This window comes from Pseudarthrobacter sp. C1 (assembly GCF_034720455.1).
GTDB lineage: Bacteria > Actinomycetota > Actinomycetes > Actinomycetales > Micrococcaceae > Arthrobacter.
Window position 1 is genome coordinate 1 of sequence record NZ_JAYESK010000001.1, and the last position, 57,671, is coordinate 57,671.

Here is a 57,671-nt window from a genome sequence, read left to right on the forward strand (position 1 = left end):
TCACCTCGCCGTTGGCGTCAACAGCCGTCACCGTCACCGCGCCGGACTTGGGGTCCGCCGAGTAAATCCGGTCATCATCCCCGACCGCCGAGACAATGCCCTCCGAACCCACCATCACGGGCTCCGACGCTTCCTCGTCAAAACCATTAACAGTGGACGGAGACACAGCCCACACCTTGCCCGACGCCGCATCCGTCACGGAAATAACCTCCGAGCCGAAGCTCACGTCCGCCGATCCCGGCAACTGCTTATCCCCGCCCAGCCGCATGTTCGCCGGCGACACCTGGTTCAGTGTTGACCCGGTCTCATCATCGACGAACACATCCCCCGCATCCTGCAGGATGTCGAACGTCGTCGAAGCGGGCGTCACCGCCCCATCAAGAACGCGGGAGGGGTAGTTAAGCCGGCCCACCGCATTCTTCGACTTCGAGACCACCCACACCCCGCCGTCGTTCAACTCCACCTCGGTGGTCTTGAACCCCGGATACAGCACCGCGCCAACCACCAGCACAATGAGCGCCAGCCCAAATGCGGTGCTGCCGAAAAGGCGGGAACGGAAGAGCCTGTGGCGGAACGCGGGTGCGGATACGGCGCCTTTTGCGCGTGCTTTCCCGCGAAGATTCATGGATCGGTTCCCCCAAGTAGACCCCGGCGACGGCCGGCTTCCGGCTTTAACAGCCGGGCACAACAAATATAGCCCTATTGGCTAACAAATGGATAAACCTCCGGCCTTTCCCAGGCCTTAGTCCAGCACCAAGCCTTTGCCGAGCCCGCGGCTAAGCCGCACGGGGCGGATTTCGCCGAATCCGCGGACGTTTTCGGGCGGCTGCGGTTCCAGCACGAACCGTTCGTCGTGTTCCAGTGCCGAGGCGGTCATCGAGTCCACCAGCACCGTGCCGGGATCCGCGAGGGTGGTGAGGCGGGCGGCCAGGTTCACGGTGGGGCCATAGATGTCGCCGAGCCGGGACAGGATCCTTCCCCACACCATGGCCACCCGTGCTTCGGGAAGGATTTCGTCTTCCGTGAAGGCCTGGGCAAGAGCCAGGGAGATCTCGGCACCGGCGGCCGGGGTTTCGGCGATGTAGAGGACTTCGTCGCCCACGGTCTTCACCAGCCGGCCGCCGCCCACGGAGATGATCTCCGCGCACTTGTTCTCGAAGCGCTGGACCAGCCGGGCCAGGGTTTTTTCGTTCATGCGGCGGGACAGGCTGGTATACGAAACAAGGTCCGCGAAGCCGACGGCGCGCGCCAGCGGAAGCGGGGCATCGTCCTCGTCGCCTTCCCGGCCCTCTTCGCTCGCCTGCAGGCCCGCTTCGGCCCGGACCGCGAGCCGCTGGACGCCTGCGTTGAGCTGGCGCCGCCAGGAGTAGACCAGCATTTCTTCCAGGGCGTCCACCAGTGCGGGAAGCTCATTGACCAGGCGCTTGCGGGCAACGGCGTCGGTAACACCCTGCTCATGGACCATGTCCTCCACCAGGGCTTCGATCTGCCACACCACCATCCGGTCAGTCATCTGCCCGATGGAGCGGGTGACGGAGATGGCGGCTTCCTCGGTCAGTTTCCCCGAGCGGACCAGGTCCACCACGGTGGAGAGCGCGGCCTGGTCGCGTTCAGTGAACGCGACATCCTCGTCGCCGAAGTTGGGGAAGCCGAGGGCACGCCACAGTTTGCGTGCGGACAGCAGGGACAGCCCGGCGCCGGCGGCGACTTCGCGGCGCCGGAGCTTGCGTTCGCCGCCCAGCAGCCTGGCCTCCAAAGCCTTCATGGCGAGCCGCTCGGCAGACATGGTGCCGGTGGCGGGGTGGGACTCCATCGCGGGCGGGGGTGTGGTGGAGTCCACGCGCTCCTGCTGGTCCTCATCGTTCATCCCGTCCACCTTCTCTCAATTCCCAGGGCAAAGCTCCGGCCGGATCGTCCATTGCTCCGCCGGCCTGGCTGTCATGTTCGTCGGGCAATTCCTCGATGGCATCAAGGATGAAATCCCGGAACGTGGCAACCTCCGGCACGTCCTGGAATGTCACCACGCCCTGGTACCCGGTTTCCAAGGATATATTCCCGGAACGCAACAGGCGCTGAAGTACCGATTCATGGACAGTCAGGTTGCGCACCGAAGCCAGGTTCACCTGCTGGTCCCGTCGCCGCAGGATGCCGGACCGGGCAACGAGCCGCCGGCTGGTGAGCGTGTACCTGGTGCCCTGCCACCGCAGCAGCCGGGGCAGGCAATAACCCAGCCAGACCCCCGCCACCGCCAAGGCAAACCCGGCCACCAGCCACGGCGTCCACCGGGGAGTCAGCGCGGGAATGAGCTTGGCCGCCTCCCCGCGGGTTGCCCAGGCGGAAGCGAACGCGGCAAGCGCCGGTGAAAATATAAAGGCCGCAGCTGCCCCGGCCAGCTTCCTCGGCTGCGGGCGGGTGGTGACAATCACCTGCTCGCCCGGAACGAGGTCTTTACGCATAACCGCCCTGGCCGGAACCCTCCGGGGAATGCCACGGACGCAAATGCACAACGTCGCCGGCCGTTACCACGTGCTCCTTGGACTCGCGGTCCACCACCAGCAGTGAACCATACTCGTCGAGGCGGGTCGCGTGGCCGATAATTTCGTGGTCGCCCGGCAGCTGCGCCCGCACCTGCTTGCCCAGGGTGGTCAGGACGGCTTCCACCCGCTTGTGCAGCGAAGGGCCGCCGGCCAGGCCTGCCGCCGGGTCGCCGTCGGCGTTGCAGAAGCCGCGGTAGAGCACGGCGAAGTGCAGAAGGTAGCTCTTCAGCAGCTCCGTACGGTCCGCAGTGCGCGGTGACTCCAGCACCACCGACGTGGCGGTGGGGACCGGGAGTTCGGCCGCCTGGAGGGTGACATTCAAACCGGTTCCCAGGATGACCGGGGGCGCGGAGCCGTCCACCATGGGGCCCAGCTGGGCCAGGATTCCCGCGATCTTCCTGCCGCGCACCAGGACGTCGTTGGGCCACTTCAACTCGGCAGGCAGGCCGGCCGTTTCCAGGAGGGTTTCCCGCAGCGCGAGGGCGCCGATGAGGGAAAGCCAGGAATAGCTCTGGGTGGGAAGCGGCCTTCCTTCGGCGTTGGCCGGCCGCAGAACGACGGAAACGGAGACAGAGCTCAGGGGCGGCGCTTCCCAGCGCCTGTCCAGGCGGCCGCGGGCCGCCGTCTGGTACTCCGCGGTCAGCACTGACATGTCCGGCCAGGCCGAAGGCTCCACGGTGACAGAGCGAAGGAGATCGGCGTTGGTGGAGCCGGTGGAGTTAACAACGTCGAGCCGCGGGATGCCGGCCGCGGACAGAAAGTGCTGGTCCGCGAGGGCCCTCCGGTCCAGTGGCGTGCCGGGGGCATGTGCGTCATCCATAGCTAAACTCTACCGACCCGGCTTAGTCCTGGCAGCCCGGCGTGCCGGCCCGCGGGAACCGGAAGGACGACGGCGGAGGCCAGGGGAAGCGGAGGCTAGAGGAAAATGTCCGGCACCAGCTGGTCTTCGGGAGCGCCAAGGCTGTACGGCCGGAAGTCGGTGACCCCGGCTGCCGCGAGCACTTCCTCATCCGTGTAGAAGTTGCCGCTTGGCCGGCCGCCGTCCGTGAGGTTGGAGCCCGTAAGCACGGCATGGGCTGCGTCCGCCATGATCTCCGCGCCCCTGGCGGCCTGGACGATCCTTTCCCCGTGCGGCATGTTCCTGATGGCAGCGGTATCAATGAGGGTGCGCGGCCAGAGCGAATTAACCCGGATTCCGTCAGCCTTCAGCTCCTCTGCAAGGCCGAGGGTTGTAAGGCTCATCCCGTACTTTGCCATGGTGTAGGCAAGGTGCTTTCCCGCCCAGCGGGGATCGAGGTTCAGTGGCGGGGAGAGCGTAAGGATGTGGCCCTGGTCGGAGGCCCGGAGCGCCGGGAGTGCCAGCTTGGACATCAGGAACGTCCCGCGGACATTGATGTCCTGCATGAGGTCGTACTTTTTCATGTCCACGTCATCGGTCCGGGAAAGGTCGATGGCGGAAGCATTGTTGATGACGGCGTCGATGCCCCCGAACCGTTCCACTGCTGCCGCCACGGCGCCCGCGACGTCGTCGTCATTCCGGACGTCACCCACCAGGGGAAGCGCCTGTCCGCCCGCCTCCACCAGTTCCAGGGCAGCTGTGTGGACAGTCCCGGCCAGTTTTGGGTGCGGCTCCCCCGTCTTGGCCATCAGCACGATATTGGCGCCGTCCTGCGCCGCGCGCAGGGCGATTGCCAGGCCGATACCCCTGCTCCCGCCGGAGATGAGGATGGTCCTCCCCTTGAGTGAACCGGCAGCCTGGTAGGGTCCGCCGAGGGCACGCGAAGCGTCATTGCTCGAAGTCATGGCACCACTGTAACCCAACTAAGTTACCGGCAAGTAACATGGCGCTGCTGCTGATGACGGCACAGAAAATTGTAGGTTCCCTACAGCCGCAGCCGCCGGAAGCGTCACTAGACTTGCCAGCAGGGTTCGCCTGTTGTGTGGAAGCTACTTAAACCTCAGTGCCACAGCCCGCCAGCATTCACAGCACCACAGAATCAATCTGCTACAGAGCCGGAGATACTTGATGAGCCACGATCTGACAACGACAGCGGGAAAGATCGCCGATTTCCGCGACCGCCAGGCGCGTGCCGAACAGCCCTCCGGTCCCGAAGCCATCGAAAAGCAGCATGCGCGCGGCAAGAACACAGCCCGGGAGCGCATTGCCCTCCTCCTCGACCAGGACTCCTTCGTTGAATTCGATGCCCTGGCAGTACACCGTTCCACCGCGTTCGGCATGGAGAAGAAGAAGCCGCTCGGCGATGGACTGGTTTCCGGTTACGGCACCGTGGACGGGCGCCTGGTGGCCGTGTACAGCCAGGACTTCTCGGTTTACGGCGGGTCGCTGAGCCAGGTCAACGGCGAAAAGATCGTCAAGGTGCAGGAGTTTGCGCTACGCAACGGCTGCCCCGTGGTGGGCATCCTGGACGGCGGCGGAGCACGCATCCAGGAAGGCGTTGCCTCGCTGGCCATGTTTGCGGACATCTTCCGGAACAACGTCCACGCGTCCGGCGTGGTCCCGCAGATTTCGCTCATCATGGGCCCGTCGGCAGGCGGCGCCGCTTACTCCCCCGCGCTGACCGACTACGTGGTGATGGTGGACAAGACCTCCCACATGTTCATCACCGGACCGGACGTCATCAAGACGGTCACCGGAGAGGACGTGGACATGGAAACCCTCGGCGGCGCGCGGCAGCACAATGCCACCACGGGCACCTCCACCTACCTTGCCTCGGACGAAGCGGACGCGATCGAGTTCGTGCGCGAACTGCTGGACTTCCTGCCGTCCAACAACCTTTCGGAGGCGCCCGTCCTGGAGCACACGCAGGAACTGGAGCTCGACGACGACGACCTCGCCCTGGACGCGCTGGTCCCTGATTCCGCCAACCAGCCCTACGACATGCGCGCCGTGGTTGAGCAGATCGTGGACGACGGCCACTTCCTGGAGATGCAGGCCCTCTACGCGCCGAACGTGATGATCGGCTACGGCCGGGTGGAGGGCCACACGGTGGGCATCGTCGCCAACCAGCCGCTGCAGTTCGCCGGCACGCTGGACATCGCCGCCTCGGAAAAGGCTGCCCGGTTCGTCCGCCACTGCGACGCGTTCAACATTCCCATCATTACCCTGGTGGACGTTCCCGGCTTCCTGCCCGGCAAGGACCAGGAATTCCAGGGCATCATCCGCCGCGGCGCCAAGCTCCTGTATGCCTACGCCGAAGCCACGGTTCCCAAGCTCACCGTGATCACCCGCAAGGCCTACGGCGGCGCCTACATCGTGATGGGCTCCAAGAAGCTCGGCGCCGACCTCAACCTCGCCTGGCCAACCGCCCAGATCGGCGTGATGGGTGCCCAGGGTGCCGTCAACATCCTGTACCGCCGCGACCTTGCGGCGGTTGCGGAGGCCGGCGGCGACGTCGAAGCACGGCGCGCCGAGGTCATCCGGCAGTACGAGGAAGAGCTCCTCAACCCCTACCAGGCGGCTGAGCTCGGCTACGTTGACGCCGTCATCGCCCCGTCCGAGACGCGGCTGCAGATCATCAAGGGCCTGCGTGCCCTGCGCGACAAGCGCGCCAGCCTCCCCGCCAAGAAGCATGGGAACATCCCGCTGTGAACGCGGAAAAGCCGGTGGCCAAGGCTGCCGAAACCGAGGCACCCGCTGAACCCCTGTTGTCCATCGTCAAGGGGCAGCCCACCGCCGAGGAACTGGCGGCGCTGACCGCCGTCGTACTTTCCCTGGGCGGTGCAGAACAGGCGGAGACGGAGAAGCCGCCGGTGCGGCACTGGGTCCGCCGCCAGCAGCTGAGGCTGGAGCCCACCCCCGGCCCCGGAGCGTGGAAGCGAAGCCGCGGCTGAAAGGCAGGCCTTCCCGGATTCCGGGCGCTAGTCTCGGAGTGTGACTACAGACACTTCTCCTGCCGCCCGCCCGCACACCCGGATTGACGCCGTCGCAGATGACTACACCGAGACGCTCATCAGGCTCAATCCGTCCTTCGCCACCACCCTTGGCCTTGCCGGACACGAAACCGAATACCAGGACTTCTCCCCCGCAGGCATCGCCGAATTCGCGGAGGCCGCCCGGAAGGCCCTGGTTGACCTCGAAGGCCTCGAGCCGGAGGACGACGTTGACGCGGTCACCCTGGACGCCATGCGGGAGCGGCTGGGCCTGCAGCTGCTGATCCACGCCTCGGGATGGGATTACGCCGACCTGAACAACATTGCCTCCCCCGCCCAGGACATCCGGGCGATCTTCGACCTTATGCCCACGGAGACCGAACAGGACTGGCGGCATATTGCCGGCCGCGCGTCCAACGTACCCGGCGCCATCGCCGGGTATACAGAATCCCTGCGGCAGGCGAAGGACGCCGGCCGGGTGGCCGCCGCCCGCCAGGTGAAGATCGTCATTGGGCAGGTGACGAAGTACGCCGCGGAGGATGGCTTCTTCGCGAAGCTGGCGGCGGGGGCAGCCACTGCCGCCGGGCCGCTGCCCGCAGCCATCCGGGAAGAGCTCGACGCCGGTGCTGCCGCCGCCAGGGCAGCCTACGCCGGGCTGGCGGACTTCCTCCGCGCAGAGCTGCTGCCCGCAGCGCCCGAAAAGGATGCCGTGGGCCGGGCCCGTTACGCCCTCGCCTCCCGGTCCTTCCTCGGCGCCGCCGTGGACCTCGAAGAGACCTACGCGTGGGGCGTGGAGGAACTGGACCGGCTCATCGCCGAGCAGGAACAGGTGGCCCACACCATCAAGGACGGCGCCACGATCGCCGAGGCCAAGGAGATCCTGGACAACGATCCCGCCCGCCAGCTGAAGGGCAAGGACGCGCTGCGGCGGTGGATGCAGGAACTCTCCGACAAAGCCGTGGCCGAGCTTGCCGGCGTCCACTTCGACATCCCCGACGTCATGAAGACGCTGGAATGCCTCATTGCCCCCACCGACGAGGGCGGCATCTACTACACCGGCCCGTCCGACGACTTCAGCCGGCCGGGCCGCATGTGGTGGTCAGTCCCCGCCGGTGAGGACACGTTCACCACCTGGGCCGAAACCACCACGGTCTACCACGAGGGCGTCCCGGGCCACCACCTCCAGGTGGCCACCGCCACCTACCGCCGCGAGTTGCTGAACAAGTGGCGGCGCAACGTGTGCTGGACTTCGGGCCACGGCGAAGGCTGGGCGCTGTACGCCGAGAAGCTGATGCAGGAACTTGGCTACTTGAGCGACCCGGGCGACCACATGGGCATGCTGGACATGCAGCGGATGCGCGCCGCCCGCGTGGTGTTCGACATCGGCGTCCACCTTGAACTGGAGATGCCGGAACGCTGGGGCTCCGGCACCTGGACCCCGGACAAGGGATATGAATTCCTGAAGGCGAACCTGCCCATCAGTGAAGGCCAGCTGAATTTCGAGTTCACCCGCTACCTGGGCTGGCCCGGCCAGGCGCCCTCCTACAAAGTTGGCCAGCGCCTGTGGGAGCAGATCCGCGCCGAACTCGAAGCCCGCCCCGGTTTCGACCTCAAAGAGTTCCACACAAGGGCTTTGAACATCGGCTCCGTAGGACTGGACACCCTGAGGCGTGCGCTGCTTTCCTAGCTCTGGCTCCGCAGTCGCCCGGGCCCGCCGAGGGTGCCTTCCTCTGCTTGCTGCTCCTTCGTCGCTTTGACGCAAGCTGCCGGAAGGCACCCACGTCGGGCCTTTTGCCGTATCGCGCGAGATGTTAAGCACACTCAGGCAGGGAATAAGTAACATGGCCGCTGTACAACCTTGATTTCCCGGGGTTTTTAGGCGCAGGCCGAATCGATGGCCGCGTAATATTTCTCAATGTTCGTTCGCCGTGGTATTCGGGGTGGCTCTAGCGTGTTCGGGTGAGCACTCAGACAAGCACCCCCTCCCCTGCCGGGAAGACCGGCTTCCAGCTGCCCAAGTGGGCCGGCTCGTTCGGCGTCCAGATCATCGCCGCCCTCATCGTGGGGCTGGGCCTCGGCCTGCTGGCCAAGTACACCGGCAGCACCAAGGCAGCCCCGAACGGCCTCGGCGCCACGCTGCAGACCATCGGCTCCAGCTATGTGTCCCTGTTGCAGACCGCCGTCGTACCCCTGATCTTCACCGCTGTGGTCAGCTCCATTTCCAACCTTCGCCAGGTGTCCAACGCCGCGAAGCTGGCCTGGAACACCCTGCTGTGGTTCGCCATCACGTCGCTGATCGCCGTACTGATCGGCATCGGGCTGGGCGTTCTCCTGCAGCCCGGCGCCAACACGGGCATCACCCAGGAAGCCAAGTACTCCGGCAAGTCCGGTGACTGGTGGGCCTTCCTGGTCGGCCTGTTCCCCAAGAACTTCCTGGGACTGGGCGCCAGCTCCACCGTTGCCGAGTCCGGCGCCGTCACCACCTCGGTCAGCTTCAACGTGCTCCAGATCCTGGTGATTGCCATCGCCGTCGGCGTTGCCGCGCTGAAGGTGGGCAAGGCTGCCGAACCGTTCCTGAACCTGAACGCCTCCGCACTGGCTGTCATCCAAAAGGTGCTCTGGTGGATCATCCGCATCGCGCCCCTGGGCACCGTGGGCCTGATCGGCAACGCGGTGGCTGTCTACGGCTGGGACACCATCGGGGCCCTCGGCAAGTTCACCTTCGCCATCTACGCGGGCCTTGCCCTGGTGCTCTTCGCGGTCTATCCCATCCTTGTCCGCACCCACGGCCTCTCCGTCAAGCAGTACTTCTCGGGCGTGTGGCCTGCCGTCCAGCTGGCCTTCGTCTCCCGCTCCTCCGTGGGAACCCTGCCCCTGACCCAGCGCGTCACCGAACGAAGCCTGGGCGTCCCCCGTGCCTACGCCTCCTTCGCCGTTCCGCTGGGCGCCACCACCAAGATGGACGGCTGCGCCGCCATCTACCCCGCCATCTCCGCGATCTTCGTGGCCCAGTTCTTCGGCATCCAGCTGGACTTCACCCAGTACCTGCTGATCGCTCTGGTGTCCGTCCTCGGTTCCGCTGCCACCGCGGGAACCACCGGAGCCGTGGTGATGCTCACGCTGACGCTGTCAACGCTGGGACTGCCGCTGGCCGGCGTCGGACTCCTCCTGGCCATCGATCCCATCCTGGACATGGGCCGAACCGCAGTGAACGTGGCCGGGCAGGCACTCGTCCCCACCATCGTGGCCAAGCGCCAGGGCATCCTCGACGAGCAGCTGTACAACGCTCCCCGCAACGGCACGCCCTTCGTGGACGATTCTGTTGCCGGCGCTGATACCGATGCCCCGTCCGACGGAACCGCCACGGACACCGCCTCGCGTGAACTGGACGACGCGAAGGCCTAAGGGCCTCTGCTCACCCCCTGCAACAACACAGTAGAAGTTCCCGGGAAGTCTTCCCGGGAACTTCTACTGCGTTAGGCGGCTGGCCCACTTGGCGTCATGGCCGCGTCAGTGACCGCCGCCGCCGATTATGCCGTTTTCCACCGCCTTGGTGACAGCGTCGGCCTCGGCCTGCGTCAGCTTTCCGTCCGTGACGGCCTGGTCCAGCCGCGTCTTGAGGGCCGCAGCCTTCGCGGCCTGCCTCTCCGTGCGGAGCTCCTCCAGAGCAGCAGTGACCTTGGACTCCTCGATGCCCAGCGATTCGGCAAGCGACTTGGCCAGCGCGGCATCGCGGGCGGCGGGGTCCGGCCTCTCCCCCTCCGCAGGCGGCGTGGCAGGCTTATTGGCTTCGCGGAAGGCCTGGAGCGCTTCGGCCACCTTGGCTTCGTCGACACCCAGCTTCCCGGCGAGCGCGGCTGCCTGGGCTACGCCCCGTTCGCCGCCCCGGCCGTGCTTGCCCATGCCTCCGCCGGGAGCGGTGCCGGTGCTCCCGTCCGGGGACGCGCTGGAGCTGGCACTGGGCGTGGGAGCGGGTGCGGTGGTGGCGGAGGCCATGCCGGCAACTCCGATACCGGCACCAAGGGCCAGCGCCGTAGCTGACAGGCCAAGGGTCATCTTCTTTGTGCGTGACATTACGTGTCTCCTGGATCCGCCGTCGGGTGACGGCTGCTAATGATTGGTCCTTTTCGGGACACTTCCAGAATTGGGCAGCAAGTCATGCGGGGCCTGTTCGGAACCTTTCATTCTCCTGTGAAAGTAAGTTGCGCAGAGTGCAAAGTTGCACATAGTGTAAACGGGTGACTGTTTCTGCAGAGTCTGTCCAAGAGGGAACCTCCGTCCCGCCACCGGCCGCACCATCGCGCCGCGAGCTGAACAAGGCGGCCACCCGCCAGGCCATTACCGACGCCGCACTGGGCCTCCTGCGAACCAAGGGCCCCGGCAACTTCACGGTTGAGGACATCGCAGACGCCGCCGGGATTTCACGCCGGACGTTCTTCAACTACTTCGGCAGCACCGACGCCGCCCTGGCCTCCATCACCCATGGCTTCCTGGATAACGCGATACAGCAGTTCAAACTCCGGCCCGCGGAGGAGCCCATCCTGCAGTCGGCGCAGGAGGCCCTGATGGCGCTGGCGGACCCCATGACAGTGGCCCCGCTGGCAGAACTCTTCACCCTGACCCAGCAGAGCACGCTTATGTCCCACTCCGAACTGGAAGCATGGGACCACTGCCGGGAACAGATCACCGCCGTGGCACGCAGCCGGGCTGCCGCCACTCCGGGCGCCGAAAACGAGCTCTACCTCCGTGCCCTGGCCGGTTCCGTCATCTCCTGCGGCAAGGCGGCAATGGAGGTCTGGTTTGCCCGCCGCGGCGCGGACCTCTCGCCGGCATCCCTGGCCGAGCTGCGGCAACTGCTGATCGACGCCATGGCACTGCTCGGCTCAGGCTTCACCACAGGCAGTGCACCTGCCCCATCCTCTTCCGCCACCCGTTCCTCCTGATCAGATCGGTTTCCTCGCATGGCACTGTTCCTGTACCGCCTGGGCAAATTCTCCTACCGCCGGCGCTGGCTGGTCATCTCACTGTGGCTTGCCGCCCTGGTGGCCGTGGGTGGTTCCGCCGCAGCCTTCCACGGCACACTTTCCAACAACTTCCAGATCCCAGGCACTGAGACGCAGCGGATCGCGGACAAGCTGAAGGAAGAGCTTCCCTCGGCGTCCGGAGGCACCGCCACCATCGTCTTTGAAGCGCCCGACGGCGGTTTCACCGCCGGGAGCCGGGCCGCCGTCTCTGAGGCCCTGGAGAAGCTCAAGACCGTGCAGGGTGTCCGCGGCACCGTGGATCCCTTCGCCACCCAGGCCCAGGTGGACCAGGCCGGCCATGCCATCACCGACGGCGAGCAGCAGCTTGCCGCAGGCCAGGCACAGCTGGACGCCTCCCGCGCCCAGCTTGAAGCCGGGCAGGGGCAGCTCGCCGCAGCGGAACAGCAGCTGGCGGCGGCCGGCGCCCCGGCGGCCCTGATCGAAGCCCGGCTCGGCCAGCAAAAGGCAGCACTTGCCGAAGGGCCGGCCCGGCTCGAAGCCGGCACCCGGGAACTGGAAGCGGGCAAGGCAAAGCTCGAGCTGGGCAAGCGCCAGGCCGAGGCATCGTCCGCCATCCGCTTCGTGTCGGAGGACGGGCGCGCGGCAGTGGCACAGGTGCAGTTCAACACCTCCATCAATGGCCTCAGCCCGGAGGTCCGCCAGCAGGTCCAGGACATCGCCCACGAAGCTTCCGCTGCCGGCGTGACCGCCTATGCCAGCAAGGAGATCACCGAGGACATCTCCGAACTCTTCGGCGCGGCCGAGGTCATTGGCATCGCCGTCGCGGCCCTGGTCCTGATCCTCATGCTGGGCACCCTGGTTGCCGCCGGGCTGCCGCTGCTGATGGCGATCGTGGGCGTCGGCATCGGCGTCGGCATCACGTTCGCCCTGTCCGGCCTGTTCGACATGAGCTCCATTTCACCCATGCTGGCCCTCATGCTGGGCCTGGCCGTCGGCATCGACTATTCCCTGTTCATCGTGAACCGGCACCGGACCCAGCTGCTCGCCGGAATGGATCCGGAGGAATCCGTGGCCCGGGCAACCGGAACGTCCGGCAATGCGGTGGTCTTCGCCGGGCTGACCGTGATCATCGCCCTTGCGGCCCTGGTGGTTCCCGGGCTGCCCTTCCTCGCCGTGATGGGCCTGGCCGCGGCCGGCACCGTGGCAGTGGCTGTCCTGGTGGCCATCACCCTCACTCCGGCCATGCTGTCCCTGATCGGGCGCCGCATCATCTCCCGGCGGGCCTGGGCCAAAGCCGAGGCCCACAACGCCGAACCCGGCCATGAAGCAGCCGATGAGGCAAAGGACCGCGAACGCAGCACGCACGGCTGGGGCGGCCTGGTCACCCGGCACCCCATCGTGGCGCTCCTGGCCGGGGTGCTCCTCCTCGGCACCCTCGCGCTCCCGGCCACCCAGCTGCAGCTTGCACTGCCCGACGGCGGCTCGGAGCCGGTGGACTCCGAGGCCTACCAGGCCTACGACCTGACCGCGCGGAGCTTCGGCGAAGGCGTCACCGGCCCCATCGTGGCTGTGGGTGAGTTCCCGGAAAACCTGGACGAGGCCCAGGCGCAGGCACTGCAGTACGACGTCGCGGACAAGCTCCGTGCCGTGGACAACGTGGTGGCCGCCGTGCCCGTCGCACTCAGCGAGGACCGCCGCACCGCGGTGTTCCAGGTCATCCCCGAGGAAGGCCCGGCGAGCGCCAGCACCGTCCGGGTCGTCTCGGAGCTTCGCGGCCTGAATGACGACATCCAGTCCGAGTATGGCGTCGCCATGGGCCTCACCGGCCAGACCGCCGGCAACATCGACGTCTCCACGAAGCTCGGCGACGCCCTGCCGCCCTACCTGGCAATCGTCGTCGGACTTTCCTTGGTCCTGCTCCTGCTGGTGTTCCGCTCCATCGTGGTGCCGCTGCTGGCAACCGGCGGCTTCCTGCTGTCCCTCGCCGCTGCCTTCGGTGCGGTGGTGGCCGTGTACCAGTGGGGCTGGCTGGGTGGCGTGTTCGACGTCGCCAACCCCGGCGCCGTGCTGAGCTTCCTGCCCATCATCCTGATCGGCGTGCTGTTCGGCCTGGCCATGGACTACCAGGTGTTCATCGCCTCCGGGATGCGCGAGGCCTACATGCACGGGTCCTCGGCCAAGGAAGCCGTCCGGGTGGGCTTCCGCCACGCGGCCGCCGTGGTGACCGCCGCCGCGATCATCATGGTCAGCGTGTTCGCCGGCTTCATCTTCAGCCACCTCACCATGGTCCGGCCGCTGGGCTTCGCGATGGCGTTCGGCGTGCTCCTGGACGCCTTCGTGGTGCGCATGACCATCGTTCCGGCCGTGATGTACCTGCTGGGCGAAAAGTCCTGGTGGCTTCCCCGCTGGCTGGACCGGATCCTGCCGGATGTGGACGTGGAGGGCGCCAAGCTCAGCCGGCCCGAGGCCGCACGGGCGTCCGGGGAACTGGTCCACTAGGCTGGAACCGTGCCCCGCCTGATTCTCGCCTCCCAGTCGCCCGCCCGCACCAAACTCCTGGCCGAGGCCGGCATCCGCCACACCGTCCTGGTCTCGGACGTGGACGAGGACGCCGTCCAGGCCCGGTACGGCGTTACCGACCCCCATGACACCGCGCTGCTGCTTGCCCGGGCAAAGGCCGAAGCCGTGGCCGCCCTCCCGGAAGCAGAAGGGGCGCTGGTCCTTGGCTGCGATTCCGTCTTCGAATTCGACGGCGAGGCGCACGGCAAGCCGTACACCGCCGCCGTGGCCCGTGAGCGCATGCTGCGGATGAGCGGCAACACGGGGGTGCTGCACACGGGCCACTGGCTGGTGGACTGCCGGGACACCGATCCGGACGACGACGGCGGCGGGGAACAGGGTTCGGGCGCCACTTTGGGGACGGTTGCCTCCGCCGCGGTCTCCTTCCTGGAGATGGAACCGGCCGAGATCGATGCCTACATCGCCACCGGCGAGCCGCTGCACTGCGCCGGGTCCTTCACCATCGACGGCCTGGGCGGGGCGTTCATCCGGAAGGTCGACGGCGACCCGCACACCGTCGTCGGGCTTTCCGTCTCCACCCTCCGGGACCTGCTGGCCTCGGCGAACGTGCGCATCACCGACCTCTGGCCCGCTTGAGCGGAGCCCCGCCCGGCGCGGTAAAAGCGCCGCATTTCGTAGCGTCTTGTAGCTTCCCTACAAAGGCTGGAGCGTTTACACGCGGATTCCGCAAGTAATATCGGCGGAACCCTCAAAACCGCGCTAGGCTCCCTGAAGGAAAGAAGGAGACGCCTTGTCAGCAAATTTGGAGCAGTCCGCAGGAACCACGCAGTCGACCCTCACGAAGGTGCTGATCGCCAACCGCGGTGAAATTGCCGTCCGCATCATCCGCGCCGCACGTGATGAAGGCATCGCCTCCGTGGCGGTCTACGCGGACCCGGACCGTGACGCCCTGCACGTCCGCCTCGCTGACGAGGCCTACGCCCTGGGCGGGAACACCGCGGCCGAGTCCTACCTGGTGATGGACAAGATCATCGACGCCGCCCTCCAGTCCGGCGCCGACGCCATCCACCCCGGCTACGGCTTCCTTGCCGAAAACGCCGAATTCGCCGCGCGCGTGATCGACGCCGGCATCACGTGGATCGGCCCGTCGCCGGAAGCCATCTCTGCCCTCGGCGACAAGGTCCAGGCCCGGCACATCGCCGAAAAAGTGGGCGCCCCCCAGGTTCCCGGCACCGCCGACCCCGTGCAGTCCGCCGAGGAGATCCTGGACTTCGTGGACCAGTACGGCCTGCCGGTGGCCATCAAGGCCGCGTTCGGTGGCGGCGGCCGCGGCATCAAGGTGGCCCGGACCAGGGAAGAAATCCCCGAACTGTACGAGTCGGCCGTCCGCGAAGCCACCGCCGCCTTCGGCCGCGGCGAATGCTTCATCGAGCGCTTCCTGGACGCCCCCCGGCACGTGGAAACCCAGTGCCTGGCTGACGCCCACGGCAACGTCGTGGTGGTCTCCACCCGCGACTGCTCCCTGCAGCGCCGCAACCAGAAACTGGTGGAGGAGGCCCCCGCCCCGTTCCTGACCGAGGACCAGAACCGGCGCCTCTACGAATCCTCCAAGGCCATCCTCAAGGAGGCAGGCTACCTGGGCGCCGGCACCTGCGAATTCCTCGTGGGACAGGACGGCACCATCTCCTTCCTGGAAGTCAACACCCGCCTGCAGGTGGAGCACTGCGTTTCCGAGGAAGTCACCGGCATCGACCTGGTGCGCGAGCAGTTCCGGCTGGCACGTGGCGAAGAGCTCGGCTACGGCGACCCCGAGGTGCGCGGCCACTCCATCGAATTCCGCATCACGGGTGAAGACCCGGGCCGGAACTTCATGCCGGCTCCCGGCACCGTGCGCGTGCTGAAGAATCCCACTGGCCCCGGAGTCCGGATCGACTCGGGCATCGAACAGGGTGACGAGATCAGCGGCAACTTCGACTCCATGCTCTCCAAGCTGATCGTGACGGGCGCCAGCCGGCCACAGGCCCTGCAGCGGGCCCGCCGCGCCCTGGAGGAGATGGTGGTGGAGGGCATTCCCACCGTCATCCCGTTCGACCTCGCGGTGGTTTCCGATCCCGCATTCGCCCCGGCCGAGGGCCCGTTCAAGATCCACACCCGGTGGATCGAGACAGAGTTCGTCAACAACCTTCCGGCCTGGACGCCCGACGGAGTTGCTGACACCGACGGCGCGGAAGAGCGCCGGCGCGTGGTGGTGGAAGTGGGCGGCAAGCGGCTCGAGGTGGTCCTGCCCGCCTCCCTCGGTTCCCTGGGAACGGGCGGGGCGGCAACGGCAGCCAAGCCCGCCAAATCGAAGAAGCGCTCACGCTCCGGCGGCCCGGCTGCCGCCACCGGCAACGCCCTCACCTCCCCCATGCAGGGCACCATCGTGAAGGTCGCCGTCGCGAACGGCGACCTTGTGACCGAGGGAGACCTGGTGGTGGTCCTCGAGGCGATGAAGATGGAGCAGCCGCTGACCGCGCACCGCTCGGGAACCATCATCGGGCTCCAGGCATCATCCGGCGAAACAGTGTCTGCCGGCGCTGTCATTGCCATCATCGAAGACTAAGCGCCGGAGGCACCCATGCTCGCACCCAGCTTCCAGGAAGAAGTGGACCGCTACCACCTTGCCGTCCCCGAAATCACCCAGGGCAACCCCGGCCCCATCAAGGAGCTCTATTCGCGGCTCGACGACGTCACCCTGGCCAACCCGTTCGGCGGGATAGCCCGCGGCTGGGCACAGGTGGAGGCCAGGCTGGACCAGGCTGCCCGGCAGTTCCAGGACGGACAGATGCTCGGGTTCGACACCATCTCGTCCTACACCGCCCGGGACACCGCCTACCTCGTGGAGACCGAACATTTCCGGGCACGCCTGGACGGTGCTGCCGCCGCGGAGGAGTTCGCACTCCGGGTCACCAGTATTTTCCGGCGCGAGGAAGGCTACTGGAAGCTCGTGCACCGGCACGCGGACCCCGCCGCGCGGCCGCAGTCGCGCCGCTCCCTCACCCAGCCTGCCAGCTGATATTGGCTGACAGACCGGTCTCCAACCGGCACACTTAGCAGATGTTGCCTTTCCTGCTCCTGGCCTCGCGGGCGGAGGATGCTGCCGCCGAGGACGAGTATGCCGCCTACCTCCGGTACGGCGGGCTGGAGCCGCGGGAGCTGCGGAGGGTGCGCCTGGAAGCTGCGCCGCTGCCCAGCCTGGACCTTTCCAGCTACTCGGGCGTGATTGTGGGCGGCAGCCCCTTCACCTCGAGCGATCCCCCGGAAACGAAATCCCCCGTCCAGCACCGGGTGGAGCGCGAGCTCGCGGGACTGCTGGACGAACTGGTGGCCCGCGACTTCCCGTTCCTGGGGGCATGCTACGGGGTGGGGACGCTGGGGCGGCACCAGGGCGCCGTGATCGACAGGACCTACGGCGAACCCCTGGGCGGGGTGGAGATCGAGCTGACGGAGGCCGGGCTTGAGGACCCCTTGCTGGAGGGACTCTCCCCGACATTTACGGCGTTCACCGGCCATAAGGAGGCCTGCACCGTCCTGCCCCCGCAGGCGATCCTGCTGGCCCGCTCCGCGGCCTGCCCGGTGCACATGTTCCGGGTCCGGGAAAACCTGTATGCCACGCAGTTCCATCCGGAGCTGGACGCTGAAGGCCTGTGCACCCGGATCGACATTTACCGGCACGCGGGGTATTTTCCGCCGGAGTCGGCCGAGGAGCTGATGGAGAGCGCCCGGCAGTTCACTGCCACCGAACCCATGAAGATCCTGCGGAACTTCGTGGCCCGCTACGCCCGGTAGGCATGAAAATGCCCGGCAGGCCGCAGGGCCATACCGGGCATCTCCATCAGGACCGGGTCAGGCCACGTTGTTCTCGTAATCCAGGTCGCGGGTCTCCTTGCTCACAAACAGGGCAATGAGGGTCAGGACGGCCATGGAGGTCAGGTAGATGCCCACCAGGACCGGGCTGCCGTCCGCCATTTCCCACAGCGCCACGGCGATGAACGGGGCCACCGCCGCACCCAGGATGCTGGAGAAGTTGTAGCTGACGGCTGAGCCCGTGTACCGGACGTTCGTGGGGAACAGTTCGGGCAGCAGCGCACCCATCGGCCCGAACGTCAGGCCCATCAGGGAGAAGCCGATCACCAGCAGCGCCATGGTGCCAATGAAGCCGCCGCTGAACAGCGGGACGAACAGCAGGCCGAAGACGAAGATGCCGCCGGTGACGGCCAGGAGCATCTTGCGGCGGCCGTACTTCTCGGCCAGCGGTCCGGAGACCAGCGTGAAAATGCCGAAGAAGACGACGCCGGCGATCAGCATCCACAGGAAGTCGTTGCGGGTGTAGCCCAGGCCTGGGACGAACGCGGCGGCGGCCGCTTCCGACATAGGCTTGCCGGCCTTTTCAGCCGCGGCCCTGGCGGCCTCGAGGCTGGCGGGGCGGGTGCCGTAGGTCAGGGTGAAGGTGGTCATCAGGTAGAAGAGCACGTAGGTGGCGAGCATGATGAACGTACCCAGGATGAGCTGGCGCCAGCTGGTCTTGAACACCCGGCCCAGCGGCAGTTTGGCGACCTCGTTGGACTCGATCACCTTGGTGAAGGCGGGGGTTTCGATCAGCTTGAGCCGGACGTACAGGCCGATGATGACCATGACGGCACTGAGCAGGAAGGGAACGCGCCAGCCCCAGGCCTGGAAGTCGGCCGGGGAGAGTGCGTAGCTGAACACCAGGAAGATCACGTTGGCGATGATGAAGCCGATGGGGGCGCCCAGCTGGGGGAAGGTGCCGTAGATGGCCCGCTTGTTCGCGGGCGCATTCTCGGTGGCCAGGAGCGCAGCGCCGCTCCATTCACCACCCAGGGCCAGGCCCTGGGCGAAGCGCATGACCACCAGCAGCGCGGGGGCCCAGAACGCCCAGCCCGGAACCAGGGCGGTGGGCAGGCAGCCGATGAGGAAGGTGGCAATACCCATGGTGAGCAGGGATGCCACCAGCGTGCCCTTGCGGCCGAACTTGTCGCCGAAGTGGCCAAAGACGATCGAGCCGAGCGGGCGGGCCACGAAGGCCACACCGAATACCGCAAAGGAGCTCAGGAGCTGGGTTGTTTCGTTCTGGTTGGGGAAGAACAGCTGCGGAAAGACGAGCACCGCGGCCGTGGCGTAGACGTAGAAGTCGTAGAACTCGACCGTGGTGCCGATCAGGCTGGCTACGATCACGCGGCCCCGGGAGTTCACGGGCTGCGGGGATCCGGGCACCGTGGAGGTTTCGGTGGATGACATAGGTAAACGCTTTCGTGAGAACCGTCCGGAGGCAGCAGTCGTGCTCCGGGTCGAAATAGTTAGAGTCCAATATTAGTTCCCGCGTTCCAGTGAATGGACAAAAGGTCCAGCATGCGGACAGATGCAGTCCGTCTCATTTTTGGCCATTAACCCTCGCCTAACAGCGGCCCATGGCCGCCGATAGGCAAATGTCACAGCGCGTTAACAAACATCGTCGGTCCGTGAAACGCGGCTTCTTTACCTTGGAGGAACAACATCCCCCGAAGGAGGTACACCGTGACTGTTGATCGCACCGCTGATGCCGGCACCGGCAATTCCCTTGACCTCGACGTACAAGGTTCCGCAGCCGCCAGCGCACAGCCCGGCACCACCCGCACCACAGACTCCCCCGCCCTTGAATTCCGCCCCGGCCGCTGGATCGCCAACTGGGATGCCGAGAACAAGGAGCAGTGGGAAACCGCCGGCCGCACCATTGCCCGCCGCAACCTCAACTGGTCCATCTTCGCCGAATTCCTCGGCTTCGTCGTATGGCAGCTCTGGTCCATCGTTGTGGTCCAGCTGCCCGCAGCAGGCTTCACGTTCTCCACCTCCGAGATTTTCTGGCTCATCTCCATGCCCAGCCTGGTGGGCGCAACCCTCCGCATCCCCTACACCTTCATGGTTCCCCGCTTCGGCGGCCGCAACTGGACCATCGTGTCCGCCCTGCTGCTCCTGATCCCCGCCATCGGCCTCGGACTCTGCGTGTCCAACCCGGAAACCCCCTTCGGCGTCATGCTCCTCGTGGCAGCCCTGGCCGGCTTCGGCGGCGGCAACTTTGCCAGCTCCATGGCCAACATCACGTTCTTCTACCCCGCCCGTGAAAAGGGCTGGGCACTGGGCCTGAACGCTGCGGGCGGCAACATGGGTGCCGCCGTGGCACAGCTCGCCGTCCCGATTGTGATCACCATGCTCGCCGTCGGCAGCGTCAACCTCCCCATGGCCGGCTGGATGTGGGTCCCCTTCATCCTGATCGCCGCGTTCGGCGCCTTCAAATACATGGACAACCTCACCAGCGCCAAGGGTGACGTGGCCGGTTCGATCGCAGCGCTGAAGGAACCGCACCTGTGGATCATGGCACTGCTGTACATCGGCACCTTCGGTTCGTTCATCGGATTCGCCGGTGTCTTCCCCAAGCTCATCAAGGACTACTTCCCGGCCTTCTCCTCGATCGGAGTGGGGACCGTGGCACTGTCCCTCGCGTTCCTCGGCCCGCTGGTGGGTTCCCTGGCCCGGCCCTACGGCGGACGGATGGCTGACCGGATGGGCGGCGCCCGCATGACCATCGCGGCATTCGCTTCCATGGCCGTGATCACCCTGACCATGATCTGGACCCTGCCGCTGAAGAACTTCTGGCTCTTCCTGGCGCTCTTCCTGATGCTCTTCACCGCCAGCGGCTTTGGAAACGGCGCCACGTACCGGATGATCCCGGTCATCTTCGCCACCTCCAGCCGGGCAGCAAAGAACGGCGCCAGCTCCGTAGCCACCCAGCGCCTGGCCTCCTCGGCCCTTGGCCTCATCTCGGCCATCGGCGCCTACGGCGGATTCGTGATCCCCCAGGTACTGAACGCATCGAACTCCGCCAGCGGCTCCTACACATCCGCTTTCTACGGCTTCGTCGGAGCGTATGTCCTGATGCTGGTTGTCTGCTGGGCCTGCTACATCCGCAACGCCAACCGAAATGCGATGGGACACGTCTAACATGACCACAAGCGCCGACACGCACTGCCCTTACTGCGCCCTGCAGTGCGCCATGACGCTCACGTCTCCAACGGGCCTGGCCCCGGCTTCCCAGCCGGGGCCAGTCCCCGTGTCCGCACCACCCGCAGCGGAACATGAAGCGCCCCAGGCGCCCACCAACGTTCCGCTCACAGTCCAAGGACGGGATTTCCCCACCAACCGCGGCGGCCTCTGCCGCAAGGGCTGGACGTCCCCCAGCCTCCTGAACCACGCCGGCCGGATCACCGAGCCGCTGCTGAAAGGCCCCGACGGCGTCCACCGCCCCATCAGCTGGGAGCAGGCCCTGGACCTTGCAGTCGCCGCGGTGAAGGATGCCCGCGCACGCCACGGGGCGGACGCCGTCGGCGTTTTCGGCGGCGGTGGCCTGACCAACGAAAAGGCCTACATGCTGGGCAAGTTCGCCCGGCTCGCCCTGGGCACGTCGAGGATCGATTACAACGGCCGCTTCTGCATGTCCTCCGCCGCGGCTGCCGGGATGCGGGCCTTCGGCATCGACCGCGGCCTGCCGTTCCCGCTGGAGTCCCTGGACACCGCCAGCACCATTTTGATGCTGGGCTCGAATGTGGCCGAGACCATGCCGCCCTTTGTGCAGCACCTCAAGGGAACGCGCGACGCCGGCGGGCTGATCGTGGTCGATCCCCGCCGCTCCGCCACAGCTGCCTTCACGGCCGACGGCGGAGGCCTCCACCTCCAGCCCCTGCCGGGCACCGACCTGGCCCTCCTGCTGGGCATCTCCCACGTGGTCATCCACGAGAACCTGGTGGACACTTCCTACCTGGAGGAACGCACCTCCGGCTACAGCGCCGTAGCCCGCAGCGTCAACTCCTTCTGGCCCGAACGCGTCCAGTCCCTCACCGGCGTCCCGGCCGAACTCATTCGGGAAACAGCCCGCCGGCTCGCCGCCGGGGCCCGCCAGGGCGGCAGCTACATCCTCACCGGCCGCGGCGTGGAACAGCACGTCGACGGCACCGATACCGCAACGGCGGCCATCAACCTGAGCCTCCTGCTGGGCCTGCCCGGTTCCGCCCGCAGCGGCTACGGCACCCTCACCGGCCAGGGCAACGGCCAGGGCGGCCGCGAGCATGGCCAGAAGGCGGACCAGCTCCCCGGCTACCGCAAGATCACCGACCCCGCCGCCCGCGCCCATGTAGCCGGCGTCTGGGGCGTTCCCGAGGAACTTATTCCCGGCCCCGGCCTGCCCGCCGTCCAGCTGCTTCAGTCACTGGGAAAGCCCGACGGCGTCCGTTGCCTTTTCGTCCACGCCTCCAATATCGCCGTGGCTTCCCCCGACGCGAACGCAGTGATCCAGGGGCTCCGCAGCCTGGACTTCCTGATGGTCTGCGACTTCTTTATGTCCGAGACCGCAGCCGAGGCGGACCTCATCCTCCCGGTGCTCCAGTGGGCGGAGGAGGAAGGCACCCTGACCAACCTCGAAGGGCGGGTGCTGCGCCGCCGCCGCGCCCTTGCGCCCCCGCCGGGTGCCCGTAGCGAACTCTGGATCATGGCGCGGCTGGCCGAGGCCCTGGACGCACCGTCCACCTACAGCGAAGACCCCGAAACCGTCTTCGAGGAACTCCGCCTGGCCTCCGCCGGCGGGCTGGCCGACTACTCGGGCATCGACTACGCCATGCTGGACCGCGGGGAGGCCGCCTACTGGCCCTACCCCGCCGGCAGCACCGGCACGCCGCGCCTGTTCCAGGACGCTTTCGCGCACGCTGACGGCAAAGCCGTGATGGTCCCGGTGACGCCGCGCCGCCGTCGTACTCCTGCTGCGCCCCCTGCAGGGGATGGCACAGCTGCCAAGACCATGACACTGATCACGGGCCGACTCCTGGAGCACTACCAGTCCGGCGCGCAGACCCGACGGGTGCCGGAACTGCTGGCAGCGCAGCCGGAGGCACAGGTGCAGATCCATCCGGCAGCCGCAGCATCGATGGGCATCACCGAAGGCGCGCTCGTGTCGGTGGCCAACGAGCGCGGCGAAGTGGTGTGCCGGGCCCAACTCAGCAACGCCATCCGTCCCGAGACGGTCTTCCTGCCCTTCCACTTCCCCGAACTGGAGAGCGCCAACCGCCTCACCGAGGCGGCCACGGACCCCATCTCCGGGATGCCCGAATTCAAGTTCAACACCGTGTGGGTCCGGCCCGTGGCCGTTCCCCTCTCCACCAACGTGCTTCAAACGACGGAGGCCTCATGAGCGAGCAGATTGTCATTGTGGGATTCGGCCCGGTGGCGGCCCGGCTGGTGGACGAACTCCTGCCCGCGGTCCGCACCGGCCTGGCCACCCTGATTGTGGTGGGCGAGGAAGCTGAAGCAGCCTACAACCGGGTTCTCGTCGCCGACCTCGGTGTGGGACGCACCACGGCCGATGCCCTGGCACTCTCCGACGCGGACGCCCTGGCCGGCGACGGTGTGGACGTCCGCCTCGGCCTCCGCGTCCGCAGGGTGGACCGGGCCCGGCAGCAGGTCATCCTCTCCGACGGCGCAGCAGTCCACTACGACCGCCTGGTCTTTGCCACCGGCTCACGCCCGGTCATTCCCAACCTCACCGGCATCAACCCGGACCCCACCCACCCTGTCCTTCCGGCCGGCGTCACCGCGCTGCGCGACCTGCGTGACGCCGACGTGCTGCGCCAGGCAGTGGAGGGCGGCAAGCGGGTAGTGGTCCTGGGCGGCGGCGTCCTGGGCCTGGAGACGGCCCTGGCCGCGGCCGAAGAAGGCGCCACCGTCACCGTGGTCCACAACGGGCCCCACCCCCTGGGACGCAACATCGACCGCGGCGGCGGCGCCGTCCTGGCTGCCAGCCTGCGCCGCTGCGGCGTCCGGATGGCCGGCAATGCCCGCTCCACCGGGGTGGAGCACAACGCTCCCGACGGCGGTTTCTCCGCTTTGCTGCTTGATGACAAGTCAGCGATCGACGGCGACCTCCTGGTGCTGTCCTGCGGCGTCCGTCCCCGAACGGAGCTGGCCGAGGGCTGCGGGCTTTCCACGTCCGCAGGAATCCTGGTGGACCACAAGCTCCGCGCCCACCACGAGCCGCACATCTTCGCCATCGGCGACTGCGCGGAGGTGCGCTGCCCGGACCCTGGCTGCGCATCCTGCCGCAATGCTAAAGGACCGTCGGGCCTGGTGGGGCCGGGCTGGCGCCAGGCCGAATGGCTGGCCGAATACCTGGCCCTCCTGGCCGCAGGCACGCCGGAGCAAGCCGAAGTCCTGCCGGAACTGCCTGCGGAGCAGGCCGGCGTCATCGTCCTGAAGGCACGCGGCATGAACATGGCCGTGGCCGGGGACAACGCTGCCGAGCCGTGGGACGAGGAAGCACTGTCCGCCGGTGCCGTGGACGGGCGCCCGCGCCTCCAGGTTGCCCAGTGGGCGGATCCGGAGCACGGCCGCTACGTGAAGATGACCACCCGCGGCGGCGTTCTTGAAGGGCTGGTGGCTGTGGGCATGCCACGCACCGCCGCCGAGCTTGTGGGGCTGTTCGAACGCAGCGCCGAACTGCCGGCAGACCGGTCCCTGCTGCTGCGCCTTGACGGCCCGGACCAGCTGCCCGGCACGGGTCCCGCCGATCCCGCCGGCACCGTATGCCGGTGCGCGGGCGTCAGCGGAGCCGCCATCCAGGGCGCAGTTGAGGAAGGCTGCTCCACGGTGGCAGACGTGTCCAAGGCAACAAGGGCGGGCACGGGCTGCGGCGGCTGCCACGAGGATATTAAGGGGCTCATCGAAAAACACTTCCAGGCGGTCTCAGCCGCCTGAATTTGGGCCTGGGGGTTGAGGTTCTCCAGCCGCCCTAGGAGGGGTTTGCCGGATTCGCCAGCCTGGCCAGGAAATCCTCCGTGAAGTGCTTTACGCCGTCCCATTCGGTATAGATGTAGTCGCGGGAGGTGTCGAGGTCCTGGGATCCCTTGTCCTTGACGATCTTCTTCATCAGCTGGCGCTTCAGGAAGTTGTACCGGGTGTACAGGAGCGCACCGCCGAACATTGCCACGTGCCGGGGATGCCAGCCGGTCTCCTCCTCGAACTGCTTCACCTGGCTTTCCGCGTTGGCTTCGTCCCCGTGGGCGGCCAGGCTGACCGAAACCAGGGCGGAGGGCACCTGGTCTAGTTCCGTGCGGTTTTCGCGGACGAAGTCGGCAACAAAGCCCTCGTGCTTGCCCATGTGCACCGATGCCGCCACGATGACGCCGTCCTGCCCGTCCGGAAGCCTGCCCGTGTTGTGCTTGAGGTCCACCGTTTCGGCCTGGTGCCCGTGGGCCCGGATGACGTCCGCGATGTACTCGGCTATGTGGGCTGTCTGCCCTTCAAGGCTGCCGTAGGGCATATGGATCTTAGCCATGCTCAACTGTGCGTTCAGGGCGCAGCGGAAGACTAGGGCACAACGTCCCAGCGGCGCGGACCGGTCCGCAGGCCTTCCGGCCCGGGACCCGGCCCCCGGCCAGCATGTGTGGTTACGCCGGTTCCTTGGGAATGATGATCCACAGCACGATGTAGGCGAGTTCGCCTACCCCTACCAGCCCAAAGATCACGAAGCCCAGCCGGACCAGGAATTTCGGGAGTCCAAAGCGGGCTGCCAGGGCTGCGCAGACGCCGCCAATCATCTTGCCGCGGCGCGGCCTCACAAGTGCTGTTGTCATTGCTGGTACCTAACCTTTCATACCGGTTGATTCATTGCTGCCGAATATGTGCGCATGGTCAAGGGCCAAGGAAACCGGCCACCAGGGCATAAATTCCCCAGAGCCCGGCCCCGAGCAGGGCTCCCAGATACGTCAGTACCAGCCTGGTGTCCTGAAGATAGCAGTTTGACTTCTTGAGGCCATTGCGCCGGGCTTTCCAGTAGCCGGCGAACCCGATGGCTGCGAACACCGTCAGCGCTGCGGGGCCGGCCACCCAGCCGAGCAGGGCGATAGTGGCGAAAATGCACAGGCGCAGCGGATCGTACGGTGCCGTGGGCTGGTTGTCATGGCCTGCGCCGCTGCGGGACGGGTGCGGGGCCCTCCCGGACGCCACAAGCTCCGACGGCAGTGCCCCCGCTGCAATGCGCCCGGCATCCGAGGCAGAGCTCATCATTCCTCCTTAAACCTGGCGGACCGGGAGAAGCTGTTGGCCAGTGGCCGTGCTCATCCGCTGCACCGCCAGGGCTGGCCATGCCTGGACTGCGCAGAAAGGAGCGCACTGGTGGTCACCGGTGTCGCTCTTGGTTCCCACGTGCACGCAGCACTGGGTGAGCCGTTCCTCGATCATGGTGGACATATCCATGAACGGTTTCACCATGATCCTGGTGACCCGCTCTGCGAGGAGCCGGCGCAGCCGCTGTTGCTGGCCCGGAAGCTTGCCGGCGGCAAGCGTGGTGAGAGTACCGATGCCAAGGTCGCACTGGGTGCAGATGTTTTTCCAAAGATCGGCTGTCCGCGGATGGGAAAGGGAAGACTGCTCGCTGAGCAGGTCGAGAAGCGAAGACTTCATGAGGCTGCGCAGTTCAAGCGGGACTGCGCTGTCGGCGATACGGTTGGCAATGCTGTCAGGATGCAGCTCGAGCCATGCCAGCAGTTGGTCATGCCCGATCAGGGCAGCGAGCGATCGCCACGTTCCGGAATCGTCCTTCAGCATGTACCCGACGGACGCGCAGTGCGGATGCGAGCACGGCAGGGCTGTCAGGTCGTGCCAGGAAACTACGCCGTTGGTTTGCTCCGCGAGCCTTTGGAGTACGCCCGTATGCGTGAGCCGGTCCATGGGGTCGATGCCGTGCCCGCGTCCTGAACCAAACACCGGTTGCAATGCGACTCCACCGACAAACGGGGTCTCCAAGGCGCGCATGACGACGGCGCCGACCTCGCCGTCGTTGACGCCGAGGGTTGCCGTCATGGTCAGCGTGGTGAAGACGCCCGCCTCGGAGAGGCGTGAGATCGCTGCGTCCTTGAAGCGCGTCAGGTCACCGCCGCGGTGGTGGACCGAGGCCTCCTTCGACGGCCCGTCGTACTGGAGGTAGACCTCCACACGGTCCCGGTGCCTGGCCAGCAGCGAGAGCAACTCATCGTCGGTGGCGAGCAGCATGCCGTTGCTGTTCACCATGATCCGGACAATCGGCCGCGCAACCAGCTCCGCCAGCAGTTCGGCTAGCTGCGGGTAGAGCGTCGGTTCCCCGCCGGACAGCATCAGCACATCCAGGCGCCCATTCTCACGGGAAAGCCGGGTGTCAACGTTCGCCAGCACCTGGTCCAGGGGCGCGACGCCCTGTAGCTGCGGGCCCGATGCTGTGAAGCAGGTGGGGCAGCGCAAATTGCAGTGCTCGATGATGTCCTGCAGGAGGATGCAGGTGTGCTGCGTCTGCATTGCCGGAAGCCCGTAGGCATACGCCTCGGGTATCTGGCGGTAATTACCGGCCTGGTCAGGGATGTGCTGCTTGGTCGGCGCCTGCCACTTCTCCAGGTAGCGCAGGATTTCCGGAGACTCGTCGTACAAGGTGCTGACCAGCCCGTGGTCCGGGCAGCCGCGTTCCAGCCACACCCGGTCATCCCGGATCAGCAGCGCGCCGGAGAGCCGCCGCACCTGTGCGAGCGGTCGATTCGTTTCGTGGCAATAGGGACAGAATGCTGTGACGTACCGGTGGATCCGGTCGCCGCGCAGCGGTTGGCCGGGGCCGGGCAGGATCCGTGCCGGGGACGCAGAGGACGGGTTCATCTCAGGCTCGCATCCGCGCGAGGGCTCCAACGCAGATCCCGCCGCCGAGCAGGGTGAAGATCCCCAGGCCAATAAGCAGCCCCGCACCCAGCCGGGACGTGCGGGGCTGGACTGCAAGCACAACGGCCAGCCCCAGGTAGGCTGCCACTGGTATTAATGCGGCGGGCCCAGCGAGGAAGGTCTTATACCCTTCATCCGGAGCAATGCCACTCGTTGTCCCGAAATAGAGGGCATAAAGGGCAGCAGCCCCCACCAGGATTCCGAGCCCCATGGAACCGCGCCTTGGTTCGGCGGGCGGCTCCTCACGCCCGGGCGGTGGGGGCGGGTTCCGCGGAACGTCGGGGTTGTCCTCGCTCATGCCATTTTTCCTTCCAACTTCGGGCGGAGTGGTTTCCCGAACACCCGCTGCATCCGCCAGAACAGCAAAGGGAGGACAGCCAACAGGAACCATTGCGGCCGGCTCATCCCCAGCCAGAGCACTTCATTGCCGCGGACGAACTCCACGCCGAAGCGGAACAGGGCGTAGGAAGCCACGTAGCAGATGAAGAGGTCGCCAGGATGAGGCAGGCTGTCCCGAAAACGCCACATTGCCCCGAACGCGGCAAGATGGAAGGCAATTTCATAGGCAAAGGACGGATGCAGCCCCACGCCAGGGGATCCGTTCACCAGAGCAGCCTGCGCGGGGGTGAGGACAATCCCCCACGCGCCGCCGGTCGGAGTCCCGGGCAACTCGGTGAGGAGGCAGCCTACCCGCCCAATGATCAGCGCCAGGGCAACCGCGGGTGCGATGAGATCACCGGTCTTTTCCCGGTACCCCGTCAGCCGTTTCGCCAGGAGGACGCCAAGCCAGGCCCCGACAAGGCCCGCCAGGATACTCCGGTCACCATTGCCCCACCACTCAGCCAACGAAACCCCGCGGGAAAAGTCCCACGTGAGCACCCTGGAACCAACGGCCCCGAAGGCTACTGCGAAACCGGCAATGGGCCACAGCCGTGGATCGGACAGGCCGCGGCGGCGCTTTTCATAGGCGTAGAACAGCAGGGCTGCGAGGATTCCCAGCCCGACGAAGCCGGCATGCACCAGCCCGTTTCCCGTGAAGGGAAGCCCAACCATGAGCAGAGTGTAGCAATGGGGCGCAACCCGGCAGGGGACTTTGGGCCCTTACCTATGGACTACAGATGCACGTGCAGGCGCCGCGCCGCTTCCGAGATCGATCCGCTCAGGGATGGGTAGACGGTAAAGGTGCTGGCGACGTCGTCAACGTGCAGCTTCTGCTTCACCGCGATGGAGATTGGGAAGATCAATTCGGACGCGTTCGGTCCCACCACCACCCCGCCAATGACGGTGCCTGAGCCTTTGCGGGCGAAGATCTTCACGAAGCCGTCCCGGTGGTTGCGCATCTTGGCGCGGGCGTTGCTGCGCAGCGAGAGCTTGATGACGTCGCCCTGGTACTTGCCGGAATCGATCTCGGCCTCGGAAACGCCAACATTGGCAATTTCCGGCGAGGTGAAGATGTTGGACGCCACCTGGTGCAGCTTGAGCGGCGTAACGGTGTCGCCCATGAAGTGGGCCACTGCAATGCGCCCCTGCATTGCCGCGACGGAGGCCAGCGGGAGCACGCCGGTGCAGTCGCCTGCGGCGTAGATGTTGGGCGCGGAGGTGCGTGAAACGCCGTCGACTTTAATATGGCCGCTCTCGCTGAGCGCCACTCCGGCCTCCTCGAGGCCGATTCCGGCCGTGTTGGGGATGGAGCCCAGGCACAGCAGGCAGTGGCTGCCCGTCACCTTGGAACCGTCGCTCAGGGTAACCAGCACGCCGTCGTCCGTGCGCTCCACGGTCTCCGCGCGGGAACGGGACAGGACGCGGACGCCGCGGCGCTCGAACACTTCCTCCAGCACCACTGCAGCATCCACGTCGGACCCGGGAAGCACGCGGTCACGGCTCGAAATCAGCGTCACCTTGGACCCCAGGCCGTTGTACGCGGAGGCGAATTCTGCGCCCGTGACACCGGAACCCACCACGATCAGTTCCTCAGGCAGTTCATCGAGGTCGTAGATCTGCGTCCAGTTGAGGATCCGCTCGCCATCCGGCCTGGCCGTGGCAAGCTCGCGCGGGTGGGCACCCACGGCGAGCAGGATCGTGTCCGCTTCAACTGTTTCGGTGCCCTCCGCCGTGAGGACCTCGATGGTGTGGTCGTCCAGCAGGCGGCCGGATCCGGCAAGGATCCGCACTCCCTGGTGCTCCAGGCCGTCATGGATGTCCTTGGACTGGCTGCGCGCGAGGTTCAGCAGCCGGTCGTTGATGTGCTTGAGGTCGGCGCGCATTACCGGGACAAAGTCGCCGCCGTCGACGTCGAATTTCACTCCCAGCTCGCCCGCCTCGCCGACGCGCGTCATGAGGTCCGCGGTGGCGATCAGGGTCTTGGACGGGACGACGTCGGTCAGCACCGCTGATCCGCCCAGCCCGGCCCGCTCGATGATGGTGACCTGCGCCCCGAGCGAGGCGGCCACCATGGCGGCTTCGTACCCGCCGGGACCACCTCCCAGGATTGCGATCCGGGGCGAGCTGAAATCTGGATGCGTAGTCACAATCCACCATTCTCCTGCAACTCCCCCGCACCGCCAAAGAAAACGGTCTCTCAGGACCTCGCAGGAAGGCGGACGGCAGGGCGGGCGGCCGGGGTGGGCGCCAGCGCAGGCGGCAGGATAGCTTGTACCAGTGAGTACAACTGACTTCCTGAACACCGATCCCTTCGCGGCCGCACATGCCGCCGCCGACTACATCGCCGAGGAAACAGGCGTGGACAGCCACGACGTCGCCCTCGTGCTCGGCTCCGGTTGGGCTGAGGCGGCCGACCTGATCGGCGAGACCACCGCGACCCTGTCCGCGGAAGAAGTTCCAGGCTTCCATGCTCCTGCCGTGGAGGGCCACGTGGGCACCATCCGCTCGGTGCTGACCAAGGGCGGCAAGAGGGCCCTGGTCCTGGGCGCAAGGACGCACTACTACGAGGGCAAGGGCGTGCGCGCGGTGGTGCACGGCATCCGCGCAGCCGCGGCGGCGGGCTGCAAAACCCTGGTGCTCACCAACGGCTGCGGCGGCCTGCAGGAACAGTGGACCCCGGGAACTCCCGTGCTGATCAGCGACCACATCAACCTCACCGCCGCCTCTCCGCTGGAGGGCGCCACCTTCGTGGACCTCACGGACCTTTACTCGGCGCGGATCCGCGGCCTGGCCAGGGAGGTTGACGCCTCCCTGGAGGAGGGCGTGTATGCGCAGTTCCCCGGCCCGCACTACGAGACGCCGGCCGAGGTGCAGTACGCCAAGCGCATCGGCGCGGACCTGGTGGGCATGTCCACGGCGCTGGAGGCCATCGCCGGGCGGCACGCAGGGATGGAAGTCTTCGGCATCTCGCTGGTCACCAACCTTGCCGCCGGCATCAGCCCCCGGCCCTTGAGCCACCAGGAAGTCATCGAGTCCGGACAGGCGGCGGGGCCGCGGATTTCCAAGCTGCTCGCCGAAATCATCGCCCGGCTCTGACGCGGGACAGCCCTGCGGTGAATTTTCCGCTTTTCCGCGGGAGGCGGCACGGCTTCGGCGGCCAATGACGATAGCGTTAGGCCCATGACGTCTTCCGATGCCGATTTCCGCCTGCTCAATGAAGCCCGCGAATGGGCTGCCCAAGACCCGGATCCCGTCACATCGGCTTCCCTCCTGGAACTCGTCCAGCTCGTCGACAACGGCGTCCCCGCCGCACGCCAGGAACTGGCGGACAGCTTCCGCGGCACACTGCAGTTCGGCACGGCGGGGCTCCGGGCCGCCCTGGGGCCGGGCCCGAACCGGATGAACCGGGTGGTGGTGCGGCGGGCCGCTGCCGGCCTCGCGGACTTCCTGCTCTCGGCGGTGGCCGAGGCCTCGCCGGGAACGCGGCCGCGCGCCGTCGTCGGCTACGACGCCCGCTACAACTCAGACATCTTCGCGGAAGAAACTGCCGCCATCTTCACGGCCGCCGGAATCGAGACCTTCCTGATGCCCGCGGCGCTGCCCACTCCCCTGCTGGCCTACGCGGTCCGGGAGCTGGAGTGCGACGGCGGGGTCATGGTGACCGCCAGCCACAATCCTCCCCAGGACAACGGCTACAAGGTGTACCTGGGCCGCCACGCCGTGGCGGACAGCGGCAACGGTGCCCAGATCGTGGCCCCCTACGATGCCGAGATCGCGGCCAGGATCAACGCCGTGGGGCCGCTGGAATCCATCACCCTGGCCCCTGCCGGCTGGACCCTCCTGGACAGCTCCATCGCTTCAGACTACGAACGGGCGACCGCCGGGCTGGCCCTGCCGGACCACTTCCCGGCCCGCGACCTGCGCATTGTCCTGACCCCCCTGCACGGCGTGGGCGGCGGGACCGCACTGGCAGTGCTGAACGCGGCAGGTTTCACGGACATCACGCTGGTGGCGGAACAGGCCGAGCCGGACCCGGACTTTCCCACTGTCAGCTTCCCGAATCCGGAAGAGCCCGGGGCACTTGACCTCGCGCTGGAGGCCGCTGAGCGGCAGGCCGCGGACATCGTGATCGCCAATGATCCGGATGCCGACCGGGCCGCCGTTGCGGCCAAGGACCCGGACACCGGGGCCTGGCGGATGCTCCGCGGGGACGAAGTGGGCGCGCTGCTTGGCGCGCACATAGCCGCCCGGCTTGCCGCGGGCGGAGGAAAGGACGACGGCGGCGCGGACGAGGGCGGCAAGGGCGTGTTCGCGAATTCGATCGTGTCCTCCAGGCTGCTGGCCCGCATCGCTGCGGCAGCCGGATACGCCCACCAGGAAACCCTCACCGGTTTCAAGTGGATTTCCCGGGTTCCCGGGCTGGTGTACGGCTACGAGGAAGCGCTGGGATACTGCGTGGCCCCGGACCTGGTGCGGGACAAGGACGGCATTTCGGCTGCCCTCCTCATTGCCGAACTTGCCGCGGCCGCCAAGGCTGACGGCAAATCCGTCTTTGACACCCTGGACGAGCTCTACCTGCAGCACGGCCTGCACGCCAGCGACCAGCTCAGCATCAGGGTTGCGGACCTGGGGCTGCTGGACGCCATGATGAATCGGCTGAGGGTTTCCCCGCCGGAAACGTTCGGGTCATCCGCAGTTGAGGTTTATGCCGATCTTGCCGAGGGCAGCGACGGGCTTCCGCCCACTGACGGCCTCCTGTACGTCACCAGGAACCTCACCAGGGTGATCATCCGGCCCAGCGGCACCGAGCCCAAGCTCAAGTGCTACCTCGAGGTGATCCACCACGTGGGGTCCGCGGCCGAACTGCCCGCCGCCCGGCAGGCGGCGCGGGCCGCGCTGGACGAGGTGCTCCGCGACGTCAGCGAAGCCCTGGGGCTCTAGCCCCTGCTACAGCTCGATCTCCACGACTCCGCCTGCAATGCGGGTCCGGAATGTGGCAAGGCTCAGGTCCGGGCTGCTGAAGCATTCACCCGTTTCAAGGTCGTAGACCTCTTTGTGCAGCGGCGAAGCGATGGTGGGACGCTCGCCGCGTGAGCCCAGGATCCCGCGTGCCATGACATGGGCGCCCGTTGCAGGGTCCTCATGGGCCACCGCGAAAACCTCGTCGGCGCCGGTGCGGAAGAGTGCAACCTGGCGTCCCGCGATCAGGGCGGCTTCACCCCAGGCAACCTCCAAGTCGTCCACCCGGCAGACGGTGTGCCAGCCGGCAATGCCGGAGACAGCCTCATCCATGCCGGCTTCGAGTGCCCCAAGTTCCAGTGTTGCCGTCATGTCCGGCTCCTCTCCCTGTGCGTGTAGTCCTGCTCATTGGCCACCTCTGCGGCCGTGATCCACGCTAGGCCCGCGGTGTTTCAGAGGCATGCAGTGAATGTGTCCACAACGTAAAAGACACCTCACGCGGCCGGAAATGCGTTCGTGATGCAGAAGTTAAGTTGACGAAACAATTGGGAAACTGAAGCGAAACTGCGCCTCCCTAGTCTGAATGGACAGCTCGTCAGAGAAGGCTGCAGGAAAACTGCCTGCGGCCCATGCGAAAGGCCCATCAGTGACCGAACAGACTTCAAGCACAGAGACTCCGCGCCGCATCGTCGTCGCCGGCGGCGGCCCCGCGGCCCACCGTTTTGCGGACGCCATGCATGCCCGTGGCCTCGATGGCTGGCATGTCACGGTCCTCACTGAGGAAGCCCACCTCCCCTACGACCGGGTGGCCCTGTCCAAGGCCCTCACAGACAAAGACGTCGACCTGACGTTGGGGACGGCGGCCATGTGGGAGCACCCTTCCCTGGAACTCAGGACCGGCGAGCGTGTCGTCAAGATCAACGCCGAAGCCAAGAGCGTGGAAACCGCTGCCGGCAACACTTTCGAGTATGACGAACTGGTGGTTGCCACCGGTTCGAATGCTGCCCGCCTGCCCATCCCGGGCGCCGAACACACGCACGTCTACCGCACCCTCGAAGACGTGTGGGCCATCAACGAGGCCATCGCCGGGCTGAAGGAGAAGCTGGGCCGCAAGGTCAACGCCGTCACCATCGGCGGCGGGCTCCTGGGCCTCGAGTCCGCCGCCGGCACCGAGCAGCTGGGCGCCAACCCCATCGTCATCGACGGTTCGCAGTGGCTGATGGCCACACAGCTGGACGAAGGCGCGGGCCAGGCCATGGGCCGGCTCATCAAGGCCAAGGGCTTTGAGGTCCACGGCGGCGTGTTCCCGTCCGAGGTTCTCTCGGACGACGACGGGCAGGTCACCGGCGTCCTCATGGCGGACGGCCGCATCATCGACGCGGACATGGTCATTGTGGCCATCGGCGTCCGGCCCCGCGACGAACTCTTCCGCGCCGCCGAGGGCGAGGAACAGGTGTTCAGCCTGGGTCCCCGCGGCGGCGTGGTCATCAACGACTACTGCGAAACCGAAGTGCCGGGCATCTGGGCCATCGGCGAAGTGGCCAACTACGGCGGCATGTGCCTGGGCCTGGTCGCTCCGGCCAACACCATGGCGGAGATCGTGGCCGACCGCCTGCACGGCGGGGACGCCACCTTCCCGGGCTTCGACACCGCCACCAAGCTCAAGCTGTCCGGCGTGGACGTGGCCAGCTTCGGTGACGCGTTCGCCAAGACCGAGCACGCCCTCGAAATCGTTTATGCCGACCCGGCCCGCGGCGTGTACCAGAAGATCGTCACCACCGATGACGCCAAGACCCTGCTGGGCGGCATCTTCGTCGGCGACGCCACACCGTACATGAGCCTGCGTCCGCTGCTGGGCCGCGAACTTCCCGCCGAGCCCGGCGCCTTCCTCAGCGCGGCAGGCGGCGGCGACGCTCCCGAAACCGAACTGCCGGACGACGCAACCCTGTGCTCCTGCAACAACGTCACTGCCGGAAGCATCCGTGACGCCATCAACGGCTGCGGCGCCTGCGAGGGCAACGCCCCCGTCCAGGAACTGGGCGAACTGAAGGGCTGCACCCGCGCCGGCACCCAGTGCGGTTCCTGCGTGCCGATGCTCAAGAAGCTGCTGGAAACCGAGCTGACCAAGTCCGGCGTCGAGGTTTCCAAGGCACTCTGCGAGCACATCGAACTGTCCCGCCAGGAACTGTTCGATGCCATCCGCGTCCTGGAGCTGACCTCCTTCGAAGAGATCATGGCCAAGTACGGCACCGGCGCCGGCTGCGACATCTGCAAGCCGACCATCGCCAACATCCTGGCCAGCCAGAACAGCGCCTACGTCCTGGACGCCGGCCGCGGCACCCTGCAGGACACCAACGACCGCGCCCTGGCCAACATGCAGAAGGACGGCACCTACTCGGTGGTCCCCCGCATCGCCGGCGGCGAGATCACCCCCAAGAAGCTCGGTGTCATCGCGGCCGTCGCGGAGAAGTACAACCTGTACACCAAGATCACCGGCGGCCAGCGCATCGACATGTTCGGCGCCCGGCTCGAGCAGCTGCCGGAGATCTGGAAGGAACTGGTGGACGCCGGCTTCGAATCCGGCCAGGCGTACGGCAAGAGCCTGCGCACCGTGAAGTCCTGCGTCGGATCCACCTGGTGCAGGTTCGGCGTCCAGGACTCGGTGGCCATGGCCATCCAGCTGGAGTTGCGCTACCGCGGCCTCCGCAGCCCGCACAAGCTCAAGATGGGCGTCTCCGGCTGCGCCCGTGAATGTGCCGAGGCCCGCGGCAAGGACGTCGGCGTGATCGCCACCGCGGACGGCTGGAACCTGTACGTCGGCGGCAACGGCGGCGCCACTCCTGCCCACGCCCAGCTGCTGGCCAAGGACCTGGATGACGAGACGCTGATCAAGTACATCGACCGCTACTTCATGTACTACATCCGCACCGCGGACAGGCTGCAGCGCACCGCACGCTGGCAGGAAGAGCTCGACGGCGGCATCAAGCACGTTGAGGACGTGGTGGTCAAGGATACCCTGGGCATCGCCGCGGACCTGGAAGCCGCCATGGCCAAGCACGTGGACACCTACATTGACGAATGGGCAGACACCCTCAAGGACCCCGAGCGCCTGCGCCGGTTCCGCTCCTTCGTCAACGCCCCCGACCAGAAAGACGACTCCATCACCTTCGTCCCGGACGAGCGCGGCCAGATGCGCCCCGCCACCCCGGAGGAAAAGGCGGCGGCCGCCCAGCAGCCAGTCCTGATCGGAGCCTCCATCCCCGTCCGGCCCAGCAACGGGAATGAGGCATAGGCATGCAGCTCAGCATTGATCTGACCGGCCGGGAAGTGCTGGTCACCGGCTCCGACCACGCTGCCCGCCAGGCCGTCCGCCGCTACGAAGCGGCCGGCGCCGTCGTCTACCGCCTCAGCACCCCCCAGGGGGCAAGCCATGACGGCCCGCTGCCCGAACGCCCCTTCCTGGTGGCGGCAGTCGACGACGGACAGCCCGGCTGGGAGGTCCTGCTGGAGCGGTGCCGCACCACCGGCATCCCGGTGGCGGCCGAACCGGCAGCCGGCCCAGCGGGCCACGTCACCCTGGTGGGCGGCGGACCCGGAACCACCGAACTCCTCACGGTCGCTGCGATCAAGGCCCTGCGTGATGCGGACGTCGTCTTCTATGACCGGCTGGCCCCGTACCAGGAGCTGCCGTCCATGACCTCGGCCGAACTGGTGGACGTCGGGAAGAAGCCCGGCCACCACAAGGTGAGCCAGGGGGACATCGAGAAGCTCATGGTGGAAAGTGCCCTGGCCGGCAACAACGTGGTCCGCCTCAAGGGCGGGGACCCCTACGTGTTCGGCCGCGGCGGCGAGGAAGTTGCCGCCTGCGTCGCCGCCGGCGTCAAGGTCCGCGTCATCTCCGGCGTCACCAGCGCGATCTCCGTCCCGGCCGCCGCCGGGATCCCGGTGACCCACCGCGAAGTCAGCCACATGTTCACCGTGGTCTCCGGCCACGCGCCGCTGACCGAAAAGGAGCACAAGCACCTGGCCGGGCTGGGCGGGACCATCGTCGTGCTGATGGGCATCGGAACCCTCCACCAGCTGGCTGCCGGCCTGCGCAGGGCGGGGATGCGCGCTGACATGCCCATGGCCGTCGTCGAACGCGGCTACCGCCCCGGCCAGCGCACCACCATCGCGGATCTTGGCACGATCACCTCGGCCGCTGCCGGATGCAGCAACCCTGCCGTGCTGGTCATCGGCGAGGTGGTTCGGGTGGCTGAGGCCAACCGCGGGCATGCCGAGGCCGCCGCCGACCTGGACAGGCTGGCGGCCTCGCTGCTGGGTTCATGAAAGGATTGACCCCCATGACTGCACTTGCACCGGCCGAAACGCCGCAGGTCGAACAAAGGGCTGACGAAGCCCCGGACTCCGCCGAGTCGCCCCTGGAGGGCTTCCGCATCGGCGTGACCTCGGACCGCCGCTCCAGCGACCTCATCGAGGCCCTGGAACGCCGCGGCGCCGAAGTGCTGCACGCCCCAGCGTTGAAGATCGCCCCCGTGCAGGAGGACATGCGCCTCATCGAGGACACCAAGGCCATCATCGCCGCCAGGCCGGACCTCTGCATCGCCACCACCGCCTACGGGATGCGCCGCTGGTGCGAGGCAGCGGATTCCTTCGGGATCGGCGAGCAGCTGCTGGACGCCCTGGGTGCCTGCCGGATGTTCGTCCGTGGCCCCAAAGCCCGCGGCGCCGTGCGCGCGGCCGGCCTTGCCGACGTCGGAATCAGCAGCGACGAAACCACCGCAACACTGGTGGACATGCTGCTCAAGGAGGGCGTCCGGGGCAAGACCGTCGCGGTGCAGCTGCACGGCTACACGGACGTGCGGCAGCTGGAGCGCCTGCGGATGTCCGGTGCGACGGTCCTGACGGTCACGCCCTACCGCTGGGTAAAGCCCGACGGCGAGGACCGGCTTCCGCGGCTCATTGAGGCTGCGTGCAGCGGCAACCTGGATGTCCTCACCTTCACCAGCGCGCCCGCCGTCGATGCCCTGTGGAGCACCGCCCACGAGATGGGCGTGTACAAGCAGCTGATCGAGAGCCTGAAGACAAACGTCACCACCGCCGTGGTGGGTCCGGTCACCGCGCAGCCGCTGCTGGATGCCGGCGTCACCCCGCTGATCCCGGAGCGCTTCCGGATGGGCGCCCTTATCCGCCTGGTGTGCGAGCACCTTGCCCTGAACCACGTGCGCCGCCTCGACACCCGGTCCGGGAACATCGAACTGCGCGGCCGCAGCCTCCGCATCAACGGCCAACTCGTGGAACTGGCGCCCGCTCCCCTGCTGCTCCTGCGTGCCCTGCTCGGAGCGGGCGGCGCCGTCCTGTCCCGCGAGTCGCTGTCCGACCTGCTGGAACTGCGCGGTTCCGTCCACGCGCTGGACATGACGGTCAGCCGGCTCCGTTCGTCCCTGCCCGACGGGCGGCTGGTGGAGACCGTGGTCAAGCGCGGCTACCGGATCCGCGTCTAGCCTGGCCGGAGCCGGGCGCTCATGTGTCAGCCGCGCACGCGGATGAGAGGCACGTCACGGGTTCTGTTACCGGCCGGTAAATACTGGCGAACACAGCCCTGATAAACAGCAACTGCGGGGAAACACCCCGGAAAAGGCGCGGGCCTACGCTGGGTCCATCACGAAGTTACGGCCGTTCCCGGCCGCCAGCGAAAGGGCCAGCACATGTCCGCTCCGGCACCCTCCACCTCCGCCGCTCCCGCCACCCGCATCGTCATCGCAGGTGCAGGCCCGGCTGCCCAGGCACTGGTCAGCCAGCTTGACCGGGCGCGTTTCACCGGCACCATCACAGTCCTGAGCAACCGGGACGACACCCCGGCGGAACTGCTGGAGCTGGCGATGCTGCCCCAGGTTTCGGTGAGGTTCGGGCAGCCGGCCAGCCACATCGACGCCGCGAACCGCACGGTGGCCACGGCGGACGGCATGGAATTTGCCTACGACCAGCTGGTCATCGCCACTGGCTCGGCGCCCGTGGCCAGCCCCGTCGAGGGAGCGGGCCAGTGCCTGAGCTACTCCACCATCGACGACGCCGCCCGCGTCGGCGAGGCCGTGAGCCAGGTGGCCAGGGAGCTGGGCCGGCGTCCGCTGGGAATCCTGGTGGGCACCGGCGCCGCAGCCGGCCAGGCAGAGGCGGTCCTCCGGGCCCGCGGCGTGCGGCCCATCCGCACCACGGCCCGCCCGGCCTCCGTGATCCCTGCCCCGTCAACCTCGGGCTTTGCAGCCTCCGGGGTGGTGTTCGAGGACGGCAGCAGCATGTACGGCGACCTGGTGGTCCTCGCCGAGGAACGCGAATCCCGGGACGACCTCGCCGCCAGTGCCGGCCTGGAGACGGCGGCCACCGGCGGGATCGTGATCAGCCATGACTTCCGGACGTCCGTACCGGGCATCTGGGCCCTCGGAGACGCTGCAGCGTTCGACGGCGTCCGGCTGGGACTCCTGGTGGCCGCCGCGTCCGCTGCGGGAGCCTGTGCCACCCAGCTGCTGACGGCGGCCTGATCAAGCAACGCGGGGTCACTCCCCGCCCGATAACCGGCTCGGATTGGGCGGAAACTGACCGCGCGTTGCCGTTAGTCGGGGGTGGTTCTGGCCGCTTCAGCGTATGGCAAGATGGTTGCGAAACGAGTCGCGGGCGTTACAACGCCCGGCCCACAGGCCCTTGGAGAGGACCATCATGAGCAACGAAGCCACCCCTTCCGTTCAGGCTGCAGCCACCGGCGCCGCGGGCTCCGGCAGCATAGCGTCCTTCATCGACCACACGCTGCTGAAGCCGGAGGCCAGTGAGGCTGAGGTCCTCAAGGTCTGTGCGGAAGCAGCTGAATACGGCTTCAAGTCCGTATGCGTCAATCCCATCTGGGTCAAGACGGTGAAGAAGGCCCTCAAGGGATCCGGCGTCCTGACCTGCTCGGTGGTGGGGTTCCCGCTGGGTGCCACCCCCACCGACGTCAAGACCTTCGAAGCCCGGGGCGCAGTGCTGGACGGTGCGGACGAAGTGGACATGGTCATCAGCATCGCCGCCGCCCGGGCCGGGGACAAAGGGGCGCTTGTCGAGGACATCGCCTCGGTGGCGGAGGCCGTGCACGCCAGCGGGGCCATCCTGAAAGTCATCATCGAAACCGCGCTGCTCACCGACAGCCAGAAAGTCCTTGCCTGCGAAGCCGCAGTGGAGGCAGGCGCAGACTTCGTGAAGACCTCAACGGGCTTCAACGGCGGCGGCGCTACGGTGGAGGACATCGCCCTGATGCGCAGGACTGTGGGGCCTGGCCTGGGCGTCAAGGCCTCCGGCGGGGTGCGGTCCCTTGCAGACGCGCAGGCTATGATTGCAGCAGGTGCAACACGTATTGGTGCGAGCTCCGGAATTGCCATTGTCAAGGGTGAACAGGGTTCATCCGGCTACTGACAGCAACCGGACGCGGCCACAGATTGAGCCCCGAGGGGCCGAGGAGGAACGAATGTCCAGCAAGATTATGGCGTCCAACGACGGCACGGATTCCAGCCGCGGAGCACATCAGGGCACGCTGCAGACCCCGCAGAACGAGAACAAGCTGGGAACCAGTGTCTTCCTCTTTGTGGTCATGATCGCGCTGTTCCTTGGTGCCGTGTACTCGCTTTCCTTCCTCACGCTGGACAACCCCTGGCCGATGGCTGTCTGCATCGCGCTGTTCGCCCTGGCCTTCTGGATTCCGCAGACCGTCCTGGGACGCTCCGACTCAGCCGGCGAGCACTAGCCCACACCAACCAGCCAGCACAAAACCCCTGGACGCTGTCCGGGGGTTTTGTCGTATGCCCGGCGGACGCCGCCCGGGCATTACAGCCAGAGCCGGGCCCAGGCCACCGCTGCCTCTGCCGCGCGGCCCCAGTGGCTGTGCGCTATGGACCAGCCGGCCATGCACATCCCCACCATGGCGTAGGCGCTCACCGGGATCAGGACAAGCCACTCGCGTTTTGACCCCGCCCGGCCCAGCAGCGGGAGGGACAATGCACCGTTGGGCCGCCAGACCTGGCGCAGCAGCGGTACCCGCCGCAGGGGTTTGGGCGGCCTGACCACCAGTGGCCACAGCAGCGGCACTCCTCCCGTGGTGACCAGGTCGCCCACGATATGGACCACAACGCCGGTCAGCATCGAAATGGGGAGCCAGGTCCACTGGTCCGGGGCAAACCAGGTGACCAGGCCGGCCATGGTCAGCGCGAAGATCCAGTTGCTGATGAACCCCGCCTTCGGAAAGAGCTTCAGTGCCTTGGCCGCGATGTTGATCATGAACATGCACAGCAGCCCCGCACCCACGGACAGCAGTCCCCAGTCCGTTTCCAGCTGGAATTGGCCTGCCAGGGTGGCGAGAAGGACAAAAAAGGCTGCCCCGAGGACGGAGTGCGTGCCCTGGCGGTGCCCGCCGCTGGCGTTTTCAATCCCGACCGCGATCACATTGGACAACGGCGGCAGGGAATTTGCCACCGTGCTGTGCCGGTGGTCCCAGTCGCACACGAGGGCGGTTCCCGCCGTCGCCATCCCGCCGATCAGGATGCCAGTGGCGTCCAGCGGGTACCAGCCAAGGGTGTAGGGCCCGGTTGAGGCAATAGCTACCCACGCCGCGGCTCCCGACGCGGCGTGGTGTCCTCCCATCAAGTGCTAGCTCCCGGTCGGCGCGACAGTGACCGGTTGGTCCGAGAAGATGTTCCGGATCACGCCGTTGGCCCATTCCAGGATTTCCGCATCCTGCAGGTCCCGGCCCCCGATCCTCGCGGTCTTCGGCTTGGGGATGAGCACGGCATCGAGGGCGGGCTTGGACTGGGACCCCGGGTACATCCGGTTCAGGCGCATGACCTTGGATTCAGGAAGGGTGGCCGGCGAGAACTTGATGAAGTTGCCCTGCAGGGCAACATCGGACAGCCCGGCTTCACGGGCTCCCACCCGGAAGCGGGCCACGGCCACCAGGTTCCGGGCCGGGAGCGGCGGCTCGCCATACCTGTCAACCAGTTCCGCCAGGACTTCGTCGATTGCCTCATTCGTGAGCGCAGCCGCGAGCTTGCGGTACGCCTCGAGGCGGAGCCGCTCCCCGGGCACGTAGTCGTGCGGAAGGTGCGCGTTGACCGGCAGTTCAATCTTCATCTCGGCGGCCTTCTCCTCGGCCTCGCCGCGGAAGTCAGCCACGGCCTCGCCCACCAGGCGGATGTAGAGGTCGAAGCCGACGCCCTGGATGTGGCCGGACTGCTCACCGCCCAGCAGGTTTCCGGCGCCGCGGATCTCCAGGTCCTTCATGGCCAGCTGCATGCCGGCACCGAGCTCGTTGTGGGTGGCCACGGCCTTGAGCCGTTCCAGCGCCACCTCGCCCAAGGGCTTCTCGGACGGGTAGAGGAAGTAGGCGTAGGCGCGTTCACGGCCCCGGCCCACGCGGCCGCGGAGCTGGTGCAGCTGGGACAGGCCGTACTTGTCCGCGCCGTCCACGATCAGGGTGTTGGCGTTGGAAATATCCAACCCGGTTTCGATGATGGTGGTGCACACCAGCACATCGAATCGCTTTTCCCAGAAGTCCACGATGATCTGCTCCAGGCGGCTTTCGGACATCTTGCCGTGCGCCACCTCGACGCGCGCCTCCGGGACCAGCTCACGGATTTTCGCCGCGGTCCGCTCGATGGTGGAGACCCGGTTGTGGACGAAGAAGACCTGGCCTTCGCGCATCAGCTCACGCCGGATGGCCGCGGAGGTCTGCTTGTCCGTGTAGGGACCCACGTAGGTCAGGACCGGGTGCCGTTCCTCCGGCGGGGTGGCCAGGGTGGATGTCTCGCGGATTCCCGTCAGCGACATCTCCAGGGTGCGCGGGATGGGGGTTGCGCTCATGGCCAGCACGTCCACATTGGTGCGCATCTTCTTGAGAGCTTCCTTGTGCTCCACGCCGAAGCGCTGTTCCTCGTCCACGATCACCAGGCCCAGGTCCTTGAAGGCAAAGTCCTTGGACAGCAACCGGTGCGTGCCGATGACGACGTCCACCGAGCCGCTCTTGACGCCCTCCACGGTCTCCTTGGTTTCCTTTGTCCCCTGGAACCGCGACAGTGCCTTGACCCGCAAGGGGAATCCGGAGAACCGTTCGGTAAACGTCTCGTAGTGCTGCTGGGCCAGCAGCGTGGTGGGCACCAGCACGGCCACCTGCTTGCCGTCCTGCACCGCCTTGAACGCGGCGCGCACGGCGATCTCGGTCTTTCCGTAGCCCACGTCGCCGGAAACCAGCCGGTCCATGGGGATCTCGCGCTCCATGTCCGCCTTCACCTCGTTGATGGTGGTGAGCTGGTCCGGCGTCTCCACGTAGGGGAAGGCTTCCTCAAGCTCGCGCTGCCAAGGAGTGTCCGGGCCGAAGGCATGCCCGCGGGACGCCATCCGGGCCGAGTACAGCCGGATCAGCTCGCCGGCGATCTCCTTGACGGCTTTCCGGGCCTTGGACTTGGTGCTGGCCCAGTCCGCGCCGCCCATCTTGCTCAGGACGGGGGTGTCACCGCCCACGTAGCGGGTCACCTGGTCCAGCTGGTCCGTGGGAACGAAGAGCCTGTCCCCCGGCGCGCCGCGCTTGGACGGCGCGTACTCGAGGACCAGGTACTCGCGCACCCCGGCTGTATCTTTCGAGCCGCCGACGGTGATCTTGCGTTGGATCAGCTCCACGAACTTGCCGATGCCGTGCTGTTCGTGGACCACATGGTCCCCCGCCACGAGCTGCAGCGGGTCCACGGCGTTGCGGCGTTTGGAGGGCATGCGGCGCATGTCCTTGGTGGACCCGGCGGAGGTGCGGCCCAGCAGGTCGGCTTCGGTGAGCAGGCCCAGTTTGAGCCCGTCCAGGACAAAACCGCGTCCGACGGCGGCGGTGGTCACCTCGATGATGCCCGCCTGGGGCTCGTGGTCCAGGGTGTCCACGCGGGCGCACGGGATGTCGTTCTCATGGAACAGCTCTGCCAGGCGCTGGGCAGGACCGGGGCCTTCCGTGGCGACAACGATCCGCCACTGGTCCCGGACATGTGAGCCGATGAAGTCCATCATCTCGGCCACATCGCCCTGGTAGCCGCGCGGTTCCCGCGCATGCAGGTTCAGGACGTCGATGTCCGGGAGAAGTTCCTCGTCCTGCGCGAGCGACGTGATGGACCACCATGAGACCCCGTGCTCCAGGGATGAGGTCCGCGTTTCCGTGAGGGAGCGGAAGCTGGCGGAATGGAGCGCGGCGCTTGCCTGCGAGCTGAGATCCAGCGGCGCCGTCCCGCCGTCCGAGGCGGTGGACCAGGCGGCCTCGAGGAACTCCTCATTGGTGGCGGCGAGGTCGTGGGCCCGGGTCCGGACCTTCTCCGGCTCGATGACCACCGAGATGGAGCCTGCAGGCAGCTGCTCCACGAACGGGACCATGGAGTCCACCAGCACGGGTGCCAGGGATTCCATGCCCTCCACGGTGATGCCGCCGGCGATCTTTTCGAGCATGTCGGCAGCTGCCGGGAGCTGCGCCTTGAGGGTGGCTGCCCGGGACATGACGGCCGGGGTGATGAGGATTTCCCGGCACGGCGGGGCATGCAGTTCGGTGGGGTGGTGCAGGCCGGGCGAGGACAGCGAGCGCTGGTCTGCCACCGCGAACCAGCGCATCTGGTCCACCTCGTCACCGAAGAACTCGACGCGGATGGGGTGGTCCTCGGTAGGCGGGAAAACGTCGATAATGCCGCCGCGGACGGCGAACTCCCCGCGGTGCGTCACCATGTCCACCCGGGCGTAGGCGGCGTCCGCGAGGCTCCGCACCACTTCGGTGAAGGGTTTCTCCTGGCCCACTTTCAGGGTGACCGGGACCAGCTCGCCCAGGCCGGCCACCACCGGCTGGACCACGGCGCGGACGGGCGCCACCACCACCCGCAGCGGACCCGATGCGGAGGTTTCCGGGTGCGCCAGGCGGCGCAGGACGGAGAGGCGGCGGCCCACGGTGTCAGAGCGCGGCGAGAGGCGTTCGTGCGGGAGGGTTTCCCAGCTGGGGAATTCGGCTATGCAGTCCGCGGGAAGGTACGCCCGCAGCGCCGCCGTAAGGTCCTCGGCCTCGCGGCCGGTTGCGGTGACGGCAAGAACGACACCCGGCCTGCCGTCGTCGTGCCCTTCGCCTGCGGCGGCTGCCACGCCGTCCGCCATCTCGGCAAGCAGCAGCGGGCGAAGCCCGGCGGGTGCGCTGATCTGGTAGTCCTGGCCCCGGACCTCGAACCCCCGGGCGGCCTCGGCGCGGACGCGGGCGAAGGTCTGGTCCGCGGCGAGGGCGCGGCGCAGTCCGTCCAGCGATGGGCCCGTGCTGGTGTGGCCGGCGTTGGACGGGCCTGGAAGGCTCATGGCAGAAAGCTCCTGTGGTGTGCAACGAAAGGCAGGCAACGCGAAAACCCGAAATTCTCTTCGAATCCCGGGTAAACCCAGCCTACCGCGCAGCAGCGACTATGCGAGCCGGCCCGGGGATAGGCTGGCAGGGCGGGGCCCGCCGGCAACGGGCCGCGAGACAGGCAGTCCAAACAGCAGGCCGCTCCGAATGGCCTGTGGACACTAAGGAGTCAGCATGACCGAACCCGGGAACACCGCCCGCACCTCCAGAACGGTCCTGGTCACCGGGGCTACCGGCTACATCGGCGGCCGGCTGGTGCCCAAGCTCCTTGAGGCCGGCCACAGGGTCAAGGTCCTGGTGCGCTCACCGGACAAGATCGCCGGGGTGCCATGGCGGGACCGGGTGGACGTGGTGGAGAGCAGCCTCGACGACGGCGACGCCCTCCGCCAGGCGCTGGCCGGCGTCGACGTCCTGTATTACCTGGTCCACTCGATGGCAGCAGGTGCGGGCTTTGAAGCGAAAGAGCAGGCGATGGCGCGCACGGCCGCGGACGCCGCAGCCGCCGCGGGCGTTGGCAGGATCGTCTACCTGGGCGGGCTGCACCCCACGGGCGTCGAACTGTCCACCCACATGCGGTCCAGGGAAGCGGTGGGGAAAGTCTTCCTGGATAGCCCCGTGGACGCCATCGTGTTCCAGGCGGGCGTGGTCATCGGCTCCGGCTCGGCGTCCTTCGAGATGATCCGCCACCTCGCCGAGACACTCCCCCTGATGCCGGCGCCCAGCTGGGTCCGGAACCGGATCGAGGCCATCGCCGTGCGCGATGTCCTGTACTACCTGGTCTCCGCCGCATCGCTGGACGGCCCGCTCAACCGCACGTTCGACGTCGGCTGCCGGCAGGTCCTCACCTACGCCGGGATGATGCAGGAGTACGCCGCCGAGGCCGGCCTGCCCTACCGCCCGGTGCTGGCACTGCCCATCCCGGCGCCGAAGCTGGCCGGCATGTGGGTTGCCCTCACCACGCCGATCCCCTTGTCCATGGCAATGCCGCTGGTCCAGTCCCTGCAGCACGATGCCGTGTCCGACGAGCACGACATCGACCAATACATCCCGCAGCCCGACGGCGGCCTGACCGACTATCGCACCGCCGTCGCCCTGGCGCTCGGCAAGGAACGTGACGGGCAGGTGGAAACCACCTGGGCAAACGCCGGAGCTGCTTCCGATCCCCTGCCCAGCGACCCCGAGTGGGCCGGCCACAAGGTGTACATCGATGAGCGGACGTTCCACGGGGACGTGGATCCCGCGAAGGTGTGGACGGTCATCGAGGGGATCGGCGGCCGGAACGGCTGGTACTCCCTGCCGCTGGCATGGCAGGTGCGCGGCTGGCTGGACAAGCTGACCGGGGGCGCCGGGCTCCTGCGCGGCAGGCGGCATCCCCACACCCTTGCGGCCGGCGAGGTGGTGGACTGGTGGCGTGTTGAACGGATTGACCGCGGCAGGCTGCTGAGGCTCCGCGCGGAAATGCGCGCCCCGGGGCGCGCCTGGCTGGAACTCTCCGTGGAGCCGGACGGGAACGGCAGCCGCTACCGGCAGCGGGCCATCTTCTTTCCTAAAGGACTCAGCGGCCGGCTGTACTGGCTGGCCGTCCTTCCGTTCCACAGCCTGATCTTTCCCGCCATGGCCAGGAACATCACCCGGGCCGCCCGGGAGATCGCGGATGCGGAGCACGCGGCCAGGACACCGTAGGATGTTTGGAGCCTAATCCGACCCCCACGTCCCAGGAGGACCCATGGCCTTGAGCGCAACCACCACCCTTCCCCACTCCGTCGACAGCGTCGCAGCTGTGCTGGTGAACGAAGATTTCCAGCGCCACGTCAGCCAGCTGGTGGGCGGCTCGCTGGAGTCATTCACCGTGGACGGAGACGTCGCCGGAGCGTTCAGCGCCACGTCCGTGCGCACCCTTCCCACCACCCGCCTCCCCGAGATCGCGCGGAAGTTCGTGGGTGAGCACCTCAAGGTCACCCAGGTGGAGAACTGGGACGCCCCCGCAGCGGACGGCTCCCGCCAGAGCAACATCTCGCTGAAGATCGCCGGCGCCCCCGTGGACGTCACCGCCGTTCAGCGCCTGGTGGCAGACGCCGGCGGAACCCGCGTGGAGCTTGAGGGCGCCGTGAAATCGTCCGTTCCATTCCTCGGCGGCAAGATCGCTGATGCAGCGGAGCCGATGGTGTCCAAGGCCCTGAACCTCCAGGCCAAGCAGGCGCAGGCCTGGCTGGAAAGCCACTAAGTTCATGGAGCTGCCCGTTTTCGCTTCACTGGTCCTGATCATTGCGGGAGTATGGTCCCTGGTGGTCTGGCCGCAGTTCCTGCGCCGGGTCATGAAGGATCCCCGCGCCAGGGACTCCGCCGGGAAGGCCACGAAGTTCCTCACCGTCCACGTGGTGCTGGTGGGCGTCTCCATGGTGCTTGGCGCGGCCACTGCCGTGATCGGCATCTTGGCGCTGGCCGGCTAACAAACTGCAAAAGGAAGGCCCTCGTCCCGCTGGGACGAGGGCCTTCTCCGTATGAGGCGGGAACCTGCGCCGGCAGGACCGGGTCAGGCGGCCTGATTCAGCGCATCCTCCGCCGCAACCCAGGAAATCATGGCGCACTTGACCCGCGCCGCGTAGCGGGCCACGCCCTCAAACGCCGCGGCATCGCCCAGCAGCGCCGGATCCGCAGGGACCTTCCCCCGGGAGCGCAAAACCTCCCGGAAGCTGTCAATCACTTCATGGAGCTCCGCCACGGTCATGCCCTCCGCCAGTTCGCTGAGCACGGACGCGGAGGCCATGGAGATCGAACAACCCGCCCCGTCCCACGAAACCTGGGCCACTTTCCCGTCAGCGACAGCGAGCCTCAGGGTGACCTCGTCCCCGCACACCGGGTTGAGCTGGTGGGACTGGCCCGTGGAAGCGCCCTCAGGGGCCTCTGTCCCGGCCAGTCCACTGCCGTGCCGGGCCTTTGAATGGTCCAGGATGATCTGCTGGTACAGCTGGTCAAGGCTCATGGTGTCCTTCGGTCTTCCCCGCTAAGCGCGGAAATAGGCCCGCACGCCGGCTACGGCATCCAGGAATTGGTCGACGTCGTCCGTCGTGTTGTACAGGTACGCGCTGGCCCTGGTGGTTGCAGTTAGGCCCAGCCTGCGGTGCAGGGGCTGCGCGCAGTGGTGGCCAACGCGCACGGCGATACCCCGTGAGTCCAGGAACTGCCCCACGTCATGGGCATGGACACCCTCGACGTCGAAGGCAGCCAGTCCGATGCGTTCCTGGCCCGCGGCGGGGCCCAGGACCCGGATTCCGGGAAGGGACTCAAGCCCGGTGACCATACGCTGGCCGAGCCCGGCTTCCCACTGATGGATCCGGTCCAGCCCGGTTTCCGTCAGGTAGTTGGCCGCAGCCGCCAGCGCCACGGCCTGGGAGATGCGCTGCGTTCCGGCCTCGAAGCGCTGTGGTGCCGGCAGATACTCGGCACGTTCCATTGTGACAGTGGTGATCATGGAGCCGCCGGTCAGGAAGGGCGGCAGGACATCCAGAAGCTCCTGCTTCCCGTACAGCACCCCGATCCCGGTGGGTGCCAGCATTTTGTGGCCGGAGAACACGGCGAAGTCCACGTCAAGGTCCTTGACGTCCAGGGCCAGGTGCGGGGCGGACTGGCAGGCGTCGAGGACCACCAGGGCGCCGGCCGGGCGGGCGAGGGCCACAAGGTCGGCGACGGGGTTGATGGTGCCCAGGACGTTTGACGCGTGGGTGAACGCCAGCACCCGGGTCCGGGCGCCGATGATCTCTGCGGCTGCATCCATGCGGAGGTGGCCGGCGTCGTCGACGGGGATGTAGCGCAGGGTGGCACCGGTACGGAAAGCCAGTTCCTGCCATGGGATCAGGTTGGCGTGGTGCTCCATTTCCGTGACCACGATTTCGTCACCCGGGCTCAGTGCGAGCTCCTTGAGCCTGGCGTCGCCCCGGCCCTGGGCGGCCCATAGCCCTGCATTGGACAACGCGTAGCTCAGCAGGTTGAGGCCTTCAGTGGCGTTTGACGTCCAAACGGTCTCCGCGTAATCCGCGCCGATAAAGTCCGCGATGGTCTGCCGGGCATCCTCGAAGGCCTCGGTGGCCTCGACGGCGAGGTGGTGCGCCCCCCGGTGCACGGCCGCGTTGCGCTGTTCGTAGAATTCCTGTTCGGCTTCAATGACGCTCAGCGGGTTCTGTGAGGTGGCGCCGGAGTCGAGGTAGACGAGCGGCCTGCCGTTGACCAGCTGGTTCAGGACGGGAAAGTCGTTCCGGATGCGGAGTACCTCGGCGTCATCCATGGCCGGCAAGGCGCGTTCCAGTGTGGCTGGCGTTGATACTACGGCCAAGACTAACTCCTTGAGATGCCAACGGATGACACTCAATTGTCCCACAGCACGGCTGTGGCGGCCGCCCGGGAAGGGTAGCCGCCACAGCCGCTCCGGGCTTCAGCCCGCGGAATGGAGGGCCGGCGACGGCTGGGGGGAGAGTCTCGGTCTCAGAAGACTCTGACGTCGCCGGCCCCGTCTGGCCCGGTCACGGGGACCGGAAACTCAAGGAGCCTTGTACTGCTCTCAGCATGCTCTGCGGCTTTGTTTCCGCCGCGTCCTTTGCTTCCTTAAGTAAATACTGCGGCGGCGGGAGGTACACGAGTAGGCAGTACTCGAATTCCGCGAGCCAGTACTACCGGGACCGCCCGGCATATACCCGGGAGGGTGATTTGCGACGGCGGGTGGCCACCACGTCCATCAAGCGGAGGCGGGCAGGCAAAAGCGGCTGCGCCGCCTGGGCACAGCGGGGGCGGGTGTCTTTTCCGGTACCGGCTGCCGGGGCTACTTGGGGAGCGCTGCGTCGAGCTCGTCCCGGCTGCGCACACCGAGTTTCACGTAGGTGCGGTACAGGTGTCCCTCTACCGTACGGACAGAGACCATGAGCCGCTGGGCAATCTCGCGGTCGGTGAGGCCCTGCACGGCAAGCTCGACGATGTCCTGCTCCCGGCGGGTGAGCTGTACGGCCGGGGTGGCGGCAATGAAACGGCCCTCCCGGAACCGCTCGCCCAGTTCGTGGTCGCACTTTTCGCGCTGGGCCACGGCCTGCCTGGAGCGGCGGCGCTCCCCTGACTGCTCCAGCACGGTGCTGGCGCGGGCGTAGGCCTCACGTGCAAGGTTGACGAAACCGGATTCCTCCAGCGAGGCCGCGGTATCCATCAACGCATCCCCGTCAGCGGCTTCCCAGTCCGTGGCCAGTTTCAGCATGGCGGCTGCCCAGCGGCCTTCCACGCCGTGAGCTGCCCTCTGCACCATGGGGATCACGGAGGGGTCACCCAGGTCCCAGCCGAGTCCGAGCAGCTCCAGCAGGGTGCCGGCCCTCGTGGAGGCCTCATGGGTGGTCATCAGCGTGTGCAGCGCAGCCAGGCCCTTGCCGTCCCTGGACAGGTATTCTGACGCGGCGGCAGCGTAGGCGCGGGCAAGGAAATCATGGGCGGGGGCACCTGCCAAGGCATCCTTGTAGTCCTGTTCCAGCCGCTTCCCTTGGGCAGTGTCTCCCAGCCGCGCCGCGACATAGAAGCCCAGCGCAGAGCCGAAGCGGAACAGCTGGAGCGGATCGTTGAGCCGCAACGCTTCCACCGCCGGCAGCAGCAGCTGGTAGGCCCGTTCCATCCGGCCCTGCCGCAGCAGGGAGTAGCCGCGCAGCACCTGCAGGCTGCCATTGAACGTGGCGGCCGAGAACGTATGCCCTGCGGCGTAGCTTTCGATCTCACGCTCGGCGGAGTGCCATTCCCCCATGGCGAGGTAATCGGCGACCAGCCGCCCCAGGACGAACTCTGGAAAGAAAAACAGCTTCCCTTCCAGGGGCCGCAGTTCCGAGGACGCCACAAGCGCGGCCTCGAGTCCTTCGGCGGCCTTGCCCGCTGCGGCCAGGGCATGTGCCAGGAGCGCCTCCCCGACAGCCCCGACCGGCGCCTCTTCTTCGGTGGAGCTGCGGTTCCTGATGTCCGCTACGCGGCCGCGCAATCCTTCCGCATCCATGTCCGCACCGAGCTGGAGCAGCTGCAAGAGCTGTTCCAGCCACCATGCTGCGGGCTCCGCTGTGCCAGCGTGTCGTTCCCCGCCCTCCTCTGCCAGGTCCGCCAGGGGGCGTCCCGTTGCCTGATGGGCCGCCGCCCTCAGCAGCAGGACGGACGGACCCTCGGGGTGGCCTGCCAGCTGGAGCCAACAGGCGTCGAGCAGGGCCGCAGCGTCCGCATACGAGCCCTCGTTGTACAGGGCGCGCGCTCGGACGGCATGGGCAAGGGGAAGGAACTCGGGGTCCTGGACCTTGGCAGCGATGGCGCGGGCGCTGTGGTTCCGAAAGCGGGTCAGTGCCTCGCGTGCGGCGTCCAGCATCTCGGCGTCGGGTACGCGCAGGCCGCACTCAAGGGACCACTCCACGGACCGCAGCCGGCCTTCTCCCCGCAGGGTGGCGGGATCCTTGTGTTCCCGGATCTTTTCCAGGAGCTGCAGGCTGCGGGAGACCGAAATGGTGTTTCTGATGGCCTCCGCGAACAGGCTGTTCCAGACAGTCAGTTCGGCGGGGACGCCTGAATTCTCGACCACCATCTGCTGATCCAGCAGGGAGCGGACCACCGGCGCGCCGCAAATGTCTTCGATGACCTTCCGGCCCACCGGCCCGGCAAGGGCAATGAATTTCAGGGCCTCCTGTTCCTCCGGCCGGCGGCGGAGGTGATCCTTGGTAACAACTCCCGTGAGCCGGACGCCATCCGTGGGCAAAGACCCCAGCAGGACCCAAATTCCGTTCCGCTTGGCCAGTATTCCGGCCTCTGCGGCGTCGTGGAGCAGGGCGTCCAGGAGCCGGGGGTTGCCCCCGGAGGCGCTCCAGACGGCGTCCACGGTGGCATCCGGCACTGTCCCGTCAAGAACGTGGGCCAGGACTTCCTCGATCTGGTCGCGGTTCAGCGGGCGCAGGTCCACGCGTTCGGCCAGGCCGTCGTACCAGAGCTGGTCCAGTGGCTGCGGAAGGCCCGGCCGCGGCCTGGCAGCAGCAACCACTGTTGCCCATCCGGCCGAGATCAGGTCCGCAATCACACCGGCCGAAGCCTCGTCCAGGTAGTGCGCATCATCAATGAGGAGCAGGACAGGGGATCCGCTTCCTGCCTTCAGCTTTTCGAAGTAGCTCCACATGGACCGCAGGACGGCAACCGGAGAGACAGACTCCTCGGCAGTCAACTCGCCGGTGTAGGGAGTGAGGACGCCGAACGGCACGGCAGCAAGGGCGGAACTGCCGTGCAGCTGCAGAACATTCAGCTCCCCGCCAAGGCGTTCCGCGATCCCCTCCGTCAGGGACGATTTTCCAATTCCCGGCCCTGCCATGACAAAAACCGCCTGGCTCGCATGGTTCCGGACAATATTGCAGATCCGTTCAAGCGGCTCCCGGCGGCCGGTGAGGAGCCGGTGCGCTGTGGCAGGCTTATGGCCGTTAGACGAGTCCAGTCAGATCACCCCTGGAGGTTACGCCGAGCTTCGTGAAGACCTGGTACAAGTGGCCTTCCACGGTACGGACCGACACGCCCATCTCCAGGGCGATATCGCGGTTGGAGGAACCCCGGCCCGCCAGCCGGGCAATCTGGCGTTCCCTGCTGGTCAGCAGCGGGCTTCCGCTGCTTGGGACGATGGGAAGGTTCGACACGGTGGCGGCGAGGATGTCCAGCCGGGCCTGCGCGGTCCGCGCGGTGAGTGAATCGCCGTCCTGTCGTGCGAAGTCCACAGCGACGGCCATGCACCGCGCCTCCACGGCATCCAGTTCGAGGGTGGCGGCCAATTCACCACCGGCAAGGAGGGTCCTGGCGTCCTTCGTCCTGCTTCCCACGGCGATCAGCCGGGAAACTTCGGCAAGCGGGCCCTGGCGGTGGCCCGCAATCTCCTCAAGCAGGCGGAAGTCCGCATCGCTGCCGTTGATGGTTGCAGCGAGCAGGTTGATCCCGGCCAGGGTGAAGCGCCCGGCCTCCATTTCCTGCCGGGCGCACCGCTTGAGGCCGGTCACGGCGTCGGGATCGCCCAGCCAGCGGCCCGCGACGAGCGAGCAGAACTCAACGATGCTGTCGGTGATGAAGCTGGACTTTCCGGACGTCCTTTGCAGTTTCGCCAAGTACTTGCGCGCCTGGGCTACGTTGCCGGTCTGGGCGTGGGCCAGTGCAATGGCCGCGTACGCGCAGCGCAGGGCGGCCTGGACCGGCTGCAGCTCCAGCTGCGCCGCGGCGGAGATCAGGGGGTCAAGGGCCGCCATGCCCCGGCCCGAATAGACATAGGCAATGCCGGCTGCCAGTTCGGTTGCTGCACTGCGGAAGGGAAGGCTGTGCGGCTCCTCCGTGGCCTGCGGACCCAGGAGGTCAATGCACCGCCGCCATTGCCCCGCCGTCAGTAATACCAGGTAGGCCTCCCTGGTATAACGTTCCCGCAGACCAACAATGTGGGAGGCATCGCTGATTTGGCCGCCCAACTGGCGCATGAGGCTGAGCGCATCCATCTCGCGTCCGGTCATGGCCAATGCGGTCATCAGCAGGATGGCCGAATCCATGCGGTAGCCGGTATCAGGGTTCAGCGCAGGGTCCGCAGCCCTTTCAAGGTCCGGGATGATGGCGGCGTAATCACCCACGAAAGCGCGATACTCGAACCCGCTCAAGGCCACCCGGTTCGCTGCGGCGGCCGCAGGCTCCGGCCACCCAGTAAAGTTCGGGGCGGACTCCAGCCTTTGCCGGGCTTCACTGAGCAGGTCCGGCACCTTGCCTGCCGCCTCCGGGAGCCGCATCATGACCTGCGACTTGGCGGCTATGACGTCCGCATACTCCTCGACGTCAAGGCTTTCGAGTTCCGGCTGCGAAATGTCATCAAGTGCGGCCATGGCCTGGACCGGCATGTCCAGCTGAAGGTACGCGGCGGCTTTCTGCCGCTGGCCGGCCGTCCACTCCCGGTCCGTCCGCTGAAGCATTTCGGCGTACGTCAGCGCAAACCGCGGATCGAAGAGCTGGACTGCCGCTTCCGCGGCAGCCAACGCCAGGGCGGGACTCAGGTCCGCCTCGCATTCATGCGTCCACGCCGCGAAAGCCATCAGCTCCTCGACGGTCATGGCGGCAGGATCAGGTTCCGCACCGGCCAGGAGCACGCTGCGCAGTTCCCTGCGCCGGGCAATGCTCAGCCAGGTGCGCACCACGTCACCAATGTACTTTTCACGCAACGAAACCCAGCGATGGTCGGACTGGTCGATCTCCAGCAGGCCGCCGTCTTCCATGTCGGCCACCACTTCGGCACGGTAGATGGCCGTCAGCCTGGACAGCTCAACCCTGCGGGCGCAGGAAAGCATCTCGATGACTTCCCGGGTTTCGGGCGTTTCCCTGGACCATCTGGAGCGAACGATGTCGTCCAGGCTGGCCGCGCCATCGAGCACCACTTTGTCCCGCAGGGTCCAGACTGAATCGGAGAGCACCAGGTTTCCGGACAGCTGCTGTTCGGTGACGAGCGCCTTCAGGAGCAGCGGGTTGCCGCCCACCATGTGGTGATAGGTGCTGACCAGGGAGGCCGAAACGCGGTGCCCCAGCAGGGACAACAGGACCTGGCGGGTCTGCAGTTCGTTGAGGTTGTTCAGCCGGACTTCGGTCAGCCGGTGGTCCGTGAGCAGCCAGTGGAAATCGGCAGGAAGATCGCTGATTTTCGGGGCCACAGCAATGATTTTGGCGGTGCCGGTCAGCAGGACGTTGAGCAGCACTCCGGCGCTCATGTCGTCAATGCTGCCGGAGGTGTCAAGGGTGATGATGCAGGGACGTCCTGCGGCGTCACTGCGGATCAGGGAAGTAATGCCGCGGAGGATTGCCGTGGGCGAGCCCATGTACGCCTGCGGAAGCCTTGCCAGGAGAAAGGAGAGGCAACCATAGGGCGTTGCGGAGCCGGCGGGTCCGCTGCGGAGCTGCAGTGACCAGATGTCGGGGCCGAGGTCCATCACGGCAGCGCGGGCCAGTGAAGACTTTCCCACGCCGCGGCCGCCGGTGATCACCACCCCAAGGGAGTCTGCGCCGGTCAGGGCGGTGCGGACCGACTCAAGGTTTGCGCCGCGTGCAGGGGCAGACCAAAGCTGACCCTCCCGCCTCTCGGAGGTGTCTGTGTTCAGCCCGACGTGGTGAGGTGTTGACCCACGTCCCCAGCTAAGTGGCTCGATTGACATGAACTTTTCCCCTACATCCCGCGATAGCGGGATGTAGCCCCATCGCTCCCCCGCATAGGTAGAAGACTACCCCGCACCAGAGACAAGGAGACAGGGCCAAAGGCACTTAAGTTTTCAAAGTTACCGGAGATTTCAAGTTGCTGGAGTAATTGACTGACCGGAGTTCTTGGTTACTGGCGTTCGGACTTCGCTGGATGGAACTTCTGCTGCGCCGCCGTGAGGCCGTCACGCAGCAGCGCTTCAACCGCGTCTGCAGCATCGTCCAGGAGGAAGGGCAGTTCCTTCAGCTCGGCGGAGCCGAAGTCGCGCAGCACGTAATCGGCGGTCTCCATGCGTCCCGGCGGCCGGCCCACCCCCACCCTGACGCGGAGATAGTCCTTGGTGGCCAAGGCCCTGGAGATGTCCCGCAGCCCGTTATGGCCGCCTTCTCCCCCGCCGATCTTGAGCTTGACCGTATTAAAGGGAATGTCGATCTCGTCGTGGACCGCCACCACATGGTCCGGGGCAATGCCGTAGAAGTTCGCCAGCGCCGCAACGGGCCCGCCGGAAACGTTCATGTAGCTCATCGGCTTTGCCAGCACGACGCGGGGTCCGCCGATGCCGAGGCGGCCTTCGAGGACCTGGGCGCGGGCCTTGTGGCTTTTGAAGCCGGCACCTATGCGGCCTGCCAGCTCGTCAAGCACCATCTGGCCGACATTGTGCCGGTTGCCCTGGTACTGGGCGCCGGGGTTTCCAAGGCCGACAATCAGCCAGCTATCAGTCATGAGTCAATCCTAGGGTGGGTGGCCCGCCGGCCTGGTGCCGCAACGGGCAGTAGACATGCCAATGGCCGGACCCCGCGGGAGTCCGGCCATTGGCAGGGAATGCGGCTGATTACTCGGCTGCGGCTTCCTCGGTGGCCGCGGAAGCGGCCTCGGAGGCAGCTTCGGCCTCTTCGCCTGCTTCTTCCTCTGCGACCTCAACGGCCTCGGAGATGTTCACCACGAGGGCCTCGGGGTCGGTCAGCAGGACCGAGCCCTTGGGCAGGACCAGATCGGAAGCGTGGATGTGCTCACCGGCGCCACGGCCTTCGATGCTCACCTCAACGGCCTCGGGCAGGTGGGTGGCCTCGGCCTCGAGGGACACCACAGTCAGTTCCAGGTTGTGCACGGTGCCGGGGGCGGTTTCGCCGGCAACATGGACGGGAACGTCAACGGTGACCTTTTCGCCCTTGCGGACGGTGAGGAGGTCGATGTGCTCGATGATCTGCTTGATGGGGTCGCGCTGGACGTCCTTCACCAGGGCCAGGTGGCCTTCGCCGTTGATGTCCAGGGACAGCAGGGCGTTGGGGGTGCGGACTGCCAGGGTGGTGGCCTTGGCCGGAAGCGTGACGTGGATGGGCTCTGCGCCGTGACCGTAGATGACGGCGGGGATGAGGTTGGCCATCCGGGCGCGGCGGGCGTAGCCCTTGCCGAATTCGGTGCGCAGTTCTGCTGCGAGCTTCTGCTCAGACATGGAAATCTCCTTGAATCCTAAACGGTGTTCAGCAAGGGCGGAGGTCTGTTGCGACCTTCAACGCCGGGCGGCCGGAGCCGGCCCATCCTAGAAGGGAGATTCAGACCCAGTCGATAACGGAGACCTGCAACGGCTTCCCGCAGATGCGGTTACCGGTGCTCTCCCTCGCCAAGGTATCGCTGAACAGCTTACCAGCGCCGGGCCCGTTTACTGAAAACGGTCCCCGCCAGCTCCCCAGGCTCGCCCAGGGAACCCTGCCGGCGTGGGCCCATTGCAGCCGACGCCGTCAGGCGTTGCCGTCGAAAAGGCTGGTGACCGAACCGTCGTCGAACACTTCACGGACGGCGCGCGCGATCAGCGGGGCGATGGAAAGCACCGTCAGCTGGGGGAACCGCTGGGATGCAGTGAGCGGCAGGGTGTTGGTGACAACCACTTCACGGGCGCCGGACTCGGAGAGGCGCTTGGCGGCGGGATCGGAGAAGACCGC

47 protein-coding genes and 1 pseudogene (1 of these 48 running past the window's edge) are annotated in these 57,671 nt (G+C 67.0%); 24 read left to right on the forward strand and 24 right to left on the reverse strand.

Annotated features, from left to right (window positions below; genetic code table 11):
* The 5 genes and pseudogenes from U7114_RS00005 to U7114_RS00025 all read right to left on the reverse strand — a co-directional run.
* A pseudogene (locus U7114_RS00005) lies at positions 1 to 625 on the reverse strand (hypothetical protein); the annotation flags it as partial.
* 117 nt (positions 626 to 742) lie between these two features.
* A complete protein-coding gene (locus tag U7114_RS00010) occupies positions 743 to 1,867 on the reverse strand; it encodes an adenylate/guanylate cyclase domain-containing protein (RefSeq protein ID WP_321215783.1) in 1,125 nt (374 codons plus the stop codon).
* On the reverse strand, positions 1,857 to 2,456 hold the full coding sequence (locus tag U7114_RS00015) for a PH domain-containing protein (RefSeq protein ID WP_157238675.1): 600 nt from the start codon (positions 2,454 to 2,456) through the stop codon (positions 1,857 to 1,859). Before U7114_RS00015 ends, U7114_RS00010 begins: the two co-directional genes overlap by 11 nt.
* Positions 2,449 to 3,357 (reverse strand): biotin--[acetyl-CoA-carboxylase] ligase, encoded by a 909-nt coding sequence (locus U7114_RS00020; protein ID WP_321215781.1) that lies wholly within the window; start codon positions 3,355 to 3,357, stop codon positions 2,449 to 2,451. Before U7114_RS00020 ends, U7114_RS00015 begins: the two co-directional genes overlap by 8 nt.
* A gap of 95 nt (positions 3,358 to 3,452) precedes the next feature.
* Positions 3,453 to 4,340: an NAD(P)-dependent oxidoreductase gene (locus tag U7114_RS00025; RefSeq protein WP_323056192.1), complete on the reverse strand. Its 888-nt coding sequence runs from the start codon at positions 4,338 to 4,340 to the stop codon at positions 3,453 to 3,455.
* Positions 4,341 to 4,563: 223 nt separating this feature from the next.
* Between U7114_RS00025 and U7114_RS00030 the strand changes: the two genes are divergently transcribed.
* From U7114_RS00030 to U7114_RS00045, 4 genes are all read left to right on the forward strand, one after another.
* A complete protein-coding gene (locus tag U7114_RS00030; RefSeq protein WP_323056193.1) occupies positions 4,564 to 6,147 on the forward strand; it encodes an acyl-CoA carboxylase subunit beta in 1,584 nt (527 codons plus the stop codon).
* Complete coding sequence (locus U7114_RS00035) at positions 6,144 to 6,389, forward strand: acyl-CoA carboxylase subunit epsilon (protein WP_321215779.1); 246 nt, start codon at positions 6,144 to 6,146, stop codon at positions 6,387 to 6,389. The genes U7114_RS00030 and U7114_RS00035 overlap by 4 nt, the downstream gene beginning before the upstream one ends.
* A gap of 40 nt (positions 6,390 to 6,429) precedes the next feature.
* Positions 6,430 to 8,115 carry a DUF885 domain-containing protein gene (locus U7114_RS00040; protein WP_323056194.1) on the forward strand — a complete coding sequence of 562 codons (1,686 nt, stop codon included), beginning with the start codon at positions 6,430 to 6,432 and terminating at the stop codon, positions 8,113 to 8,115.
* A gap of 272 nt (positions 8,116 to 8,387) precedes the next feature.
* Positions 8,388 to 9,833, forward strand: coding sequence for a dicarboxylate/amino acid:cation symporter (locus U7114_RS00045; protein ID WP_323056195.1), 1,446 nt, complete (start codon positions 8,388 to 8,390; stop codon positions 9,831 to 9,833).
* 105 nt (positions 9,834 to 9,938) lie between these two features.
* Here the strand turns inward: U7114_RS00045 and U7114_RS00050 are convergent, their stop codons facing one another.
* Positions 9,939 to 10,502 carry a hypothetical protein gene (locus U7114_RS00050; protein ID WP_323056196.1) on the reverse strand — a complete coding sequence of 188 codons (564 nt, stop codon included), beginning with the start codon at positions 10,500 to 10,502 and terminating at the stop codon, positions 9,939 to 9,941.
* Between the two features lie 164 nt (positions 10,503 to 10,666).
* Between U7114_RS00050 and U7114_RS00055 the strand changes: the two genes are divergently transcribed.
* The 6 genes from U7114_RS00055 (at position 10,667) to U7114_RS00080 (ending at position 17,761) form a co-directional block, all read left to right on the forward strand.
* Positions 10,667 to 11,371, forward strand: a complete 705-nt coding sequence (locus U7114_RS00055; RefSeq protein WP_323056197.1) for a TetR/AcrR family transcriptional regulator — start codon at positions 10,667 to 10,669, stop codon at positions 11,369 to 11,371.
* An 18-nt stretch (positions 11,372 to 11,389) separates the two neighbouring features.
* Complete coding sequence (locus U7114_RS00060; RefSeq protein WP_323056198.1) at positions 11,390 to 13,912, forward strand: MMPL family transporter; 2,523 nt, start codon at positions 11,390 to 11,392, stop codon at positions 13,910 to 13,912.
* Between the two features lie 9 nt (positions 13,913 to 13,921).
* On the forward strand, positions 13,922 to 14,569 hold the full coding sequence (locus U7114_RS00065; protein ID WP_321215773.1) for a nucleoside triphosphate pyrophosphatase: 648 nt from the start codon (positions 13,922 to 13,924) through the stop codon (positions 14,567 to 14,569).
* A 154-nt stretch (positions 14,570 to 14,723) separates the two neighbouring features.
* Positions 14,724 to 16,535 (forward strand): acetyl/propionyl/methylcrotonyl-CoA carboxylase subunit alpha, encoded by a 1,812-nt coding sequence (locus U7114_RS00070; protein ID WP_157238681.1) that lies wholly within the window; start codon positions 14,724 to 14,726, stop codon positions 16,533 to 16,535.
* Positions 16,536 to 16,550: 15 nt separating this feature from the next.
* Positions 16,551 to 16,988, forward strand: coding sequence for a YybH family protein (locus U7114_RS00075; protein WP_104997279.1), 438 nt, complete (start codon positions 16,551 to 16,553; stop codon positions 16,986 to 16,988).
* 41 nt (positions 16,989 to 17,029) lie between these two features.
* The gene (locus U7114_RS00080) at positions 17,030 to 17,761 is read left to right on the forward strand and encodes a glutamine amidotransferase (protein ID WP_323056199.1); all 732 of its coding nucleotides are present in this window, start codon (positions 17,030 to 17,032) and stop codon (positions 17,759 to 17,761) included.
* Positions 17,762 to 17,818: 57 nt separating this feature from the next.
* On the opposite strand, the gene U7114_RS00085 is transcribed toward U7114_RS00080, so the two are convergent.
* The gene (locus tag U7114_RS00085; RefSeq protein WP_157238683.1) at positions 17,819 to 19,231 is read right to left on the reverse strand and encodes an MFS transporter; all 1,413 of its coding nucleotides are present in this window, start codon (positions 19,229 to 19,231) and stop codon (positions 17,819 to 17,821) included.
* A 276-nt stretch (positions 19,232 to 19,507) separates the two neighbouring features.
* Between U7114_RS00085 and U7114_RS00090 the strand changes: the two genes are divergently transcribed.
* Genes U7114_RS00090 through U7114_RS00100 form a run of 3 tightly spaced genes read left to right on the forward strand, consistent with a single transcriptional unit; the run spans position 19,508 to position 24,763 of the window.
* Positions 19,508 to 20,968, forward strand: coding sequence for an MFS transporter (locus U7114_RS00090; RefSeq protein WP_321215772.1), 1,461 nt, complete (start codon positions 19,508 to 19,510; stop codon positions 20,966 to 20,968).
* 1 nt (position 20,969) lies between these two features.
* The gene (locus U7114_RS00095) at positions 20,970 to 23,204 is read left to right on the forward strand and encodes a molybdopterin oxidoreductase family protein (RefSeq protein WP_323056200.1); all 2,235 of its coding nucleotides are present in this window, start codon (positions 20,970 to 20,972) and stop codon (positions 23,202 to 23,204) included.
* Complete coding sequence (locus U7114_RS00100) at positions 23,201 to 24,763, forward strand: FAD-dependent oxidoreductase (protein WP_323056201.1); 1,563 nt, start codon at positions 23,201 to 23,203, stop codon at positions 24,761 to 24,763. Before U7114_RS00095 ends, U7114_RS00100 begins: the two co-directional genes overlap by 4 nt.
* 34 nt (positions 24,764 to 24,797) lie before the next feature.
* Here the strand turns inward: U7114_RS00100 and U7114_RS00105 are convergent, their stop codons facing one another.
* From U7114_RS00105 to U7114_RS00135, 7 genes are all read right to left on the reverse strand, one after another.
* Complete coding sequence (locus U7114_RS00105) at positions 24,798 to 25,343, reverse strand: flavodoxin domain-containing protein (protein ID WP_323056202.1); 546 nt, start codon at positions 25,341 to 25,343, stop codon at positions 24,798 to 24,800.
* A gap of 112 nt (positions 25,344 to 25,455) precedes the next feature.
* Entirely contained in the window at positions 25,456 to 25,641 is a 186-nt protein-coding gene (locus tag U7114_RS00110; protein WP_321215769.1) for a PspC domain-containing protein, read from the reverse strand.
* 58 nt (positions 25,642 to 25,699) lie between these two features.
* Positions 25,700 to 26,071 carry a hypothetical protein gene (locus U7114_RS00115; protein ID WP_157238688.1) on the reverse strand — a complete coding sequence of 124 codons (372 nt, stop codon included), beginning with the start codon at positions 26,069 to 26,071 and terminating at the stop codon, positions 25,700 to 25,702.
* A gap of 9 nt (positions 26,072 to 26,080) precedes the next feature.
* On the reverse strand, positions 26,081 to 27,685 hold the full coding sequence (locus tag U7114_RS00120; RefSeq protein WP_323056203.1) for a radical SAM protein: 1,605 nt from the start codon (positions 27,683 to 27,685) through the stop codon (positions 26,081 to 26,083).
* Between the two features lies 1 nt (position 27,686).
* Positions 27,687 to 28,043 carry a hypothetical protein gene (locus tag U7114_RS00125; RefSeq protein WP_157238690.1) on the reverse strand — a complete coding sequence of 119 codons (357 nt, stop codon included), beginning with the start codon at positions 28,041 to 28,043 and terminating at the stop codon, positions 27,687 to 27,689.
* Complete coding sequence (locus U7114_RS00130) at positions 28,040 to 28,798, reverse strand: prolipoprotein diacylglyceryl transferase (protein ID WP_323056204.1); 759 nt, start codon at positions 28,796 to 28,798, stop codon at positions 28,040 to 28,042. The genes U7114_RS00125 and U7114_RS00130 overlap by 4 nt, the downstream gene beginning before the upstream one ends.
* Before the next feature lie 59 nt (positions 28,799 to 28,857).
* Positions 28,858 to 30,273: an NAD(P)H-quinone dehydrogenase gene (locus U7114_RS00135; RefSeq protein ID WP_323056205.1), complete on the reverse strand. Its 1,416-nt coding sequence runs from the start codon at positions 30,271 to 30,273 to the stop codon at positions 28,858 to 28,860.
* A 130-nt stretch (positions 30,274 to 30,403) separates the two neighbouring features.
* Here U7114_RS00135 and U7114_RS00140 point away from each other — a divergent pair, with 130 nt between their 5' ends.
* Together U7114_RS00140 and U7114_RS00145 are read left to right on the forward strand one after the other, a co-directional pair.
* Positions 30,404 to 31,222, forward strand: a complete 819-nt coding sequence (locus U7114_RS00140) for a purine-nucleoside phosphorylase (RefSeq protein ID WP_321215765.1) — start codon at positions 30,404 to 30,406, stop codon at positions 31,220 to 31,222.
* A gap of 84 nt (positions 31,223 to 31,306) precedes the next feature.
* Positions 31,307 to 33,067, forward strand: coding sequence for a phospho-sugar mutase (locus U7114_RS00145; protein WP_323056206.1), 1,761 nt, complete (start codon positions 31,307 to 31,309; stop codon positions 33,065 to 33,067).
* 6 nt (positions 33,068 to 33,073) lie between these two features.
* Here the strand turns inward: U7114_RS00145 and nirD are convergent, their stop codons facing one another.
* Positions 33,074 to 33,457, reverse strand: a complete 384-nt coding sequence (gene nirD / locus U7114_RS00150) for a nitrite reductase small subunit NirD (protein WP_157238693.1) — start codon at positions 33,455 to 33,457, stop codon at positions 33,074 to 33,076.
* Between the two features lie 274 nt (positions 33,458 to 33,731).
* On the opposite strand from nirD, the gene nirB reads away from it, so the two are divergent.
* The 6 genes from nirB (at position 33,732) to U7114_RS00180 (ending at position 40,853) form a co-directional block, all read left to right on the forward strand.
* Positions 33,732 to 36,377, forward strand: a complete 2,646-nt coding sequence (gene nirB, locus U7114_RS00155) for a nitrite reductase large subunit NirB (RefSeq protein ID WP_321215762.1) — start codon at positions 33,732 to 33,734, stop codon at positions 36,375 to 36,377.
* A gap of 2 nt (positions 36,378 to 36,379) precedes the next feature.
* Positions 36,380 to 37,414, forward strand: coding sequence for a uroporphyrinogen-III C-methyltransferase (gene cobA, locus U7114_RS00160; RefSeq protein WP_157238694.1), 1,035 nt, complete (start codon positions 36,380 to 36,382; stop codon positions 37,412 to 37,414).
* 14 nt (positions 37,415 to 37,428) lie between these two features.
* Positions 37,429 to 38,589, forward strand: coding sequence for a uroporphyrinogen-III synthase (locus U7114_RS00165; protein ID WP_323056207.1), 1,161 nt, complete (start codon positions 37,429 to 37,431; stop codon positions 38,587 to 38,589).
* Positions 38,590 to 38,793: 204 nt separating this feature from the next.
* Positions 38,794 to 39,624, forward strand: a complete 831-nt coding sequence (locus U7114_RS00170) for an FAD-dependent oxidoreductase (protein ID WP_157238696.1) — start codon at positions 38,794 to 38,796, stop codon at positions 39,622 to 39,624.
* A gap of 175 nt (positions 39,625 to 39,799) precedes the next feature.
* Entirely contained in the window at positions 39,800 to 40,525 is a 726-nt protein-coding gene (gene deoC, locus U7114_RS00175; protein ID WP_157238697.1) for a deoxyribose-phosphate aldolase, read from the forward strand.
* A gap of 52 nt (positions 40,526 to 40,577) precedes the next feature.
* A complete protein-coding gene (locus tag U7114_RS00180; protein WP_197432393.1) occupies positions 40,578 to 40,853 on the forward strand; it encodes a hypothetical protein in 276 nt (91 codons plus the stop codon).
* Between the two features lie 80 nt (positions 40,854 to 40,933).
* Here the strand turns inward: U7114_RS00180 and U7114_RS00185 are convergent, their stop codons facing one another.
* Positions 40,934 to 41,746, reverse strand: coding sequence for a metal-dependent hydrolase (locus tag U7114_RS00185; protein WP_157238698.1), 813 nt, complete (start codon positions 41,744 to 41,746; stop codon positions 40,934 to 40,936).
* Between the two features lie 6 nt (positions 41,747 to 41,752).
* Positions 41,753 to 45,454: a transcription-repair coupling factor gene (gene mfd, locus U7114_RS00190; RefSeq protein ID WP_323056208.1), complete on the reverse strand. Its 3,702-nt coding sequence runs from the start codon at positions 45,452 to 45,454 to the stop codon at positions 41,753 to 41,755.
* A gap of 217 nt (positions 45,455 to 45,671) precedes the next feature.
* Here mfd and U7114_RS00195 point away from each other — a divergent pair, with 217 nt between their 5' ends.
* The 3 genes from U7114_RS00195 to U7114_RS00205 are packed head-to-tail and all read left to right on the forward strand — an operon-like array spanning position 45,672 to position 47,947.
* A complete protein-coding gene (locus U7114_RS00195; RefSeq protein ID WP_321215758.1) occupies positions 45,672 to 47,180 on the forward strand; it encodes an SDR family oxidoreductase in 1,509 nt (502 codons plus the stop codon).
* Between the two features lie 43 nt (positions 47,181 to 47,223).
* Positions 47,224 to 47,721 carry a DUF2505 domain-containing protein gene (locus U7114_RS00200; RefSeq protein WP_104997260.1) on the forward strand — a complete coding sequence of 166 codons (498 nt, stop codon included), beginning with the start codon at positions 47,224 to 47,226 and terminating at the stop codon, positions 47,719 to 47,721.
* Positions 47,722 to 47,725: 4 nt separating this feature from the next.
* Entirely contained in the window at positions 47,726 to 47,947 is a 222-nt protein-coding gene (locus U7114_RS00205; RefSeq protein ID WP_157238701.1) for an SCO4848 family membrane protein, read from the forward strand.
* 83 nt (positions 47,948 to 48,030) lie between these two features.
* On the opposite strand, the gene sufU is transcribed toward U7114_RS00205, so the two are convergent.
* From sufU to U7114_RS00240, 7 genes are all read right to left on the reverse strand, one after another.
* A complete protein-coding gene (sufU, locus tag U7114_RS00210; protein WP_157238702.1) occupies positions 48,031 to 48,480 on the reverse strand; it encodes a Fe-S cluster assembly sulfur transfer protein SufU in 450 nt (149 codons plus the stop codon).
* A 21-nt stretch (positions 48,481 to 48,501) separates the two neighbouring features.
* Complete coding sequence (locus tag U7114_RS00215) at positions 48,502 to 49,827, reverse strand: SufS family cysteine desulfurase (RefSeq protein ID WP_321215757.1); 1,326 nt, start codon at positions 49,825 to 49,827, stop codon at positions 48,502 to 48,504.
* A gap of 483 nt (positions 49,828 to 50,310) precedes the next feature.
* Complete coding sequence (locus tag U7114_RS00220) at positions 50,311 to 52,848, reverse strand: LuxR C-terminal-related transcriptional regulator (protein ID WP_323056209.1); 2,538 nt, start codon at positions 52,846 to 52,848, stop codon at positions 50,311 to 50,313.
* 106 nt (positions 52,849 to 52,954) lie between these two features.
* The gene (locus tag U7114_RS00225) at positions 52,955 to 55,690 is read right to left on the reverse strand and encodes a LuxR C-terminal-related transcriptional regulator (protein WP_323056210.1); all 2,736 of its coding nucleotides are present in this window, start codon (positions 55,688 to 55,690) and stop codon (positions 52,955 to 52,957) included.
* Between the two features lie 170 nt (positions 55,691 to 55,860).
* Positions 55,861 to 56,454, reverse strand: a complete 594-nt coding sequence (gene pth, locus U7114_RS00230) for an aminoacyl-tRNA hydrolase (RefSeq protein WP_157238706.1) — start codon at positions 56,452 to 56,454, stop codon at positions 55,861 to 55,863.
* A gap of 109 nt (positions 56,455 to 56,563) precedes the next feature.
* Entirely contained in the window at positions 56,564 to 57,184 is a 621-nt protein-coding gene (locus U7114_RS00235; protein WP_157238707.1) for a 50S ribosomal protein L25/general stress protein Ctc, read from the reverse strand.
* Positions 57,185 to 57,470: 286 nt separating this feature from the next.
* Positions 57,471 to 57,671, reverse strand: the end of a protein-coding gene (locus tag U7114_RS00240; RefSeq protein ID WP_157238708.1) for a ribose-phosphate diphosphokinase. 780 nt of this gene lie beyond the right edge of the window; the window shows 201 of its 981 coding nt (coding positions 781-981); the start codon falls outside the window, past its right edge; the stop codon is at positions 57,471 to 57,473.

What these genes read in the sequence shown, in the direction of transcription:
- U7114_RS00010 (WP_321215783.1), bottom strand. Translation starts at nt 1,867, where the DNA reads ATGAACGATGAGGACCAGCAGGAGCGCGTGGACTCCACCACACCCCCG.
- U7114_RS00015 (WP_157238675.1), bottom strand. Translation starts at nt 2,456, where the DNA reads ATGCGTAAAGACCTCGTTCCGGGCGAGCAGGTGATTGTCACCACCCGC.
- U7114_RS00020 (WP_321215781.1), bottom strand. Translation starts at nt 3,357, where the DNA reads ATGGATGACGCACATGCCCCCGGCACGCCACTGGACCGGAGGGCCCTC.
- U7114_RS00025 (WP_323056192.1), bottom strand. Translation starts at nt 4,340, where the DNA reads ATGACTTCGAGCAATGACGCTTCGCGTGCCCTCGGCGGACCCTACCAG.
- U7114_RS00030 (WP_323056193.1), top strand. Translation starts at nt 4,564, where the DNA reads ATGAGCCACGATCTGACAACGACAGCGGGAAAGATCGCCGATTTCCGC.
- U7114_RS00050 (WP_323056196.1), bottom strand. Translation starts at nt 10,502, where the DNA reads ATGTCACGCACAAAGAAGATGACCCTTGGCCTGTCAGCTACGGCGCTG.
- U7114_RS00060 (WP_323056198.1), top strand. Translation starts at nt 11,390, where the DNA reads ATGGCACTGTTCCTGTACCGCCTGGGCAAATTCTCCTACCGCCGGCGC.
- U7114_RS00075 (WP_104997279.1), top strand. Translation starts at nt 16,551, where the DNA reads ATGCTCGCACCCAGCTTCCAGGAAGAAGTGGACCGCTACCACCTTGCC.
- U7114_RS00080 (WP_323056199.1), top strand. Translation starts at nt 17,030, where the DNA reads ATGTTGCCTTTCCTGCTCCTGGCCTCGCGGGCGGAGGATGCTGCCGCC.
- U7114_RS00085 (WP_157238683.1), bottom strand. Translation starts at nt 19,231, where the DNA reads ATGTCATCCACCGAAACCTCCACGGTGCCCGGATCCCCGCAGCCCGTG.
- U7114_RS00095 (WP_323056200.1), top strand. Translation starts at nt 20,970, where the DNA reads ATGACCACAAGCGCCGACACGCACTGCCCTTACTGCGCCCTGCAGTGC.
- U7114_RS00100 (WP_323056201.1), top strand. Translation starts at nt 23,201, where the DNA reads ATGAGCGAGCAGATTGTCATTGTGGGATTCGGCCCGGTGGCGGCCCGG.
- U7114_RS00105 (WP_323056202.1), bottom strand. Translation starts at nt 25,343, where the DNA reads ATGGCTAAGATCCATATGCCCTACGGCAGCCTTGAAGGGCAGACAGCC.
- U7114_RS00110 (WP_321215769.1), bottom strand. Translation starts at nt 25,641, where the DNA reads ATGACAACAGCACTTGTGAGGCCGCGCCGCGGCAAGATGATTGGCGGC.
- U7114_RS00115 (WP_157238688.1), bottom strand. Translation starts at nt 26,071, where the DNA reads ATGAGCTCTGCCTCGGATGCCGGGCGCATTGCAGCGGGGGCACTGCCG.
- U7114_RS00120 (WP_323056203.1), bottom strand. Translation starts at nt 27,685, where the DNA reads ATGAACCCGTCCTCTGCGTCCCCGGCACGGATCCTGCCCGGCCCCGGC.
- U7114_RS00125 (WP_157238690.1), bottom strand. Translation starts at nt 28,043, where the DNA reads ATGAGCGAGGACAACCCCGACGTTCCGCGGAACCCGCCCCCACCGCCC.
- U7114_RS00130 (WP_323056204.1), bottom strand. Translation starts at nt 28,798, where the DNA reads ATGGTTGGGCTTCCCTTCACGGGAAACGGGCTGGTGCATGCCGGCTTC.
- U7114_RS00145 (WP_323056206.1), top strand. Translation starts at nt 31,307, where the DNA reads ATGACGTCTTCCGATGCCGATTTCCGCCTGCTCAATGAAGCCCGCGAA.
- nirD (WP_157238693.1), bottom strand. Translation starts at nt 33,457, where the DNA reads ATGACGGCAACACTGGAACTTGGGGCACTCGAAGCCGGCATGGATGAG.
- cobA (WP_157238694.1), top strand. Translation starts at nt 36,380, where the DNA reads ATGCAGCTCAGCATTGATCTGACCGGCCGGGAAGTGCTGGTCACCGGC.
- U7114_RS00165 (WP_323056207.1), top strand. Translation starts at nt 37,429, where the DNA reads ATGACTGCACTTGCACCGGCCGAAACGCCGCAGGTCGAACAAAGGGCT.
- U7114_RS00170 (WP_157238696.1), top strand. Translation starts at nt 38,794, where the DNA reads ATGTCCGCTCCGGCACCCTCCACCTCCGCCGCTCCCGCCACCCGCATC.
- deoC (WP_157238697.1), top strand. Translation starts at nt 39,800, where the DNA reads ATGAGCAACGAAGCCACCCCTTCCGTTCAGGCTGCAGCCACCGGCGCC.
- U7114_RS00180 (WP_197432393.1), top strand. Translation starts at nt 40,578, where the DNA reads ATGTCCAGCAAGATTATGGCGTCCAACGACGGCACGGATTCCAGCCGC.
- U7114_RS00185 (WP_157238698.1), bottom strand. Translation starts at nt 41,746, where the DNA reads ATGGGAGGACACCACGCCGCGTCGGGAGCCGCGGCGTGGGTAGCTATT.
- mfd (WP_323056208.1), bottom strand. Translation starts at nt 45,454, where the DNA reads ATGAGCCTTCCAGGCCCGTCCAACGCCGGCCACACCAGCACGGGCCCA.
- U7114_RS00195 (WP_321215758.1), top strand. Translation starts at nt 45,672, where the DNA reads ATGACCGAACCCGGGAACACCGCCCGCACCTCCAGAACGGTCCTGGTC.
- U7114_RS00200 (WP_104997260.1), top strand. Translation starts at nt 47,224, where the DNA reads ATGGCCTTGAGCGCAACCACCACCCTTCCCCACTCCGTCGACAGCGTC.
- U7114_RS00205 (WP_157238701.1), top strand. Translation starts at nt 47,726, where the DNA reads ATGGAGCTGCCCGTTTTCGCTTCACTGGTCCTGATCATTGCGGGAGTA.
- sufU (WP_157238702.1), bottom strand. Translation starts at nt 48,480, where the DNA reads ATGAGCCTTGACCAGCTGTACCAGCAGATCATCCTGGACCATTCAAAG.
- U7114_RS00220 (WP_323056209.1), bottom strand. Translation starts at nt 52,848, where the DNA reads ATGGCAGGGCCGGGAATTGGAAAATCGTCCCTGACGGAGGGGATCGCG.
- U7114_RS00225 (WP_323056210.1), bottom strand. Translation starts at nt 55,690, where the DNA reads ATGTCAATCGAGCCACTTAGCTGGGGACGTGGGTCAACACCTCACCAC.
- pth (WP_157238706.1), bottom strand. Translation starts at nt 56,454, where the DNA reads ATGACTGATAGCTGGCTGATTGTCGGCCTTGGAAACCCCGGCGCCCAG.
- U7114_RS00235 (WP_157238707.1), bottom strand. Translation starts at nt 57,184, where the DNA reads ATGTCTGAGCAGAAGCTCGCAGCAGAACTGCGCACCGAATTCGGCAAG.